Origin of the sequence: Pseudomonas helmanticensis (assembly GCF_900182985.1) — a bacterium.
Classification (GTDB): Bacteria; Pseudomonadota; Gammaproteobacteria; order Pseudomonadales; family Pseudomonadaceae; genus Aquipseudomonas; species Aquipseudomonas helmanticensis.
On record NZ_FXUY01000001.1, the window covers coordinates 3,266,159 to 3,323,433 of the forward strand.

A 57,275-nucleotide genomic window follows, 5' to 3' on the forward strand; every position below is an offset into this window, starting at 1 on the left:
GGGCTGCCGAGCCTCGACGTCAACCTGCAACAGGCGCCGCAAACCACCAGCGTGCAGCAGGGCCCGGTGTCCTATGCCGACGCGGTGACCATCGCGGCGCCATCGGTGGTCAACCTGTACACCACCAAAGTCATCAACAAACCGGCGCATCCGTTGTTCGAAGATCCACAATTCCGGCGCTTCTTCGGTGACAACTCGCCGAAGCAGAAACGCATGGAGTCGAGCCTTGGTTCCGGCGTGATCATGAGCCCGGAAGGCTACATCCTCACCAACAACCACGTGACCAGCGGTGCCGATCAGATTGTGGTCGCCCTGAAAGACGGTCGCGAAACCCTCGCCCGCGTCATCGGCAGCGACCCGGAAACCGATCTTGCGGTCTTGAAGATTGACCTGAAAAGCCTGCCGGCGATCACCGTCGGCCGCTCCGACAACATTCGTATCGGCGACGTTGCGCTGGCCATCGGCAACCCGTTCGGTGTTGGCCAGACCGTAACCATGGGCATCATCAGCGCCACCGGGCGCAATCAGTTGGGCCTGAACAACTACGAAGACTTCATCCAGACCGACGCGGCGATCAACCCGGGCAACTCCGGCGGCGCGCTGGTCGATGCCAACGGCAACCTGACCGGCATCAACACGGCGATCTTCTCCAAGTCCGGCGGCTCGCAGGGCATCGGTTTTGCCATCCCGGTGAAACTGGCGATGGAAGTCATGAAGTCGATCATCGAGCACGGCCAGGTGATTCGTGGCTGGCTGGGCATTGAAGTACAACCGCTGACGCAGGAACTGGCCGAGTCGTTCGGTTTGTCCGGGCGTCCGGGGATTGTTGTTGCGGGGATCTTCCGCGATGGCCCTGCGCAGAAGGCGGGCCTGCAATTGGGTGACGTGATTCTGAGCATTGATGGCGAGCCGGCCGGTGATGGTCGCCGTTCGATGAACCAGGTCGCGCGGATCAAACCGACCGACAAGGTGACGATTCAGGTGATGCGCAACGGCAAAGAGTTGAAGCTGAGCGCTGAAATCGGCTTGCGCCCGCCACCGGCGCCGGTGCAGGAAAAAGAAGAGTAAGACTTTTTTCGCGCCAAGCGCGCGAATAAAAGACATTCTCAACAGGCATGTTATATTGTTTCAATTCTAAGAATTGGAACAACATAACATGTCGTCTCGAACAAAGGCCTCGCTGCTCGGCCTGAGCCTTGGCCTGCTGGTCGATCCAGCTTTCGCCGAAGAACCCGAACCCCTCGAACTCGACGCCATCAGCGTCATTTCCGACTACGAATCGCCGACCGGCCCGGTCAAGGGCTATCGCGCCACGCGTTCGTCCAGCGCGACCAAAACCGACACCGCGATCCGCGATATTCCGCAGGCGATCAGCGTGGTGCCGGCCAGCGTGCTCAAGGATCTGGGCAGCAGCAGCGTCGAGCGCGCACTGGATTTCGCTGGCGGCGTGTCGAAGCAAAACAACTTCGGCGGCCTGACGCTTTACGAATACAGCGTGCGCGGCTTCACCACGTCCGAGTTCTACAAGGACGGTTTCAGCGCTAATCGCGGCTACCCGAGCACACCGGATGCGGCCAATATCGAGCGCATCGAAGTGCTCAAAGGCCCGGCCGCCAGTCTGTATGGTCGAGGCGATCCTGGCGGCACGGTGAACATCGTCACCAAGAAGCCGCAAGCCGAAGCCTTCACCACCCTGCAAACCAGCGCCGGCAGTTGGGATCGTTATCGCAGCGCGCTGGACGTCAACACGCCGCTGGATGATCAGGGCAATGTGCTCTCGCGGATTAACCTGGCAATTGAGGACAACCACAGCTTTCGCGATCACGTCGACAGTCACCGCGTGTTCGTCGCACCTTCGATCAGCTGGCAGTTGAATCCGGATACCTCGCTGCTGGTGGAAAGCGAGATCGTCCGTCACAGCTCCACGTTCGATCGCGGCATCGTCGCGCCAAACAACAAGTGGAGCGGCGTTTCGCGCTCGACCTTCCTTGGCGAACCCAACGACGGCAACATCGACAACCACAACAATCTGCTTCAGGCCATGTTGGAACATCACCTCAACGACAGCTGGAAGCTGCGCCTGGCCAGTCATTACAAGGAAGGCAAACTCTGGGGTTACGCCTCGGAAAACCGCCCGCTGAGCGCTGATGACCGCACCGACAACCGTCGCTATCGCGAACGCGATACCCGTTGGCACGACAGCATCACCCAGCTCGAGCTGCGCGGTCTGTTCGACCTCGGCCCATGGCAACACGAACTGCTGATCGGCAGCGAATACGAAAACTTCCGCAAAAACGAGCGTGTCACCAGCATCGCCGGCGGCCCTTACGCCATCGACATCTACAAACAGATCTACGGTCAGGCGAAACCCAACGGCGCACGCTCGGGCACTGACACGTTCGAACACGTCGAAAGCCATGCGCTGAATCTGCAGGACCAAATCATCTTCACCGACAAACTGCGCGGGATGATCGGTGCGCGCTTCGAGCATTTTGATCAACACATCGACGACCACAGTCGCAACGCAACGAGCAACCAGCGTCATGACGCCCTCACCCAACGTGCCGGCCTGCTCTATCAACTGACGCCAGAAACCGGGCTGTTTGCCAATGCCTCGACCTCGTTCAAACCGAACAATGGCCTCGACGCGTCCGGCAAATCCTTCGACCCGGAAGAAGGTGTCGGCTACGAAATCGGGATCAAGAGCGAACTGTTCGACGACCGCCTGAGCAGCACCCTCGCCTTCTTCCACATCGACAAGGAAAACGTCCTCGCCCTCGATCCGGCCACCGACACCAGCCGTGCGATGGGCAAGGCGCGTAGTCGCGGTTTCGATTGGCAGGTCACCGGGCAAGTCACCGATGCCGTACGCGTGATCGGCGCCTTTGCCTACATCGACGCCGAAGTCACCCAGGGTGACGCAGTGATTCCCACCGGCAGCCGCATCCTCGGCGTGGCCAAACGCAGCGGCAGTCTGCTTGGCGTGTATGAGTTTCAGGATGGGCGTTTGCGTGGCTCGGATGTCGGCGCGGCGTTCACGTATGTCGGCGACCGCTCCGGTGAATCCGGTAGCGATTTTGAATTGCCGGCGTATCAAACCGTCGACCTGCTGGCTCACTACAAGGCCAGCGACAACGTCACCGTCGGCCTGAATCTGAACAACGTCTTCGACGAAAAATACTACGAGCGCTCCTACAGCAACTACTGGGTCAACTCAGGCGAGCCGCGCAATTTCACCGTCAGCCTGACTCTCAACCTGTAAAAGGAAGTCCCCCATGCAATACGGCAAAACCCTTGTGCTCATCGCCGCGCTGTTCGCCGGCCAGGTCTCGGCCCATGGCCTTTGGACCGAACAACGCCGTGGCAATATCGAAGTGATCTACGGCCATGGCGCCGAAGACAACGCCTTCAAGGCACAGAAAATCAGCGGTGCCTGGGCCTACGATGTGGGCGGCAAGATGATTCCGGTCAGCGTCGAGCGTCTGGCGGATCACGCGAGATTGAAACCGTTGGAAACGCCGGCGGTGCTGGCCGTGGCACTGAACAACGGCATGTGGTCGCAAACCGCCGACAAGAAGTGGATCAACGAAGGTCGCAGCAAAGTGCCGGGGGCTGTCGAGTCCACCCAGACGTTCAAGTACAGCTTGGCGATTTATCAGCCGGGGGCCAAGTTGCCGAAACTCGAGCAGATCAAATTGCTGATCCTGCCGGAGGTTGATCCGTTGACTGTGGGGCCTGGGAAATCATTGCCGGTGCGGGTGTTGCTGGATGGCAAACCGGCGGCAGGGGTGAAGTTGATTGGCGACTATCGCAGTGCGCCGAACACCTTGAGCACCGAGACCGACAAGGACGGTCGTGCGCAGGTATTGGTGAGAAATGAAGGATTGAATGTGATTGCGGCGCAGGTTGAGGTTTCGGTGAAGGACAGTGTTGATGTGAATAGTCGTGGGCTGTTCAGCTCGCTGACATTCCTTGGCGAGCCGCATCACGAATAAGAGCATACCCTCATCGGAAACGCCGCCCGCCCAGCCCTCTCCCGGAGGGAGAGGGAGCCGACCGAGTTGTCTTGTGAGGTACATCGACCTGAAAGACCGGGTCGATTATGGATTCGGTAAAGCAGAATCAGGTCGGTGCAATTCAACAGCATCCCCCAATCAGTCCCCTCTCCCTTTGGAAGTGGGAGCCGACCGAGTTGTCTTGTGAGGTACATCGACCTGAAAGACCGAGTCGATTATGGATTCGGTAAAGCAGAATCAGGTCGGTGCAATTCAACAGCATCCCCCAATCAGTCCCCTCTCCCTTTGGGAGTGGGAGCCGACCGAGTTGTCTTGTGAGGTACATCGACCTGAAAGACCGAGTCGATTATGGATTCGGTAAAGCAGCATCAGGTCAGTGCAATTCAACAGCATCCCCCAATCAGTCCCCTCTCCCTTTGGGAGAGGGTTAGGGTGAGGGGCTCTTGCCTTTAAAGCTCACCCAGGCCGTCGATCAACGCCTGATTCTGCTCCGGCGTGCCAATCGAAATCCGCAGGAACTGCGCAATCCGCTGTTGCTTGAAGTGCCGCACAATCACGCCTTGCTCGCGCAACTTGGCCGCAAGTCCCGCCGCATCATGCTGCGGGTGCCGCGCAAAAATGAAATTCGCCGCCGACGGCAGCACTTCAAAACCCTTGGCCTGCAACTGCGCGATCACCCACTCACGGCTCTCGATCACCAATCGGCAGGTCTTGTCGAAATACTCGCGATCTTCGAACGCAGCAGCAGCACCGACAATCGCCAGACGATCCAGCGGATACGAGTTAAAGCTGTTCTTGATCCGCTCCAGCGCTTCGATAAGATCCGGATGCCCCACCGCCAGACCAACGCGCAAACCCGCCAACGAACGCGACTTGGACAGCGTCTGCGTCACCAGCAGGTTCGGATAACGATCGACCAGACTGATCGCCGTATCGCCGCCGAAGTCGATGTACGCCTCATCAACAACCACAACTGAATCCGGGTTGGCCTTGAGGATTTGCTCGACTGCATCCAGCGCCAGCAGGCAACCGGTCGGTGCGTTCGGGTTAGGGAAGATGATCCCGCCATTCGGCTTGGCGTAGTCGGCCGGGTCGATCTGGAACTGCGCATCCAGCGGCACCGCGTTGAACTTGATGCCATACAAACCGCAATAAACCGGATAGAAGCTGTAGCTGATGTCCGGGAACAGCAGCGGCTGATCATGCTGCAGCAAACCGTGGAAAATGTGCGCGAGCACTTCGTCCGAACCGTTGCCGAGGAACACCTGATTGCTCTGCACGCCGTAATACTGGGCGACGGCAGTTTTCAGCAGATCGCTGTTCGGATCCGGGTACAGACGCAGGTTGTCATTCAACTCAACCTGCATCGCCGCCAGGGCTTTTGGCGATGGGCCGTAGGGGTTTTCATTGGTGTTGAGCTTGACCAGTTTGGTCAGCTTCGGCTGTTCGCCCGGCACGTACGGCACCAGATCCTTGACGAACGGGCTCCAGAATTTACTCATCGCTCAGTTCCCCTGCCCTTTTAGAAAGTCTGCGTCTTTGATGCGGTATTCGGCGCTGCGCGCGTGCGCACTCAGCGATTCGCCACGTGCCAGTACCGATGCCGTTTTACCCAACTCGGAAGCACCGGCCTCGGAGCAGAAGATGATCGACGAACGCTTCTGGAAGTCGTACACGCCCAGCGGCGAGGAGAATCGCGCGGTGCCGGAAGTCGGCAACACGTGGTTCGGGCCTGCGCAGTAGTCGCCCAGCGCTTCTGAGGTGTGACGGCCCATGAAGATTGCGCCGGCGTGGCGGATCTGCGGCAGCCAGGCTTGCGGGTCAGCGACCGACAGCTCCAAGTGTTCCGGGGCGATGCGGTTGGCGACGTCGATGGCTTGCGCCATGTCCTTCACGTGAATCAGCGCACCACGACCATTGATCGAGGTTTCGATGATGGTCGCGCGGTCCATGGTCGGCAGCAGTTTGTCGATGCTCGCCGCGACCTTGTCGAGGAACTCGGCGTCCGGGCTGACCAGAATCGCCTGCGCGTCTTCGTCGTGCTCGGCTTGCGAGAACAGGTCCATGGCGATCCAGTCCGGATCGGTCTGGCCGTCGCACACCACGAGAATTTCCGAAGGGCCGGCGATCATGTCGATGCCGACCTGACCGAAGACGTGACGCTTGGCCGTGGCGACATAAATGTTGCCCGGACCCACCACCTTATCGACTTTCGGCACGCTTTCGGTGCCATAAGCCAGCGCTGCGACGGCTTGCGCGCCACCGATGGTGAACACCCGGTCAACGCCGGCGATGCACGCAGCCGCCAACACCAGTTCGTTGATTTCACCGCGCGGGGTCGGCACGACCATGACCACTTCGGTTACGCCGGCGACCTTGGCCGGAATCGCGTTCATCAACACCGACGACGGGTACGACGCCTTGCCGCCCGGCACGTACAGACCGGCGCGATCCAGCGGCGTGACCTTCTGGCCGAGCACAGTGCCGTCGGCTTCGGTGTAGCTCCACGAATCCTGTTTCTGTTTCTCGTGGTAGCTGCGCACGCGGGCCGCAGCTTTTTCCAGGGCTTCGCGCTGTGCCACGGTAATCCGCGTCAGCGCCAGTTCCAGGCGCTCGCGCGGCAGGATCAGGTCAGCCATCGAAGCGACTTCGAGGCCGTCGAACTTCTCGGTGAACTCGACCAGCGCTGCGTCACCGCGTTCGCGCACAGCCTTGATGATGTCCAGCACCCGCTGATTGACCGAGTCGTCAGACACACTTTCCCAGCTCAGCAGATGATCCAGATGATGCGCGAAATCCGGGTCAGCAGCGTTGAGTCGGCGAATTGCAGTCGTTGCGGTCATAGCGAGAGCCTCATAGGAATGGCAAAAACTCAGGCGCCCGAAACTATCATTCGATCCGCTTAGGCACCTGAGAATTCTGGCTATGAGGCGGATAGACGGCGCGACCTGGGGTCGCGCAGGTAAATCAGCCGCGGTGTCGCGATTCCACTGCGTTGCGCAGGGTGTCGATCAACGCCTGGATTCGGGCGTGTTGCATTTTCATCGAAGCCTTGTTGACCACCAGGCGCGAGCTGATCGTGGCGATCAGTTCCTGAGGCTCCAGGCCGTTGGCGCGCAGGGTGTTGCCGGTGTCGACCACGTCGATGATCTTGTCGGCGAGACCGATCAGCGGTGCCAGTTCCATCGAGCCGTAGAGCTTGATGATGTCGACCTGACGGCCCTGCTCGGCGTAGTAACGCTTGGCGACGTTGACGAATTTGGTCGCCACACGCAGACGGCCCTTGGGCTCTGGCGCGCCGATCTTGCCGGCGGTCATCAGTTTGCACTGGGCAATCTGCAGGTCCAGTGGCTCGTAGAGGCCCTGACCGGTGTATTCCATCAACACGTCTTTACCGGCAACGCCCAAATCGGCCGCGCCATGCTCGACATAGGTCGGCACATCGGTGGCGCGCACGATCAGCAGACGAACGTCGTCCTGCGTCGTGGGGATGATCAGCTTGCGGCTCTTGTCCGGATTCTCGGTCGGCACGATGCCCGCTTCGGCGAGAAGCGGCAGGGTGTCGTCAAGGATGCGGCCCTTGGACAGTGCGATGGTCAACATGGGAAACGTCAGTCCTTATCAAGGTACTTATGTCCGGTCGCAATCGGCGCCGGACACACATCGAGCCGGAAACCGGCTCGACTCTTAAACTCAGTGGACACGTCCCTGTGTCCCAATCCAGCAATCAGCCCGGAACGCGACGGATCTTGGCGCCCAGCATCTGCAGTTTTTCTTCGATGCACTCGTAACCACGGTCGATGTGGTAGATGCGGTCGATCAGCGTATCGCCTTCGGCAACCAGTGCCGAGATCACCAGGCTTGCCGAAGCACGCAGGTCGGTAGCCATCACTGGCGCGCCTTTCAGGACTTCAGTACCGGTAACGATGGCAGTGTTGCCTTCGACCTGGATCTTGGCGCCCATGCGGTGCAGTTCGTACACGTGCATGAAACGGTTTTCGAAGATCGTCTCGATCACCGCACCGGTGCCTTCGGCAATGGCGTTGAGCGAGATGAACTGTGCCTGCATGTCAGTCGGGAAAGCCGGGTACGGCGCGGTGCGCACGTTCACTGCTTTCGGACGCTTGCCGTGCATGTTCAGCTCGATCCAGTCTTCACCGCAGGTGATTTCTGCGCCGGCTTCACGGAGTTTATCCAGGACCGCTTCAAGGATGGTCGGATCGGTGTCCTTGACCTTGACGCGGCCACCGGTCACGGCAGCAGCGACCAGGTAGGTGCCGGTTTCGATACGGTCAGGCATGACTTTGTAGAAGCACGAACCCAGACGCTCGACGCCATCGATGGTGATGGTGTCGGTACCGGCGCCGGACACTTTGGCGCCCATGGCGTTGAGGAAGTTCGCCAGGTCAACCACTTCAGGCTCGCGGGCGGCGTTCTGCAGGACGCTGCGGCCCTTGGCCAGAGCAGCAGCCATCATGATGTTCTCGGTACCGGTCACGCTGACGGTATCGAAGAAGAAGCTTGCACCGCGCAGGCCACCTTCAGGCGCCTTGGCCTTGATGTAGCCGCCTTCGACGTCGATGACCGCGCCCATGGCTTCGAGGCCACGGATGTGCAGGTCGACCGGACGCGAACCGATGGCGCAACCGCCAGGCAGGGCGACTTCGGCTTCACCGAAACGGGCAACCATCGGGCCCAGTACCAGGATCGACGCACGCATGGTTTTCACCAGTTCGTACGGCGCGATCAGGGTCTTGATGGTGCGCGGATCGATTTCGACGCTGAGTTTCTCGTCGATCACCGGCTCAATGCCCATGCGACCGAACAGCTCGATCATGGTGGTGATGTCATGCAGGTGCGGCAGGTTGCCAACGGTCACCGGGCCATCGCACAGCAGCGTGGCAGCCAGGATCGGCAGGGCAGAGTTCTTTGCCCCGGAAATGCGGATCTCGCCATCAAGACGAGCGCCACCGGTAATAATCAATTTATCCATAAGAATCTCGACGCCCTTAGGCTCAGGTGCGCTCGGCCCAGGCCGCGCTGCTGAAAAATTTCATAGTGACCGCATGGATGCTGCCATCGGTGATCCATGGGTTCAAATGGGCATAGATCTGCTGCTGACGCTTCACCGGGCTCAACGCCGCCAGTTCATCGCTAATCACGTTCAGCTGGAAATTGCAGCCTTCGCCCTCAACTTCTACCAACGTTCGGGGCAGCTTTCCTTCAAGGAAGCTCTTCACTTCTACGGCCTGCATGCTCAACCTCAATCGGCGCCCTGTGCGCACGGGTCGGACATCATACAAAAAAGCCCCGCGCCTGCGAACCCCGCATGGCAGGACTCTGACGGGGGGCTTCTTTACAGATGCGGGTTCAGGGGTGCGCCAACAGCTCGGTCAGCTCACTGACCTGGGCGATTTCGCGCATGTCTTCGGGCATCGCGCGGATGCTCACAGCCTTGCCGGCCGCGTGGGCATCGCGCATGAAGCACAGCAGCAACGACAAACCGACGCTGCTGGATTTCTTCACCGCCGAACAATCGATCACCAGCGACGCCGCTTTGCTGGACTTGATCAGTGCCTGACCTTCCTTGCGCAGGTCAGGCCCGGTGCGGTAATCCAGCACTCCGCTGAGCAATAGCTCGTCGACATCACTCATACGAACTGCGGCCTCATTCATTGCGCTTGGTTCTTTTCGGTGGACTCTTTGGCTTTGGCCACTTCACCTGCCCAATTGTTGATGGTCTTGTCCAGGTCATTGCCATTGCGCTGCATCGCGTCAGCGAACTGATCACGGAACAGCTTGCCGATGTTGATGCCGTTGATGATCACATTGCGCAGTTTCCACTCGCCGTCGATCTTCTCCAGCGTGTACTGCACAGGATAGATCGCACCGCTGGAGCCTTTGACGGTCATGCCGACGCTGGTGCGATCGCCCGACTCATCCTTGGCAGGATCGACGGTAATGCCCTGGTTGTTGTACTCGAGCAAGGCGTTACCGTAGAACTGGAACAGGCCGCGTTTGAAGTTTTCCTGGAAGGTCTGCATCTGCGCAGGCGTGGCCTTGCGCGAATACTTGACCGTCATGATGCTCTTGGAAATGCCTTCGGCATCCACTACTGGCCCGACGATGCTGTTGAGCGCCGCGTAGAAATCAGTTGGATCCTGCTTGTACTTCTCTTTATTGGCGGACAGATTGGCAAGCATCCGGTTCGTGGTGTCCTGAACCAGATCATGCGCCGATTGTGCCGCCACAGCGTTACCCATCAGTGGCAATGCCGCGAGCAACACCAACAGGCCACGTCGCAAGGTAGAGATCATTCAAAAGCTCCTCATTTGGCGTCTTTGCTAACGGTATTGAGCAGGAATTTACCGATCAGGTCTTCCAGTACCAGAGACGACTGCGTGTCATGGATGGTTCCGCCATCCTTCAGCGGCTTGTCTTCCCCGCCGACACTGATACCGATGTACTTCTCGCCCAGCAGACCAGCGGTCAGGATAGACGCTGTGGAGTCAGTCGGCAGATTGTCGACCTTTTTATCCACTTGCAGGGTCACCCGACCGGTGAAGCTGTCGCGGTCCAGATCGATTGCCGTGACCTTGCCGATGGTCACACCGGCCATGGTCACTTTGGATCTGACCGTCAAACCGGCGATATTGTCGAAGTACGCATACAGCTTATAGGAGTCGGTGGTCGACGTCGGAGACAGGCCACTGACCCGCAAAGCAAGCAGCAGCAAAGCCAGGATCCCTGCCAGCAGGAACAGGCCGACACCGATTTCCAGGGTGCGGTTTTGCATCAGAAATCTCCAAACATCAAAGCGGTCAGAATAAAGTCCAGGCCGAGCACTGCCAGCGAGGCAAATACCACGGTCTTGGTAGTGGCACGACTGATCCCCTCGGAAGTGGGCTCACAGTCATAGCCTTGGAATACGGCGATCCAGGTCACGACAAAGGCGAAAACGATACTTTTGATGACGCCGTTAAGCACGTCACTGGTGAAGTTCACGCTGTTCTGCATGTTCGCCCAGTAGGAACCTTCATACACGCCCAGCCAGTCGACAGCTACCCACGAACCGCCCCAGATGCCTACCACGCTGAAAATCATCGCCAGCACCGGCAGGGAAATGAAGCCTGCCCACAGCCGCGGAGCAATAATGTACTTGAGCGGGTCGACACCGATCATTTCCAGGCTGGAAAGCTGTTCGGTGGATTTCATGTTGCCGATTTCTGCGGTCAATGCCGAGCCGGCACGTCCGGCGAACAACAGCGCCGTCACTACCGGGCCGAGTTCACGCAGCAGGGTCAAGGCCACCATCTGACCCACTGCCTGCTCCGAACCGTAGCTGGAGAGAATACTGAAACCCTGCAGCGCCAGAACCATGCCGATGAAAATGCCGGAAACGACGATGATCACCAGCGACATTACGCCGACCGAATGCAGCTGCTTGACCAGCAGACCGAAGCCGCCGCTGATTCCACCACGGCCGAGCAAGGCATGGAACAGGAACAGTGTCGCGCGGCCGAACACCGCGACGGCGTCGATCGCCGACTCGCCGAACCGGCGTACGCGTTCTATTAATGAAAATCTGCGCATCAGCGCTTCCCCAGAAGATCTGCGCGGTAATCCGTCGCTGGAAAATGGTACGGCACCGGGCCATCGGGATCGCCGGTCATGAACTGACGGATACGCGGCTCGTCCGAATTCATCAATTCGTCCGGCGTGCCCTGCCCCAGCACCTGGCCATCGCCCACTACATAGATGTAGTCGGCAATGCTCGCGGTTTCGGCCAGATCGTGGGAAACCACGATACTGGTGATCCCCAGTGCATCGTTGAGCAGACGGATCAGGCGTACCAGCACGCCCATGGCGATCGGGTCCTGGCCGACGAACGGCTCGTCGTACATGAGGATCTGCGGGTCGAGCGCAATCGCCCGGGCCAGCGCAACGCGACGTTTCATGCCACCGGACAGCTCATCGGGCATCAACTCGATGGCACCGCGCAGACCGACCGCCTGCAATTTGAGCAGGACGATGTCGCGGATCATTTCTTCCGGCAACTCGGTATGAACGCGCAGGGGAAAAGCGACGTTCTCGAAAACATCGAGGTCGGTGAACAGTGCGCCGCTCTGGAACAGCACGCCCATGTGCTTGCGCGCATCGAACAGATCGCTGCGCGACAACTTCGGCAGGTTCTGTCCGTTGACCCAGACTTCGCCGCTGGTTGGGCGCAATTGTGCGCCCATCAACCGCAGCAGCGTGGTCTTGCCACACCCGGAAGGCCCCATGATGCCGGTGACCTTGCCGCGCGGGATGCGGATATCGACGTTATTGAAAATGCTGCGCGCACCGCGCTTGAAGGAGACTCCCTTCAGCTCGACCGCGTAGGCGTTATCGGCACTCATCTAAACTCCTTGCGATGCAGCCTCTCACTCGGACGCCTGGCTTTCCTGGGAAAGCACATACCCTCCGGGCAGGCCGAACTGGCGGCGAACTATATCACTGCAAAGGCCAAGCGCCCAAGGTCTGTGCCGGCCTGTGTTCGGCAATCTGACAGGGTTGGAGTGGCTTTTTCGGGGTTTTGGTAACGAGGAATGACAAAGCACGACGAACTTGCGTGAGGCTTTTCAACTTAACCGCTATAATCGCCGCCTTTTCATCGGGCTATACGATTTCTGACATGAGCCAATCCAGCGACCTGATTCAATCGGCACAACGCACCATCCGCCTCGAAGTGGAAGCCGTACAAGGCTTGTTGCCCCATATCGACGCCGATTTCGTACGCGCTTGCGAGATGATTCTGGCCAGCAAGGGCCGTGTAGTTGTAGTCGGCATGGGCAAATCCGGGCACGTCGGCAACAAGATCGCCGCGACACTGGCCAGCACCGGCACTCCGGCTTTTTTCGTGCATCCGGCTGAAGCCAGCCACGGCGACATGGGCATGATCACCCGCGACGACGTGATTCTGGCCCTGTCGAACTCCGGCTCGACCAACGAAATCGTCACCCTGCTGCCGCTGATCAAACGCCTGGGCATCCAGCTGATCAGCGTCACCGGCAACCCGCAATCGCCGCTGGCCAAGGCTGCCGAAGTCAACCTCAACGTTCACGTCGAGCACGAAGCCTGCCCGCTCAACCTGGCGCCGACCTCTTCGACCACTGCGGCATTGGTCATGGGCGATGCCCTGGCTGTCGCCCTGCTCGAAGCACGCGGTTTTACCGCTGAAGATTTCGCCTTCTCCCATCCGGGTGGCGCGCTGGGCCGTCGTTTGTTGCTGAAAGTCGAGAACGTCATGCACGCCGGCCAGGAACTGCCGCAGGTGCAGCGCGGCACACTGCTCAAGGACGCGTTGATGGAAATGACCCGCAAGGGTCTGGGCATGACCGCCATCCTTGAAGCCGATGGCAAGCTCGCCGGGATCTTCACCGACGGCGATTTGCGCCGCACGCTGGATCGCAGCATCGACATCCGCAGCGCCACCATCGACCAGGTGATGACCGCACACGGCAAGACTGCCCGGCCCGAGATGCTCGCCGCCGAAGCCCTGAAAATCATGGAAGACCATCGAATCAACGCACTGGTAGTCGTCGACGAGGAAGATCGCCCGATTGGCGCCTTCAACCTCTCCGACCTGCTGCGCGCAGGAGTCATGTAAATGAGCACCGATCTGCTGCAACGCGGCAAAGCGATCAAACTGGCGGTTTTCGACGTCGACGGCGTCCTCACCGACGGGCGCCTGTATTTCCTTGAAGACGGCAGCGAATTCAAGACCTTCAATACCCTCGACGGCCAAGGCATCAAAATGTTGATGAATGCCGGCGTGCAGACCGCCATCATCAGCGGCCGCAAGACCCCGGTGGTCGAACGGCGCGCAAAAAATCTCGGCATCCCGCACCTGTTTCAGGGGCGTGAAGACAAATTGGTGGTTCTCGACGGTCTTCTCGAGCAACTGGGCCTAAGCTATGAACAGGTCGCCTACCTCGGTGACGACCTGCCCGACCTGCCGGTGATCCGCCGGGTAGGCCTGGGCATGGCTGTTGCCAACGCTGCCGATTTCGTCCGCGAACACGCCCACGGCGTTACTCGCGCCCGTGGTGGCGAAGGTGCTGCACGCGAATTCTGCGAATTGATCCTGCGCGCCCAGGGCCGCCTCGATGCGGCCAACGCCGCGTACCTGTGAGCCAAACCATGTTTAGCAAAAAATTTCGCAACTTCCTGCTGTTCGGCTGCATCGCTGCGTTGTTCGCCGCGGTCGGCTACTGGAACATCAGCCCGGAACGCTTCCTCGACAAGCCTCCGGTCTCGTCCGTGGACACCCCGATTGACTGGTACGCGACCAACACGCATACCCTGCAATACCTGCCGGACGGCAAAGTGCAATACGAAATGACGTCCGACAAGGCCGAGCACGTCAAGGCGACCGACATCACCCTGGTCACCAAACCCGACCTGAACATGTACCGCGGCACTGATTTTCCGTGGCACGTGACCAGTGAGCGTGGCGAAGTGAACTCGGGCGGTACCGAAGTCGAATTGATTGACTCGGTACGCGTCAAACGCACCGATGAAAAGAACCGCGACACGCTGATCACTTCCACCCGCATGACAGTGTTCCCGCAGCAGCAATATGCGCAGACCGAGCAACCCGTTAGAATCGACGGCGCTGGCGGTGTATCAACTGGCGTTGGAATGAAAGCGTACCTGAAGGAAAGCAGGATACACCTGCTATCGAACGTAAGAGGACAGTATGAGGCTCGTTAAAACCCTCCCTATTTTGCTCAGTCTGGGCGCAGCACTGGGAAGCGTGAGCGCCTGGGCTCTGCCGAACGATCAGCAGCAACCTATCCGCATTCAAGCCGACGACGCCCAACTGGACGACAAGAACGGCATCGCTACCTATAAAGGTGATGTGATCATCACCCAGGGTTCGATGATCGTTAAGGGCAACACGGTGACCATCACCCGTACCCCGGCCGGCGATATCGACGTGGTGACGTCGGTGGGCAACCTTGCCTACTTCGAGCAATTGCAGACTCAAGGTGACACCAAGCCCGTGCAGGGCTGGGGCGTGACGATCCAGTACCACGCTGCGCAAAATCGCGTCGTGCTGATCGACAAGGCCAAGGTTGTCGACAAGGACAACAACACGACTCAGGGCGAGAAAATCGTCTATGACACCGTGAAGAAACTGGCCAGCGCCGGTCGCGCTACCGGCAGCAAGGTCACCGAGGCGCGTCCGCGCATCGACATGGTGATCCAGCCGAAGAAGAAAACCGACGAGAAAACCCAGTAATGGCAACTCTGAAAGCTCAGCACCTGGCCAAGGCCTATAAAAGCCGCCAGGTCGTGCGTGACGTCAGCCTGTCGATCGACAGCGGTCAGATCGTCGGCCTGCTCGGCCCCAACGGCGCCGGCAAGACCACATGCTTCTACATGATCGTCGGCCTGGTGCAGGCAGATCAGGGCCGCGTGCTGATCGATGACCTGGACGTCAGCCACCAGCCAATGCACGGTCGTGCAAAGGCCGGTATCGGCTATCTGCCGCAAGAAGCGTCGATCTTCCGCAAACTGTCGGTCGCCGACAACATCATGGCGATCCTCGAGACCCGTCAGGAACTCGACAAGGCCGGACGTCGCAAAGAGCTGGAAAGCCTGCTGCAGGAATTCCACATCAGCCACATCCGCGACAACCTCGGCATGAGCCTGTCGGGTGGTGAACGCCGCCGGGTGGAAATCGCCCGTGCCCTGGCGACTGCGCCGAAATTCATCCTGCTCGACGAACCGTTCGCCGGTGTCGACCCGATCTCGGTCGGCGACATCAAGCAGATCATCCACCACCTCAAGGCCAAGGGTATCGGTGTACTGATCACCGACCACAACGTGCGTGAGACGCTGGATATCTGCGAAACGGCCTACATCGTCAACGACGGTCAACTGATCGCCGAAGGTGACGCAGAAACCATCCTGGCCAACGATCTGGTCAAGGAAGTGTATCTGGGCCACGAATTCCGCCTGTAAGCGTGACAGTGCCCGGTGCCGCCGGAGCGCAGTATCGATTCAAGCGCGATTTAATACGCTTGATTGTTACAGCGCTCCAGGCAAACACGTCGCTTCAAAGGTGTTCACCGCTCGCCTGAGCAACGCGTCAATAAAGTTTTCTATCTTTTTATTGTTACAGCGCTCTAGGCAAACACTTCAGTTTCAGGCATATAATTTGCTTAAGTTTGGCGCTTCGGCGCCCTGTAGTGGATGGCGCGTAGCGCCGGCGAATAAGGTGTTAAGCCCCTGCCATGAAACCATCGCTAGTCTTGAGAATGGGCCAGCAGCTGACGATGACACCGCAGCTGCAACAGGCCATCCGCCTGCTCCAATTGTCGACCCTGGATCTGCAACAGGAAATCCAGGAGGCTCTGGAATCCAATCCGATGCTCGAACGCCAGGAAGAAGGCGAAGACTTCGACAATTCCGATCCGCTGGCCGACAACGCCGAACAGAAGCCCAACACCGAGATCCAGGAACCTTCCTACCAGGAAACCGCGCCGACGGTCGACAACCTCGAAGACGGCGAATGGAACGAACGCATCCCCAACGAACTCCCGGTCGATACCGCCTGGGAAGACGTCTACCAGACCAGCGCCAGCAGCCTGCCCAGCAGCGATGATGACGAGTGGGACTTCACCACCCGCACCTCCGCTGGCGAAAGCCTGCAAAGCCATCTGCTGTGGCAATTGAACCTCGCACCGATGTCCGACACCGATCGCCTGATCGCCGTGACCCTGATCGATTGCATCAACAATCAGGGCTACCTGGACGAAACCCTCGAAGAGATTCTCGAGGCATTCGATCCGGAACTGGACATCGAACTGGACGAAATCGAAGCCGTCCTGCACCGCATCCAGCAATTCGAACCGGCCGGTATCGGCGCACGCAACCTCGGCGAATGCCTGTTGCTGCAATTGCGCCAGTTACCTGCCAAGACGCCATGGCTGGCAGAAGCCAAACGTCTGGTTAGTGACTACATCGACCTGCTCGGCAGCCGCGACTACAGCCAGTTGATGCGCCGCATGAAGCTCAAGGAAGATGAGCTGCGCCAGGTCATCGAACTGGTGCAGAGCCTCAACCCGCGCCCAGGCTCGCAGATCGAGTCCAGCGAAGCCGAATACGTCGTCCCCGACGTCATCGTGCGCAAGGACAACGAGCGCTGGCTGGTCGAGCTGAATCAGGAGTCGGTGCCACGCCTGCGCGTCAACGCGCAGTACGCCGGTTTCGTCCGTCGCGCCGACACCAGCGCCGACAACACCTTCATGCGCAATCAGTTGCAGGAGGCCCGCTGGTTCATCAAGAGCCTGCAAAGCCGCAACGAAACCCTGATGAAGGTTGCCACGCAGATCGTCGAACACCAGCGCGGTTTCCTCGAATACGGCGACGAAGCGATGAAACCGCTGGTCCTGCATGACATCGCCGAAGCAGTCGGCATGCATGAATCGACGATTTCGCGGGTGACCACGCAGAAATTCATGCATACCCCGCGCGGTATTTATGAACTGAAATACTTTTTCTCCAGCCACGTCAGCACCTCCGAAGGCGGCGAATGCTCGTCCACAGCGATCCGCGCGATCATCAAGAAACTGGTTGCTGCGGAAAATCAGAAAAAGCCGTTGAGTGACAGCAAGATCGCTGGTTTACTGGAGGCACAAGGCATTCAGGTGGCTCGCCGCACCGTCGCCAAGTACCGCGAATCCCTCGGGATCGCGCCTTCGAGCGAACGCAAGCGGTTGATGTAAGCCACGTTACAGCGTTCCAGTGGCAGGCTTTTCGGCCTGCCGCTTTATGCACTGGCAACGAAGGAGAAGCTGTATGCAAGTCAACATCAGTGGACACCAACTGGAAGTGACCCAACCTCTGCGTTCCTATATCGAGGAAAAACTCCAACGACTGGAGCGACATTTCGACAAGATCACCAACGTGCAAGTCACGATGTGCGTCGAAAAGCTGAAGCAGAAAATCGAAGCCACCTTGCATATTCCCGGCAGCGAAGTGGTCGCAAACGCAGAAGATACAGACATGTACGCTGCGATCGACTCACTCACCGACAAGCTGGATCGCCAACTCAAAAAGCATAAGGAAAAGACCCAGAGCCTCCTCCAGGGCGCTACCGGTCGATAACCCCCCTAACCCATGATCCGACTTGAAAGTATCCTGACCCCCGGCCGTTCTCTCGTGAACGTGCCGGGCGGCAGTAAAAAGAAAGCCCTCGAACAAATTGCCAACCTGATCGCCCGCGAAGTGCCGGATCTGGAGATGCAAGATGTCTTCGAGGCACTGATTGCCCGTGAAAAACTCGGTTCCACCGGTTTTGGTAACGGCATCGCCATTCCACACTGCCGCCTCAAGGGCTGCGAAGCGCCGGTCAGCGCGCTGATGCACCTTGAAGCCCCTATCGATTTCGACGCCATCGATGGCGCTCCGGTCGACCTGCTGTTCGTGCTGCTGGTCCCCGAAGCCGCGACCGATGCGCACCTGGAGTTGCTACGTCAGATCGCCAGCATGCTGGATCGCAAGGAAGTGCGCGACAGACTGCGCAGCGCCCAGACTAACCAAGCCTTGTATCAGGTTGTCCTGGACGAGCAAAGCGGGCAGTAATCATGCGTTTGATCATCGTCAGTGGCCGTTCCGGCTCGGGTAAAAGCACCGCACTGGATGTCCTCGAGGACAACGGTTACTACTGCATCGACAATCTGCCGGCGGGATTGCTGCCGGAACTGGCCGAACGCGCCCTGATTCACACCGAACTGGCGCAGCCGCTGGTGGCCGTGTCGATCGATGCGCGTAACCTGCCAAGCCATCTGTCGCGCTTTCCCGAACTGCTTGAAGATGCCCGCAGCAAGCATATCCAGTGCGACGTCCTGTATCTGGATGCCGACGAGGAAACCCTGCTCAAGCGTTTTTCCGAGACTCGCCGCCGCCATCCCTTGAGCAATGCCAATCGCTCGCTGGCCGAAGCGATCCATGACGAAACCGCCCTGCTCGGCCCGATTGCCGACCTTGCCGACCTGAAAATCAATACCACCAATCTGAACCTGTACCAGTTGCGCGACACCCTCAAGCTGCGCCTGCTGAACCAGCCGGAACCGGGTACCGCATTTCTGGTCGAGTCATTCGGTTTCAAGCGCGGCATGCCGGTCGATGCCGATCTGGTGTTTGACGTACGCTGCCTGCCTAACCCGTACTGGAAGCCGGAATTGCGCGAGCAATCCGGTCTCGATGCTCCGGTGGCAGACTATCTGGCGGCGCAGCCGGAGGTCGAAGAGATGTTTCAGGACATCTTCACCTACCTGCACAAGTGGCTGCCACGCTTTGCCGCGAGCAACCGTGCCTACGTCACCATTGCCATAGGCTGCACCGGCGGGCATCACCGCTCCGTCTACCTGACCGAACGCCTGGGTCAGGCCCTGCAGAAAACCCTGAAGAACGTCCAGGTTCGCCACCGCGACCTCACTTAAAGGATTCACACCGCGATGCCTGCTCTGGAAATCGAAATCATCAACAAACTGGGCCTGCATGCCCGCGCGTCGGCCAAGTTCGTTGGCGTGGCCGGGCAGTATCCGGATTGCACGATCAGAGTGGGGCGCACGCCGGAGACCACGGTCGATGGCAAAAGCATTATGGCGATGATGATGCTGGCGGCTGGCAAGGGCACCAGGATTTATCTGAGCACCGAAGGTGAAAAGGATCAGGAAGCGCTGGATGCGTTGGTCGCGCTGATCAACAACTACTTCGATGAGGGTGGCTGATAACCAAAGTCAAAAGTTCGCAGCGTTCGGCAGCTCCTACATTGGAAGGCCGCGTGTGGTGTTAACCCGCAGCACATAACCCCATGTAGGAGCTGCCGCAGGCTGCGATCTTTTGATCTGCTTCAACCCAATGCCGTATCCATCACCATCATCAAACAAAACCCGCTCAACAAGCCAAGACTGGCCAGTTTGTCATGACCATTGCGTCGCGACTCGGGGATCACCTCGTGAGTCACCACCAGCAACATCGCCCCGGCAGCCAATGCCAGCCCTAACGGCAACAACACCTGCGCCAGACTGACCAGCCACGCGCATAACAGCGCAAATACCGGTTCGACCAGACCTGATGCCGCGCCGATCAGGAACGCCTTGACCCGCGACATCCCTGCCCCGGCCAATACCAACGCAATCACCAGACCTTCCGGCACATCCTGCAAGGCGATGCCCATGGCCAGGCTGTCCGCATCCGGCATGCCGCCGCCGGCAGAAACGCCGACAGCCATGCCTTCGGGGATGTTATGAGCAATGATGGCGAACACGAACAACCAGATGCGCGGCGGAATCACCGGGTGCTCGACGGTACCGACGAGCATTTCCGGGGAAGCGCCGGACACCCTGAGATCAACCAGATACAGACCGAATGCACCGAGCATGATGCCGAAGCAGATCAGGCCACTGGCACCCCACGGCGTCATGCCCAGGCTTTCGGCGGCAGCAATGCCCGGCACGATCAGCGAAAACGCCGTCGCCGCCAGCATCACCCCGGCGCCAAACCCCAGCAACGTATCGCTGAGCGCCTGCGGCATGCGCCGAATCACCAGCACCGGGACAGCGCCAAGCGCCGTGCCGAGGGCGCAGATCGCGCCACCCTGCAACGCCCGCGACAGCCGCGGTTCCAGATTCAGCCATTCCAGTCCGTGGGCGACCAGCAAGGTCACGCCCGCCAACAGCAATAGCGATCCCACTGCGTAACGAAACATACGCCCACTTCCGATCGCCAGTGTTTCAGTGCCCATAGTCAGCCTTGGATTGTTTTTATAGAAGACTTAAACCAGTGCCGCCTGATAGCGCGCAGCGACTTCAGGCCAATTGATCACGTTGTAAAAGGCGTTGATGTATTCCGGGCGACGGTTCTGGTAGCGCAGGTAATAGGCGTGTTCCCAGACGTCGAGACCGAGAATCGGCGTGTTGCCGTTCATCAACGGGCTGTCCTGGTTGCCGCTGCTTTCCACGATCAGTTTTTTCTCCGGGGTCACGCTGAGCCAGGCCCAACCGCTGCCGAAACGGGTCAGCGCGGCTTTGGTGAACGCTTCCTTGAAGCTGTCGAGACCGCCCAATTGCTCATCAATGGCCTTGGCCAGCGCGCCGTCCGGCTTGCCGCCACCGCCAGGCACCATCACTTCCCAGAACAGCGAATGGTTGGCGTGACCGCCGCCCTGATTGATCACCGCCGCACGAAGTTTTTCCGGTAGCTGCTTAACGCTGGCGACAAGTTTTTCCACCGGCCATTCGGCGTACTCAGTGCCTTCTACCGCCGCGTTGAGGTTATTGATGTAGGTCTGGTGATGCTTGGTGTAGTGAATCTCCATGGTCTGCGCATCGATGTGCGGTTCCAGGGCGTCGTAGGCGTAAGGCAAGGCAGGCAAGGTAAAAGCCATTTCAATGGACTCCATGGTGATGGGGGGCAGGCGCGCGTCGCGCATTGCCGGTATCCGGATGCAGCAGACGCTGGGTGCGTGGGTATTCGCCGTGTTCGCTGATGAAATTCAGCAGTTCGACGTAGGTCTTGCTGCTCTGGCGCAGCGCCGCTTCACGCAGCGCCGGGCGCAGGCGCTCGTCCTGCATGGTCTGCAACAGCCGCTGGTGGATGGCGCAGAGGTATTCGGCGCTCTCCTCCGGCTGATTCAGGCGCAAATGCAAGTCAGCCAGGTTGTGATGGGAGATGACGCAGGCCGCCACCGCTTCGTCGGCATCCGTCCAGCGTTCGAACAACACTTGCGCCAGGGCCAGGGCTTGCAGGTAAGCCTCACGGGCGTCGATCAGTTCGCCCAGCATGAAGCAGCGATTGGCCCGTTCGATCGTGCGTTTCCAGTGCTCCATGGTGAGCCTCCAAAGCGGTTGCGGGGTTTACACGCCGCCGGCGGTGAGTTTCTCGGGATTGAGTAACTCTTCCAGTTGGCTGCGCGACAGGTCGGTGTGTTCCAGGGCGACGTCGATCACCGCGCGGCCTTCCTTGTAGGCCTGCTTGGCGATTTCGGCGGCCTTCTGGTAACCGATGATCGGGTTGAGCGCGGTGACCAGAATCGGATTGCGCGACAACGCTTCTTTCAAGCGCGATTCGTTGACCTTGAAGCTGGCGATGGCCTTGTCAGCGAGCAGACGGCTGGAGTTGGCCAGCAGTTCGATGCTGCTCAACAGGTTCTGCGCGATGATCGGCAGCATCACGTTCAGTTCGAAATTGCCCGACTGCCCGGCAATGGTGATCACCGAATCGTTGCCGATCACCTGCGCGGCGACCATGGCGGTGGCTTCCGGGATCACCGGATTGACCTTGCCCGGCATGATCGACGAACCCGGTTGCAGCGCCTCCAGTTCGATTTCGCCGAGGCCGGCGAGCGGGCCGGAGTTCATCCAGCGCAGGTCGTTGGCGATTTTCATCAGCGACACGGCGATGGCTTTGAGTTGGCCGGAGACGGCGACGGCGGTGTCCTGCGAGCCAATCAGCGCAAACAGATCCTTGCCTTGAGTGAACTGCACGTCGGTCAGTTGACTGAGTTGCCGGCTGAAACGCGCGGCGAATTCGGGGTGCGCATTGATCCCGGTGCCCACCGCCGTGCCGCCCTGCGCCAGCGATTGCAGGCTCGGCAGCAAATCCTGCAAATGACCGATGTTGGCCTTGAGCTGCTGCGCCCAGCCGTTGAGCACCTGACTCATTCGTACCGGCATGGCGTCCATCAAATGCGTGCGACCGGTTTTGACGTGGTGATGCACTTGCCCGGCCTTGTGCTCGATCACTTGCACCAAGTGCAGCAGCGCCGGCAGCAATTGCTCGTGCAGGGCCAATGCCGCGCTGACGTGAATGGTGGTCGGGATGATGTCGTTACTGCTCTGGCCGCAGTTGACGTGATCATTGGCGTTGACCGGCTCGTCGAGCAGGCGGCTGGCCAGGGTGGCGATCACTTCGTTGGCGTTCATGTTGGAGCTGGTGCCGGAGCCGGTCTGGAAGATATCCACCGGAAAATGCTGCATGAAATCGCCTTCGAGCAGACCTTGTGCGGCGTCGCTGATGGCTTTGCCCTGCGCGGCAGTGATCTGGTTGAGCTCGACGTTGGCCCGAGCGGCGGCGGCTTTGGCGAGGATCAGCGCGCGGATGAATTGCGTCGGCATCGGTTTGCCGCTGATCGGGAAGTTATCCACTGCGCGCTGGGTCTGCGCGCCGTAGAGAGCGTCCACCGGCACCTGCAGTTCGCCCATGCTGTCGCGCTCAATACGTGTCTTGGTCATCGGTAAATCCTTGGACTAGTTCAATGAGAGGAATCGAGGGAAGCAGTTCACAAGTGGCGAGCTGCCAGGTGTAGCGTTGCCAGCGTTTGAGCCGGCAGTTGCACAGGGACAGGCGCTCCATTTCACGCAATGGGCGCCAGGCTTGATCAAGGCAGAGGCTGCGCCAGTGCCACGGCAAGGCGATGTCTGTGGCGGTATCGAGTAGCAGACGGAAAGAGGTTTCGGCGATCGTCCAGGCTGAGGTCGCGGTGCAACAAGACAGGTACCGGCCTTCGGCCAGGTAATGTTCGATCAGGCGCGGTTCGTCTGGATCCATCGCGCAACGGATCTGGCGACTCATCCAGCGCCAGCTTTCGAGGTACGGCTGCTCGTGCAAGGCAGAACTCATGATTCGGGGCTCATCCGATAATGAGATTTATTATTAGATGATAATGAGAACCAAAACAAGAGCACCTGTGTAGGAGCTGCGCAGGCTGCGATCTTTTGATTTTGTTTTGAAAGACAAGATCAACAGATCGCAGCCTGCGGCAGCTCCTACACGGCAGGCATGAAAAAGGCGCGGCATCCGGGTGGATGGCGCGCCTTTTTGTGTGACGGCCGGGATGTTAGCTGCCCGCGACGGTCATCCGTTCGATCAACACCGAACCGGTGCGAATGTTGCTGCGCAATTCTAGGTCATTACCCACCGCGACAATCTGCTTGAACATGTCGCGCATGTTGCCGGCGATGGTGACTTCCTGCACCGCGAACTGGATTTCGCCGTTCTCCACCCAAAAACCCGCCGCCCCGCGCGAGTAGTCGCCGGTGACCATGTTCAGGCCATGGCCCATCAATTCGGTGACCAACAAGCCTCGGCCCATACGCTTGAGCAGCGCAGCCTGATCTTCGTCGCCATGGGTGACGAACAGGTTGTGCACGCCACCGGCGTTGGCAGTGCTCGGCATGCCTAGCTTGCGCCCGGAGTAAGTGCCGAGAATGTACGAGACCAGCTCGCCGTTTTCGACGAACGGTTTGGCGTACGTCGCCAAGCCATCACCGTCATATGAGGCGCTGCCCATGGCGCGCATCAGGTGCGGACGTTCATCGATGGTCAGCCACTCGGGGAACAGCTTCTGCCCCAGCGTGCCTTCAAGAAACGACGATTTGCGATACAGACTGCCGCCGGACACCGCCGAGAGGAAACTGCCGAACAAGCCGCCAGCCAGCTCTGCGGAAAACAGCACCGGCACTTCACAGGTCGGCACCGGACGCGCACCCAGACGGCTCGCCGCTCGCTGCGCTGCACGCTGACCAATGCTTACCGGATCGGCCAGCAAGGTGCCTTGACGGCTGACGTCGTACCAATAATCGCGCTGCATCTGGCCGTCGGCCTCGGCGATCATCACGCAGCTCAGGCTGTGCCGGGTCGATGCATAGCCACCGATGAAACCGTGGCTGTTACCGTAAACGCGGCAGCCTTGATGGGTGCTCAGCGTAGTGCCGTCGGCATTCTTGATCCGTGCGTCGGCATCGAACGCCGCCGCTTCACAGATCAAGGCCTTCTCGATGGCCTGCTCCGGGGTGATGTCCCATTCGTGGAACAGGTCGAAATCCTGCTGATCCCTGGCCATCAACGCCGCATCGGCGAGGCCCGAGGCTTCGTCTTCAGAGGTGTGCTTGGCGATGGCGAGCGCGGCAGCGACTGTTTCGCGAATCGCATCAGGGCCGGTAGCGGAAGTGCTGGCCGAGCCTTTGCGCTGGCCAACATACAACGTGATGCCAAAACCCTGATCGCGGTTGAATTCGACGGTTTCGACCTCGCGCTGACGCACCGACGTCGACAGCCCCTGCTCCAGCGATACCGCTACTTCGCAGGCGCTGGCGCCCTGGCGCTTGGCTTCGGCGATGATCTGCTCGACTTGTTCCTGCAGTGCCGGCAATGCCTGCGGGCCGACGCTTTGAACTGCACTCATGCTCATCTCCACTCAAATTCTGCTTTCGGCTGGGGTCATCGAGCGACCGGGCCGGACAAGCGGCCCCCGACTGGTTATCATGGCGGCGTTTCTTTGCGGACTGCCACCATGGTTGATTCTTACGACGACTCCCTCGATACGGGAGAAAAAAGCAAATCTCAGGTCAAACGCGAGCTGCATGCTCTGGTTGACCTCGGCGAGCGCCTGACAACACTCAAGCCTGACTTGATCGCAAAACTGCCGCTGACCGACGCCATGCGCCGGGCTCTGGCCGATGCGCCCAAGCACACCGCGAACATCGCGCGTAAACGGCACTTGCAGTTCATCGGCAAACTGATGCGCGATCAGGACACTGACGCGATTCTCACGCTGCTCGATCAACTCGATGCCTCGACTCGCCAGTACAACGAGCGTTTCCACAATCTCGAACGCTGGCGCGATCGCCTGATCGCTGGCGATGACGCCGTGCTGGAGAAATTCGTCGTCGAGTACCCGGACGCCGATCGCCAGCAATTGCGTTCCCTGATCCGTCAGGCTCAGCACGAGGTTGCGCAAAACAAACCTCCTGCTTCCAGCCGCAAGATCTTCAAATACATCCGTGAGCTGGACGAGACCCAACGCGGCCTGCGTTGATCTCATCCCTTGTAGGAGCTGCCGCAGGCTGCGATCTTTGCTTTTAAAGATCAAAAGATCGCAGCCTGCGGCAGCTCCTGCACAGGATGTTTCGATCCTTATGCGCCCGTGCCACCCACGGTGATCGCATCGATTTTCAATGTCGGCTGACCCACGCCTACCGGCACCGATTGCCCGTCCTTGCCGCACGTACCCACGCCGCTGTCCAGCGCCAGATCGTTACCAACCATCGACACCCGGCTCATCGCCTCGGGGCCGTTGCCGATCAACGTCGCGCCTTTCACCGGTGCAGTGATCTTGCCGTCTTCGATCAAGTACGCCTCGCTGGTCGAGAACACGAACTTGCCGCTGGTGATGTCGACCTGACCACCGCCAAGGTTGGCGCAGTAGATGCCCTTCTTCACCGAAGCAATGATTTCCGCCGGATCGCTTTCGCCGCCGAGCATGTAAGTGTTGGTCATGCGTGGCATCGGCAGATGCGCGTAGGATTCTCGACGGCCGTTGCCGGTGCGGGCCACACCCATCAGGCGCGCGTTGAGCTTGTCCTGCATATAACCCTTGAGTACGCCGTTTTCGATCAGCGTGGTGCACTCGGTCGGGGTGCCTTCATCGTCGACACTCAGCGAACCGCGACGGCCGCTCAAGGTGCCGTCATCGACGATAGTGCAGAGCTTCGACGCAACCATTTCGCCCATGCGCCCGCTGTAGGCCGAACTGCCCTTGCGGTTGAAATCGCCTTCGAGACCGTGGCCGACCGCTTCGTGCAGCAGCACGCCCGACCAGCCCGACCCCAGCACCACCGGGAAAGTACCGGCCGGCGCCGGAATCGCTTCGAGATTGACCAGCGCCTGACGCAACGCTTCACGGGCATAGCCCATGGCACGGTCTTCGGCGAGGAAATAACGGTAGTCGGTACGCCCGCCGCCGCCATGCCCACCGCGCTCGCGGCGGCCATTCTGCTCGACGATCACACTGACGTTGAAACGCACCAGCGGCCGTACATCCGCCGCCAGGCCGCCGTCGGTGGAGGCCACCAGAATCCGTTCCCAGACCCCGGCCATACTGACGCTGACTTGCTGGATACGCGGGTCGAGCGCGCGGGTCGCGACATCGATGCGCTTGAGCAACTCGACTTTCTCGGCGCGGCTCAGCACTTCCAGCGGGTTATCCGGCGCATACAGTTGCGCGACGTCCTGGGTGGTGAACGCCTGCACCGTGCCGTTTTGTCCGGCGCGGGAGATCGAACGTGCGGCACGCGCCGCGGCACCGAGGGCTTCGAGGGTGATCGCGTTGCTGTAGGCAAAACCGGTTTTCTCACCGGATTGCGCACGCACACCCACACCCTGGTCGAGGTTGAAGCTGCCTTCCTTGACGATGCCGTCTTCCAGTGCCCAGGACTCGGAAATCTGCCCCTGGAAATACAGGTCGGCGGCATCGATGCCGGGGCCGGCCAGATCGCCGAGCACGCCTTGCAGGCTCTCGATCGTCACGCCACCGGGCGCCAATAGATGATCACTGACTGAGGACAACAACTCGCTCATAGGTTTACGCCTTAAATTCGTGTTCTGAAGCAGGTCGCTGTGCGCCCTGCGAGAAAAACCGCCGATGACGCGTCACCGGCATTCGCGCCCTGATGGACGCTTGTTCATCGCTATCGCGTTCGGCCAACAACACCGCTTCGCCTTGATCCTGCTGCGCCAGCACGCGCCCCCACGGGTCGACGATCGCCGCATGCCCGAAGGTTTCCCGCGGTCCCGGATGGGTCCCGCCCTGCGCTGCGGCCAGCACATAACACTGCGTCTCGATGGCCCGCGCACGGATCAACACATCCCAGTGCGCTGCGCCCGTCACTGCAGTAAACGCCGACGGTGCACTAATCAATTCGGCACCGGCGGCGCGCAACTCGCTGTACAACTCAGGAAAGCGCAGGTCATAACACACGCTCAGCCCGAGCCGACCGACCGGGGTGTCCGCCACCACCACGCCATTGCCATAAGCATAGTCATCGGATTCGCGGTAACGGCCACGATTGTCCGCCACATCGACATCGAACAGATGCAATTTGTCGTAGCGCGCGACGATTTCGCCGTGTTCATCGACCAACAACGAGCAGGCATTGGCCTTCGCCGTCGGTTGATCCACCGGTGGCAACGGCAACGTGCCGGCCACTATCCATAACTTGAGGTCGCGGGCGGTCTGTTTCAACCATGGCAGGATCGGTCCCTCGCCCAGCGCTTCAGCACGGCCGATGTCAGCGACGTCGCGACGGCCCATGGCGGCGAAATTTTCCGGCAGAACCGCAAGCTTCGCACCGCCGGCCGCTGCCTGTTCGAGCAAGCGTCGGGCCTGGGCCAGATTGGCCAGCACGTCGCTCTGGCTGACCATTTGAATCACCGCTAAAGACATGGCCACTCCTCGGAATCTGCACATAACCTTGTAGGAGCTGGCTGCGAGCTTTTGATCTGGCTGTTAAAAACAAAATCAAAAGATCGCAGCCTTCGGCAGCTCCTACGCGGGGGATAGGGTCATGCTACTCAAAAAGGCTTGTCGAAGGTGATTTTCGGCTCTTTCCACGGGCCTTTGACGGTGTATTTCACACTGGCGAAGCGTGCCACGCGGTCACCGATCAGCTTGTCGATCAGAAACAGCGCACCGCCAACCGCCGGCGCGCCAACGAGTAGCGCGGCGATCGGCAGGTTATTGGTCACCGGCAGCGTCACCAGCAACTTGGCGTCGACCTGTTCAGCGACCAGATCCAGTTTGCCGTTGAGTTCGATGTTGCTCGATGGCCCGGTCAGGCGGATCGGCTCTTTCGTATCGTAAACGCCGTTGGTCGCCACCAGCAGGCCCTTGACCCGGTCGTAGCTCAAGCCTTTGCCGAACAGATCGGAAAAGTCGAGGCGCAGGCGGCGACCGATCGAGTTGAAGTTGAGCAGACCGAACACCCGCAATGCCTGCGCGCCGCCCTCCACTTCAACAAACTGGCCCTTGTTCAGCGACGCGTCGAGGGTGCCGGAGAAACGTTTGGTCGCCAGCCATGCCGGCGAGCCCGGCCAGCGGCCGTCGACATCCATGTGGAACTCTTCGCTGGTCACGCTCGGTGCGAATCCCCAGCCCTTGAGGACATCGGCGAGGTTCTTGCCGCCGATCCGCCCCTTGAACCAGCTATTGGTCGAGCCCGGCGCACCTTCCCAGCCACCGTTGCCTTGTAGCAGGATGCCTTTGAGGCCCATATCAAGGTTGTTCAGCGCGATACCTTTGGCTGTCGGACGCACCTTGAGCGACCAGCCACCGACCAGATCCTGGCCCTGGAACAACTGATTGATGGTGATATCCAGCGCCGGGATTTTCGTCGGGTCGACCGACACCAGTGGATCGGGCGCGTTTTCGTCAGCCTGCACCGTCGGGTCTGGCGCCGGCAGCTTCACGTATTGCAGATTCACCACAATCGGCGTGCCTTTGGCATCTGGCAGACTCGCCGTGCCTTTGGCCTGCTGACTGTCGAGCGCCAGATTCCACGCGCCCGGTTTGCGATTCAGCTGCACCGAAGCCTGATCCAGCGTGGTACCGAAGGCCGTCAGTTTGCCGACCTTGAAGTCCGCGCTACTGAGCAACTTGTTGGCGCTGCCGCCCGGATCCTGTCCGGCGTACTTGTTGACCAGATCCTGCCACGGCGCCACGTCCAGCTCCGACAACACGCCGCGAATCCGCAAGCCCTTGGCCCCCGGCAACACAGCCTCGCCGGCACCGAGGAACAATTCGCCCCGGCCCTCGGCAAAATTGCTCGGCGGTGCCGCGAAGGTGAAATTCGCCAGTTGATCGTAATTGACCCAGTAACGCCGCTCCGGCCCTTGCAGGGTCATGCGAAACACCGTGTCGCGGCCGGTTTCCGCGGTCATGCCGAATGGCGCCGGCAGATCCACCGCCACGCCTTTCATGCTGGAGCTGACCATCAATTGGCTGTCTGCGCCGTCGAGATTCAACTGCAACTGATACGGAATCGTCCCGGAGACCGGCAGCGGCTGCGTCACGCCCAACCAGTCGGTGAGCTTCTTCACCTCGACCTGGCCCGATGCCGCAACACGGGTCCTGAGCTTGCCCGGGCTGCCGTCGGCAAAAATCTGCGCAGTGACCGGCTTGTCGAATGCCCGTGCCGCGATGTTCTGCCCGCTGAGGCCCTTGGCGCTGTCAAAGCGGAAATCGCCCTTCAACTGAGTCAGTTCGAGCTTCGGCTCGGCCAGTTTCAAGCGCGCATTAGCGGTCTTGAAATCGACGAGGATCTTCGGCAGATCGCCCTTGGCCAGCGGCACGTCCAGTTTCAATTTGCCTTGCAGATCTCCCGCGCCTTCCCAGCCGGCAAAGGTTTCCGCCGTGCCGATCGGCGCATCCTGAAGGATCTTCAAGCCGTCACCCAAGCCACCGGCAAAGGCACCGTCGAGGAACATATGGGTGTCCTGCCCGGTCGGCACATGAGGAATATTGACGAAAACGTCCTTGACCTGAGTGTCGAGCAACTGGCCCTTGTTCGCCCAGATACGCACGCCGCTGTCTTCGATAAACACATCGCCGCTGACTTTGCTCACGTGCGGCCATCCCGGCTGAAAGGCCAGTTCGGCATCATGCACTTTGAAGAACAGGCTGATGCTGCGATCGGCCTCGCCGGCATTCTTGCTCAGCGAACCCTGATACTGGAAAAAACCCTGATCGACCGCGCCCTTGAGGATCGCCGTGCGCAACCACTCATCGAGTGCCGGGCTCAAGACTTCAGGCAAGTACTTGGCGGTGTAGCGACCGTCGCCATCGACCAGCCCGACCCGCAGGTCCATGTAGTCTTCCTGGCTGTGGTCGAAATGCAGGCGAATCAGGAAGTCGCCAGCAATCTTGCCCTCTTCGCCCAGCACCTTCAGGTACGGCGCGATCAGGGTGAAACCGTCTTTATCGAGCTTCCAGGTCAACCGCGCGTTGGCCTGCAGGTATTGCCATGGCTTGGCGAAAATCGGATCGAGGTGCAGGACGAAATCCTTGCTGTCCATACGCAACTCACCACCATCAAGATTACCGGTGAGGCTGCCGCTGACGTTTCGCGCCGCGGGAGCGCCGTGGTAGGCGTCGAAGCCGACCTGGTCGAGATTGGCCGCGAAGCTGAACTTCGAGCCATTGGTGGCTGCAGGCCGGAAATCCAGCAGCACATTGCGCAGGCCCCCGGTGACTTTCAAATGATCGACCACCTCGGCGAAACCTTTCGGCAACGGCCCAAGCGCATTGAGCAGCGGCGTGATCGGGGTCAGGTCCAGACGATCGGCCTGAAGATGCCAGAGCTCTTCAACCTTGTCGGTGGCACGGGTCTGCTGCAACTGGACGCGAGACTCCCAGCGGGTTTCGCCAAAATTCATCGCCAGCGAATCGAGGGTGAGGGTCGCACCTTCGGCACTGTTCTGGTAGTAAGCGTTAAGTGCCAGATTGTTGATCTGGATCGGCTTGCGCTCGGCATAAGCGCCAGTCAGTTGTGGCGCATTCAAGCGCAGCGCAGCGCTTTGCAAAGTGCCCTCGGCCCAGTTCACCCAAAGCTCGCCGCCGGCCTTGATCTGGGAAAAATTCCATTGCTGGGTGAGGCGCTCGGGCAGCCATTTCGCCCAATCGCTTTGCGGCAAACTGGCGTAACCGTCGACGCTGCTGTTCTGCCATTGGTCGGGGCGAATGCGCGTGCGCAGGCTCAAGGCGACGGGTTGACCATCAGGTAATGTCAGGCGTGCATCGAGGCGTTGCCGACTGGCACCGGTTTTCAGGTTGAGGCCGACATAGGTGAGGGTCAGCGGCGCGTGATCCTGCGGCTGCAGAGTCACTTGACTGTCGAGTACCGACAGTTGCTGAATCATTTGCGAACGATTGAACAACTGCTGCGCATCGAGCGGCTGATCGTTCTGCACAGGCAAGCCTTCCAGCGCCCAACTGCCGTCCTCCGCTTCCTTGAGGCTGATTTTCAGGCCATTGAGTTCCAGATGCGCAATGCGCACCTCGCGCGCCAACAGACTGGCCCACAGATCCGGCACCGCCCGCACCCGGTCCAGACGCAAGGCATTGGCACCCTCGCCGACCATCACGTCGTGGGCCAGCAGGATCGGTGCAAAACCGCTCCAGTTACCTTCCAGCTCACCGATCTGCAACGGCATGCCGAGTGCGGCACTCGCCTTGGCTTCGATATCCGCACGATACTCGGCCACCAGCGGGGTCAGTTCGCGGCCGAGACTGACGTACAACGCCATCAATACCAGAACCAACGCGCACAGGCCCAGCCCCCAGCGGGTGATTGCGGCCAAAATGCGTGTCAGACGTTCCATGTCAGTTGGCTCCCATGGCAAAAATACTGCGAAAAGCTGAGGCCAGCCGCGGTGAAAAAGGTGTGACGCAGGGGTTCAGAGCAGCACCACGTCATATTGTTCCTGGGAATACATGGTTTCCACCTGGAAGCGTATGGTGCGGCCGATAAACCCTTCAAGCTCGGCGACGTTACCGGATTCTTCATCAAGCAAACGGTCGACCACTTTCTGGTTCGCCAGTACGCGATAACCCTCGGCCTGATAGGCGCGGGCCTCGCGGAGAATCTCGCGGAAAATCTCGTAACAGATGGTTTCCGGAGTTTTCAGCTTGCCGCGCCCCTGGCAACTGCTGCACGGCTCGCACAGCACTTGCTCAAGGCTTTCGCGGGTGCGCTTGCGGGTCATCTGCACCAGGCCCAACTCGGTGATACCGATGATGTTGGTCTTGGCGTGATCGCGTTCCAGTTGTTTTTCCAGGGTGCGCAGGACCTGACGCTGGTGCTCTTCATCTTCCATGTCGATGAAGTCGATGATGATGATCCCGCCGAGATTGCGCAGGCGCAGCTGCCGGGCAATCGCCGTGGCCGCTTCGAGGTTGGTCTTGAAGATGGTTTCTTCGAGGTTGCGATGACCGACGAACGCGCCGGTATTGACGTCGATGGTGGTCATGGCTTCCGCCGGATCGACCACCAGATAACCACCGGATTTCAACGGTACTTTGCGTTCGAGGGCTTTCTGGATTTCGTCTTCGACCCCATAAAGGTCAAAGATCGGTCGCTCGCCCGGGTAGTGTTCCAGACGATCGGCAATCTCCGGCATCAGTTCGGCGACGAACTGCGTGGTTTTCTGGAAGGTTTCCCGGGAATCGATGCGGATCTTCTCGATCTTCGGATTGACCAGATCGCGCAGGGTGCGCAATGCCAGGCCGAGGTCTTCGTAGATCACGCTCGGCGCGGAAATGGTCTTGATCTGGTCGTTGATCTGATCCCACAGACGACGCAGATAGCGGATGTCCATGAGGATCTCGTCAGCACCGGCACCTTCAGCGGCGGTGCGCAGGATGAAACCGCCCGCCTCCTTGATCCCTTCCTTGGCCACGCAATCGCTGACCACCTGCTTGAGGCGCTCGCGCTCGGCTTCGTCTTCGATTTTCAGCGAAATGCCAACGTGGGCAGTGCGCGGCATGTACACCAGATAGCGCGACGGGATCGACAGTTGCGTGGTCAACCGCGCGCCTTTGGAGCCGATCGGATCCTTGGTGACTTGTACCACCAGGCTCTGGCCTTCGTGCACCAGCGCACTGATGCTTTCCACCGCCGGGCCTTCGCGTTGCGAGATTTCAGCGGCATGAATGAACGCGGCGCGATCGAGGCCGATGTCGACGAATGCTGCCTGCATACCCGGCAACACGCGGACGATCTTGCCTTTATAGATGTTGCCGACGATCCCGCGTTTTTGCGTGCGCTCGACGTGGACTTCTTGCAGCACACCGTTTTCGACCACCGCCACGCGCGATTCCATCGGCGTGATGTTGATCAGAATCTCTTCACTCATGGCAGGATCTCGTTCAGGCATGTTCACGATAATGGCCGCATCTGGATGGGTACGACGCTTATTGCGCGTTCAGGTTTTGCCAACAGGGTATGCCGAAATGGCCCAACAGTTCTGCGGTTTCGCAAACAGGTAGCCCGACCACCGCCGAGTAACTGCCATTGAGGCCGGCGACGAACACTGCGCCGAGCCCTTGAATGCCATAACCGCCGGCCTTGTCACCGGGTTCACCGCTGGCCCAGTAGGCGCCGGCTTCCTCACGACTGATCGGGCGGAACCGCACCAGACTGCGCACCACCCGCGATTCGCAACGTTCGCCTTCGAGCAGGGCAATGGCGGTCAGCACTTCATGCTCCTTGCCGGACAACATCATCAGCATGGCGCATGCGTCGGCTTCGTCCACCGGTTTGCCAAGAATTTTGCCGTCAAGCACCACGGCGGTGTCGGCGCCCAGCACGCAGAAAGGCTGCGCGCCATTGACCGTGCGTCGGCCGGCCTCGGCCTTGCCGCGCGCGAGGCGCTCGACGTAGGCCGATGGCGATTCTTCGGGGAATGGGGTTTCGTCGATGTCCGCACTGATGGCGGAGAACGCCACGCCAATCTGCGTGAGCAATTCACGTCGACGCGGCGATCCGGAGGCAAGGTAAAGCGGCTTCATCAAAACATCTCCCTGTTCAGCGACCAGCTTCACCGGCTCAATTGATTTTGTAGCGGCGGCGCAATCCACGCAGAGCGAAGCTGACCCACGGCCAGAGCAAGGCACTGACCAGCGCAGGAAGGACCAGCGCCAGGGTTGGTTGACGGTTACCGGTCAGGGCGCTCAGCCACAACTGCACCAGTTGCGCGAGGCCGAAGATCACCAGGATCACCAGGCATTGCTGCCACATCGGAAACATCCGCAGGCGTTGTTGCAAAGACAGTACGAGGAAAGTGATCAGCGTCAGGATCAACGCGTTCTGCCCAAGCAGCGTGCCGTACAACACATCTTCGGCCAGCCCGAGGCAAAACGCCGTGACCATGCCAACGGTGTGCGGCATGTACAGCGCCCAGAACGTCAGGAGCAGCGCCAGCCACAGCGGACGGAGAATTTCCATGAATTGCGGCAACGGCGAGACACTGAGCAGCATGCCGATGAGAAAGGTCAGCCAGACGATCCAGCCGTTACGCGATGCGGTAGCGCCGACCATTATTCTTGTCTCCCGGTTGTCGCCGGTGCTGTGACAGGCGGTTTTGCCGCCGGACGTGCAGCAGGCTGGCCAGCTGGAGGTTTGGCCGCCGCCGGGGTGGCTGCAGGTGGTTTTGCCGCTGCGGGCGGTTTGCCTGCAACGGGTTTCGCCGGTGTCGCGCTGGTAGCAGCGGCTGGCGCGGCAGGTGTTGCCGGCGTCGCGCTCGCTGCGGCAGCAGGCGGGGTCACGGTTTTCGGCACAGTGGCCGGAATGATCGGGCCGCCGCCAAAGGCATCGAGATTTTCCTGCGCCTGTGCGGCATCGTTGGCGCGCTCTTCGGCGGTGCGGGTGTCGCTGAACACCAGCAGCAGGTAGCGGCTGCGGTTGAGTGCAGCCGTCGGTACGGCGCGGACGATGGCGAAAGGCTGACCGGAATCGTGGATCACTTCCTTCACGGTCGCGACCGGATAACCGGCCGGGAAGCGCTGGCCGAGACCAGAACTGACCAGCAGATCGCCTTCCTTGATGTCGGCGGTGTCGGCAACATGACGCAATTCCAGACGCTCCGGGTTGCCGGTGCCGCTGGCAATCGCGCGCAGACCGTTACGGTTCACCTGCACGGGAATGCTGTGAGTAGTGTCGGTCAGCAGCAAAACACGCGAGGTGTATGGCATCAACTCGACCACCTGGCCCATCAAGCCGCGTGCATCGAGCACCGGTTGACCGAGCACCACGCCGTCACGCTCACCTTTATTGATGATGATGCGGTGGGTAAAGGGATTGGGGTCCATGCCGATCAACTCGGCCACTTCGACCTTCTCATTGACCAGCGCGGAAGAATTGAGCAACTCGCGCAGCCGAACGTTCTGCTCGGTGAGGGCAGCAAGCTTTTGCATGCGTCCCTGCAACAGCAGGTTTTCGGTCTTGAGTTTTTCGTTTTCGGCGACAAGCTCGGTGCGGCTGCCGAACTGACTGGCGATCCCTTCCCACAGCCGTCCGGGCAGGTCGGTGATCCAGTAGGCATCCATCAACACCAGCGACGCTTGTTTGCGCGCGGGTTTGAGCAGATCAAAGCGGGCATCGACCACCATCAGCGCGACCGACAGCACGGCCAGCACCAACAGGCGCACACCCAACGAAGGGCCTTTGGCGAAAAGCGGTTTAATAAGCCGCTCCTCCCAGGCAAATGTTCTGTTTATTCATACGGCATCAAACCGGCCTGGATGAAGACTGACAGAAGATAAACGCCAACAGGCAGCACTGCAAAGTGCTGCCTGCGCGCGCTCACCCACGTATTGCACCCGGCGACTTATTCGCTCGAGAGCAGGTCCATGGTGTGCTTATCCATCATTTCCAATGCACGGCCACCGCCGCGAGCGACACAGGTCAGCGGATCTTCGGCAACGATCACCGGCAGACCGGTTTCCTGGGCCAGCAGCTTGTCGAGGTCACGCAGCAGCGCGCCACCACCGGTCAGCACCAGGCCACGCTCGGCGATGTCGGAAGCCAGTTCCGGCGGCGATTGCTCCAGCGCACTTTTCACGGCCTGAACGATGGTTGCCAGGGACTCTTGCAGAGCTTCCAGCACTTCATTGGAGTTCAGGGTGAATGCGCGTGGAACGCCTTCGGCCAGGTTGCGACCGCGAACGTCGACTTCGCGAACTTCGCCGCCCGGGTAGGCCGTGCCGATTTCCTGCTTGATGCGCTCAGCGGTGGATTCACCGATCAGGCTGCCGTAGTTACGACGCACGTAGGTGATGATCGCTTCGTCGAAGCGGTCGCCGCCAACACGCACGGACTCGGCGTAAACCACACCGTTCAGCGAGATCAGCGCGATTTCAGTGGTACCACCACCGATATCCACGACCATCGAGCCGCGTGCTTCTTCAACCGGCAGGCCGGCACCGATCGCAGCAGCCATTGGCTCTTCGATCAGGAACACTTCACGCGCACCGGCACCGAGGGCCGATTCACGGATGGCACGACGCTCAACCTGAGTGGATTTGCATGGAACGCAGATCAGCACACGAGGGCTAGGCTGCAGAAAGCTGTTTTCGTGAACCTTGTTAATAAAGTATTGCAGCATCTTTTCGCAGACGCTGAAGTCGGCGATCACGCCGTCCTTCATCGGACGAATGGCAGCAATGTTGCCCGGCGTACGGCCGAGCATGCGCTTGGCCTCGGTGCCGACAGCAACGACACTTTTCTGATTACCGTGTGTCCGAATGGCCACAACCGATGGCTCATTCAGGACGATACCGCGCTCGCGCACGTAAATAAGGGTGTTGGCAGTGCCCAGGTCAATGGAAAGATCGCTGGAAAACATGCCACGCAGTTTCTTGAACATGGGAAAGGGACCCTAGGCAACGCGTGGGTAAAAAAGTGCGGCAAACTCTAACAACGACAGGGATTTTGGGCAAGGCGCCAATATGTTAAATTGGCCGCTTTTCTGTGCACCAAGCCCCACAATCGCGGCCTTATGACCGTAGAAGTGCGGTAGTGTTCCGACAATCTAACACACGGACGCCGTCCGTTCTGTTTTCCACAGGAGAATCCCGATGGCGCTAGAACGCTCCGACGTGGAAAAAATCGCTCATCTGGCCTGCCTTGGCCTCAATGATGCCGATCTTCCACACATTACTTCCGCTCTCAACAGCATTCTCGGTCTGGTCGACGAAATGCAGGCTGTTAATACCGACGGAATCGAGCCTCTGGCCCACCCGCTGGAAGCCAGTCAGCGCCTGCGCGCCGACGTCGTGACCGAGAGCAATCACCGCGAGGCCTACCAGTCCATCGCACCAGCGGTCGAAAACGGCCTGTATCTGGTTCCGAAAGTCATCGACTAAAGGGAAAGAGCCTGCAATGCATCAAATGACTCTGGCCGAGATCGCCCGCGGTCTCGCCGATAAAAAGTTTTCCTCCGAAGAGCTGACCAAAGTCCTGCTGGCGCGCATTACCCAGCTCGATCCGCAGCTCAACAGTTTCATCAGCCTCACCGAAGAGCTGGCCATCGAGCAGGCGAAAGCCGCCGATGCACGCCGCGCCAACGGTGAGAGCGGCGCCCTGCTCGGCGCGCCGATCGCTCACAAAGACCTGTTCTGCACCCAGGGCATTCGCACCAGCTGCGGCTCGAAGATGCTCGACAACTTCAAGGCGCCGTACGACGCCACTGTGGTCGCGAAACTGGCCGCTGCCGGCGCTGTGACCCTGGGCAAGACCAACATGGACGAGTTCGCCATGGGTTCGGCCAACGAGTCGAGCTGGTACGGCGCGGTGAAAAACCCGTGGAACCTGGAACACGTACCGGGCGGTTCGTCCGGCGGTTCGGCGGCGGCGGTTGCCGCGCGTCTGTTGCCAGCAGCCACTGCTACCGACACCGGCGGTTCGATCCGTCAGCCAGCAGCATTCACCAACCTCACTGGCCTGAAACCGACGTACGGTCGTGTTTCGCGTTGGGGCATGATCGCTTACGCCTCCAGCCTCGATCAGGGCGGCCCGTTGGCGCGCACTGCCGAAGACTGCGCAATCTTGTTGCAAGGTATGGCCGGCTTCGATCAGAACGACTCCACCAGCATCGATGAGCCGGTTCCGGATTACTCCGCCAGCCTCGGCGATTCGCTGCAAGGCCTGCGTATTGGCGTGCCGAAGGAATACTTCAGCGCCGGTCTCGACCCGCGTATTGCCGAGCTGATCCAGAACAGCATTAAAGAGCTGCAAAAGCTCGGTGCCGTGATCAAGGAAATCAGCCTGCCGAACATGCAGCACGCGATCCCTGCGTACTACGTGATCGCGCCGGCAGAAGCCTCTTCCAACCTGTCGCGTTTCGACGGCGTGCGTTTCGGCCACCGTTGCGAGCAACCGAAAGACCTGATCGACCTGTACAAGCGCTCGCGTGGCGAAGGCTTCGGCCCGGAAGTGCAGCGCCGGATCATGGTCGGTGCCTACGCGCTGTCCGCCGGTTACTACGACGCCTACTACCTGAAAGCGCAGAAGATCCGTCGCCTGGTGAAGAACGATTTCATGGCGGCCTTTAATGAAGTCGACATCATCCTCGGCCCAACCACGCCGAACCCGGCCTGGAAGCTTGGCGCCAAGAACAGCGACCCGGTCGCTGCCTATCTGGAAGACGTCTACACCATCACCGCCAACCTCGCGGGCCTGCCGGGCCTGTCGATGCCGGCCGGTTTTGTCGACGGTCTGCCGGTTGGCGTGCAGTTGCTCGCGCCGTATTTCCAGGAAGGTCGCCTGTTGAACGTTGCCCACCAGTATCAGTTACACACTGACTGGCACACCCGCACCCCGCAGGGGTTTTGAAACTGCTGCGCTCGGTAATGCTGCGTTGAAAACTGGCTCGTAATGCTCATTGACTAAAGTCAACTCCGCTTACTCGCCAGTTTTCGCCTTGCCTTACCTTCGCTCGCGACGTTTCAAAATCCCCAGCAAAAGGCTAGGAGACACACATGCAATGGGAAGTCGTGATCGGGCTGGAGATTCATACTCAGCTCACTACCCGGTCGAAAATCTTTTCCGGTAGTTCCACCACGTTCGGCTCCGAGCCGAACACCCAAGCCAGCCTGATCGACCTGGGCATGCCCGGTGTATTGCCGGTGCTGAACCAGGAAGCCGTGCGTATGGCGGTGATGTTCGGTCTGGCGATTGACGCCGAGATCGGTCAGCACAACGTGTTCGCGCGTAAAAACTACTTCTACCCGGATCTGCCGAAGGGCTATCAGATCAGCCAGATGGAATTGCCGATTGTTGGCAAAGGCCACCTGGACATCGCCCTCGAAGATGGCACGGTCAAACGCGTCGGCATCACCCGCGCGCACCTGGAAGAAGATGCCGGCAAGAGCCTGCACGAAGAATTCAACGGTGCTACCGGCATCGACCTGAACCGTGCCGGCACGCCGCTGCTGGAAATCGTTTCCGAGCCGGACATGCGCAGTGCCAAGGAAGCCGTGGCTTACGTCAAGGCAGTCCACGCGCTGGTGCGTTACCTGGGCATCTGCGACGGCAACATGGCCGAAGGCTCGCTGCGTTGCGACTGCAACGTGTCGATCCGTCCGAAAGGCCAGGTTGAATTCGGCACGCGTTGCGAGATCAAGAACGTCAATTCGTTCCGTTTCATCGAGAAGGCGATCAACTCCGAGATCCAGCGTCAGATCGAGCTGATCGAAGACGGCGGCAAAGTGATCCAGCAGACCCGTCTGTACGATCCGAACAAGGACGAGACCCGTCCGATGCGTTCGAAAGAGGAAGCCAACGACTACCGTTACTTCCCAGATCCGGACCTGCTGCCGGTGATCATCGAAGAGTCGTTCCTCGGTGAGGTCCGCGCCACCCTGCCGGAACTGCCTCCGCAAAAACGCGAGCGTTTCCAGGAGCAATTCGGTCTGTCGGTCTATGACGCCAGCGTCCTGGCCACCAGCCGCGAACAAGCCGATTACTTCGAGAAAGTCGCGGCCATCGGCGGCGACGCCAAACTGGCGGCGAACTGGGTGATGGTCGAGTTGGGCAGCCTGCTCAACAAACAAGGCCTGGACATCGACGAGTCGCCGGTTTCGGCGGAACTGTTGGGCGGCATGCTGCAACGCATCAAGGACAACACCATCTCCGGCAAGATCGCCAAGGTGGTGTTCGAAGCGATGGCCAACGGTGAAGGCAGCGCAGACGAGATCATCGAAAAGCGTGGCCTGAAGCAGGTGACCGACAGCGGCGCGATCTCGGCCGTGCTCGACGAAATGCTCGCGGCCAACGCCGAGCAGGTTGAACAGTACCGTGCGGCTGATGAAGCCAAACGCGGCAAGATGTTCGGCTTCTTTGTTGGCCAGGCGATGAAAGCGTCGAAAGGCAAGGCCAACCCGCAGCAAGTGAACGAACTGCTGAAAAGCAAGCTCGAAGGCTGATGCAAATGGAGCCAGACTCAAAGCCTGGCTCCATCTCCTGTGGGAGTGATCTGTGGCGAGGGGATTTATCCCCGTTGGGCTGCGAAGCGGCCCCAAATGCCGAGCTTGATTTACACCAGATAAACCGAGCTCTCAGATTTTGGGACTGCTGCGCAGTCCAACGGGGATAAATCCCCTCGCCACAAAAGCTCACCCTGCACTAGTTTCGGGAAACCTTTGAATGAAGCGTTTGTTCATCAGCTGCGCCCTGCTCTCCTTGCTGGCCGGTTGCGCCAGCACCGACATCATCGACCCGCACGGTTACGACCAGACCGGCGTCGCCTCCTATTACGGTGCCAAGCACCACGGTAAACGCACCGCCAGTGGCGAAGCGTTCAACCAGAATTCCCTGACCGCCGCCCACCGCCAGCTACCCTTTGGCACGCGGGTGAAGATCACCAACCTGAAAAACGATGAATCCGTCGTGGTTCGCATCAACGACCGCGGCCCGCACACCCGTGGCCGTCTGATCGATGTGTCACGCGCGGCCGCCGAACAGCTCGGCATGCTGCGCAGCGGCACCGCGCGGGTGCGCGTACAGGCCCTCGACGACTGATGGAGCGCTGACTATTTTCGGACTGACCGATTTGCCGCTGATCAGCGTGATCGAACTGCTTGCCGGCCTGTGCCTGCTGATCTTCGGCGCCGAGCTGATGGTGCGTGCGGCGGTGCGTCTGGCCGAGCGCCTGCACGTGCGCCCGTTGATCATCGGCCTGACCATCGTCGCCCTCGGCAGCAGCGCACCGCAGATGGCGGTCAGTGTGCAGGCGGCGTTGGCGCACAACCCCGACATTGCGGTCAGCAGTGTGGTCGGCAGCAGCATCTTCAACATCCTCGTCACCCTCGGCCTGTCGGCGCTGATCATTCCGCTGCGCGTCTCCCGGCAACTGGTGCGCCTCGATATTCCGCTGATGATCGGCGCCAGCCTGCTGGTGTTCGTGCTCGCCTGGAATGAAGAGATCGGCCGCTTCGACGGCATTCTGCTGCTGGCCACCCTGGCGCTATACCTGGGCTTGCTGTTGCGCCAGTCACGCCACTCGACGCGACCACATTCTGAACAGACAGACACCGCGCCGGCCTCCTGGATCGGCAGTTCGTTGATGATCATCGCCGGCCTCGCCATGCTGGTGTTCGCCGGGCACCTGCTGCTGGGCGCCGCCGTGGTGGTGGCGACGGACCTCGGCTTCTCGGAGCGGGTGATCGGCCTTACCGTGGTCGCCGTTGGCACCTCGCTACCGGAACTGGCAACCTCGCTGATCGCGGCATTGCGCGGACAACGCGACATCGCCGTGGGCAACGTCATCGGCGCCAACCTGTTCAACTTGCTCGGCGTACTCGGCCTGACCGCGTTGATCGCGCCGACGCCACTGTCGGTATCGCCGAACGCACTGGATTTCGACCTGCCGGTGATGCTCGGCGTCGCCGCGTTGTGCCTGCCGGTGTTCTATTCCGGCTACCGCGTGACCCGCGCCGAGGGGTTGTTGTTGCTGGGTTTGTATCTGGCTTACGGGTTGCACGTGGTGTCGTTCACCACCGGCATGCCGCTGGCCGGCAAACTTGAGCGCTTGATGCTGTTTTATGTCCTGCCGGCGCTGTTGATGTTTCTGCTGTTCACGTCGATCCGCGCCTGGCGCCACCAACACCACAAGAGTGATAAACCATGACCGAATCGAAGAAGTCCGGGGTTGAAGTTCGCCGCCAGGTAATGGGCGATGCGTTTGTTGATCGAGCGTTGGATAACGCCACCGAGTTCACCCAGCCGCTGCAGGATTTCGTCAATGAACACGCGTGGGGCGGCGTGTGGAATCGTGAAGGTTTGCCGCTGAAGACGCGCAGCTTGATCACCCTCGCCGCGCTGACGGCGTTGAAGTGCCCGCAGGAGTTGAAAGGCCATGTGCGTGGTGCGCTGAACAACGGTTGCACGGTGGATGAGATTCGCGAGGCGCTGCTGCATTGCGCGGTGTATGCCGGCGTGCCGGCGGCGATTGACGCATTTCGCGCGGCGCAGGAAGTGATCGATACCTACGAGAAGAGCTGAAAGATCGCAGCCTTCGGCAGCTCCTACAGGAGTACACATTCCCATGTAGGAGCTGCCGCAGGCTGCGATCTTTTGATCTGCTTTAAATCCACCCACCCCACTGCAAAACGAAGATCCCGACATTGGTGGTAATCGCCGCCATCAACGTGGTCAGCACAATAATCGCCGCCGCCAGCTCATGATTGCCCTGCGCCGCCCGCGCCATGACGAAACTTGCCGCCGCCGTCGGGCTACCGAAGTACAAAAACAGAATCCCCAACTCCGCCCCGCGAAAGCCCCACAGCCAAGCCCCCAACGTCGCCAGCACCGGCAAACCGATCATCTTCACCAGGCTTGAACTCAGCGCCATGTTGCCGCTCTTGCGCAGCGCTGCCAGCGACAGGGTGCCGCCGATGCAGATCAGCGCCAGCGGTAACGTGGTCTGCGCCAGATACTGGCCGGAAGTCTCCAGCCAGCCCGGCAAACCGATCTTGAAATAAGCAAACGGCGCCGCCGCGATCACGCTGATGATCAGCGGATTGCTGAACACGCTTTTGCAGATGCTCCACGGATCGGACTTGATCACCGGGCTGTACACCGCCAACACGATGGTCGACAGCGTGTTGTAGAACAGGATCACCAGCGCCGCGAGAATCGCGCCGAGGGAAATCCCGTAATCGCCGTACATGCTCGCCGCCAGTGCCAGACCGATCACGCCGTTGTTACCGCGAAATGCGCCTTGGGTGTAGATACCGCGATCTTCGCGCGGGCATTTGAAAATCGCCCAGCCCCAGGCCAGGGCAAAGCTCACCAGCGTGGCGAGGGAGAAGTAGATCAGCAGGGACGGTTGCAACGCGGCGTGCAGATCGGCATGCAGAATGCCGAGGAACAGCAGCGCCGGCATGGTCACGTTGAACACCAGCGAGGAGGCGGTGTGAATGAAGTTGTCGTTGATCCAGTCGATGCGCTTGAGCAGCACACCGAGAAACAACATGGCAAATACCGGCGCGGTGATGTTCAGGGTTTCGAGGAAGATTGCCAGCATGCCGGGGGAGCCTTGGATGAGCGTCGTTGGATGCCAATGATAAAGCAAAAGCCCCTCACCCTAGCCCTCTCCCCGAGGGAGAGGGGACCGATCGGGGGATATTGCATTAATCCATCGACCTGAAATGACATCGTTGAATCCATAATCAACTCGGTATTTCAAGTCGATGTATAGCGCCAGACACCTCGATCAGCCCCTCACCCTAGCCCTCTCCCTGTGGGAGAGGGGACCGATCGGGGGATATTGCAGAAATCCATCGACCTGAAATGACTTCGTTGAATCCATAATCAACTCGGTATTTCAAGTCGATGTACAGCGCCAGACAACTCGATCAGCCCCTCACCCTAGCCCTTTCCCGGAGGGAGAGGAGACGATCGGGGATATTGCAGAAATCCATCGACCTGAAATGACATCGCTGAATCCATAATCAACTCGGTATTTCAAGTCGATGTATAGCGCCAGACAACTCGATCAGCCCCTCACCCTAGCCCTTTCCCGGAGGGAGAGGAGACGATCGGGGATATTGCAGAAATCCATCGACCTGAAATGACATCGCTGAATCCATAATCAACTCGGTATTTCAAGTCGATGTACAGCGCCAGACAACTCGATCAGCCCCTCACCCTAATCCTCTCCCCGAGGGAGAGGGGACCGATCGGGGGATATTGCAGAAATCCACCGACCTGAAATGACATCGCTGAATCCATAATCAACTCGGTATTTCAAGTCGATGTACAGCGCCAGACAACTCGATCAGCCCCTCACCCTAGCCCTCTCCCCGAGGGAGAGGGGACCGATCGGGGGATATTGCAGAAATCCACCGACCTGAAATGACATCGCTGAATCCATAATCAACTCGGTATTTCAAGTCGATGTACAGCGCCAGACAACTCGATCAGCCCCTCACCCTAGCCCTCTCCCCGAGGGAGAGGGGACCGATCGGGGGATATTGCAGAAATCCATCGACCTGAAATGACATCGCTGAATCCATAATCAACTCGGTATTTCAAGTCGATGTACAGCGCCAGACAACTCGGTAGGCCCCTCACCCTAATCCTCTCCCCCGAGGGAGAGGGGTCGATCGGGGGATATTGCAGAAATCCATCGACCTGAAATGACATCGTTGAATCCATAATCAACTCGGTATTTCAAGTCGATGTATAGCGCCAGACAACTCGGTCAGCCCCCTCTCCCTCCGGGAGAGGGCTGGGGTGAGGGCAGCTTTTGCCCTACCCAAAAACCGTCAGGTAATCGGCGCCGGGTTGAACAGCGTAATGTCGTTATGCAGCTTGTGCTTCTCCGCCCACGTCTGCTGCTTGCCGCTCGCCACATCCAGATAGTAGTGAAACAACTCCCAACCCAATTCCTCGATGGTCGCGCGCCCGGTGGCAATCCGCCCGGCGTCGATGTCGATCAGATCCGGCCAGCGCTGCGCCAATTCCGTACGCGTCGAGACTTTCACCACTGGCGCCATCGCCAACCCATACGGCGTGCCACGCCCGGTGGTGAACACATGCAGGTTCATCCCCGCCGCCAACTGCAACGTGCCGCAGACAAAATCACTCGCTGGCGTCGCACAGAAAATCAGACCCTTCTGCTTGAACCGCTCGCCCGGACCGAGCACGCCGTTGATCGCGCTGCTGCCGGATTTGACGATCGAGCCCAACGACTTTTCGACAATGTTCGACAGCCCGCCCTTCTTGTTCCCCGGCGTGGTATTCGCACTACGATCCGCCTCACCCTTGGCCAGATAACGGTCGTACCAGTCCATCTCGCGCACCAGTTCCTCGGCGACAGTCTTGGTTTCAGCACGAGAAGTCAGCAGGTAAATCGCATCGCGCACTTCGGTGACTTCGGAAAACATCACCGTGGCCCCCGCGCGCAACAACAAGTCCGAGGCATAGCCCAGCGCCGGGTTGGCGGTGATCCCGGAAAACGCATCGCTACCGCCGCATTGCATGCCAAGAATCAACTCGGACGCCGGCACGGTTTCGCGGCGGCGCTGGTCGAGTTTCTTCAGGCGCACTTCAGCCAGTTGCATGATCTGTTCGATCATCTCGGTGAAACCGTGACTGGAATCCTGCAGGCGATACAGCCACGGATCGCTGAGATCGACCGATGCATCGTCCTCGTGCATCACCTGCCCGGCCTGCAATTTCTCGCAGCCCAGACTGATCACCAACGCTTCGCCACCCAGATTCGGGTTGCGCGCCAGATTGCGCACGGTACGAATCGGGATGTAGGCGTCGGTGGCGGTGATCGCCACGCCGCAGCCATAACTGTGGGTCAGCGCCACCACGTCATCGACGTGCGGGTATTTCGGCAGCAGCTCGTCCTTGATGCGTTTCACCGCATGATCGAGCACGCCGGTGACGCACTGCACGGTGGTGGTGATGCCGAGAATATTGCGCGTGCCGACAGTGCCGTCAGCATTGCGATACCCCTCGAAGGTGAAACCTTCCAGCGGTGCCTGCGCGGCCGGCACGTCGGTCGACAGCGGCAGGCTGTCCAGCGGCGGCGCGGTCGGCATGCGCAGTTGATCTTCCTTGACCCAACTGCCACGGTGAATCGGCTGCAACGCGTAGCCAATCACCTGACCGTAACGAATCACCTGGCCGCCCTCGGGAATGTCTTCGAGGGTGACCTTGTGGCTCTGCGGGACGAAATCCAGCGTCACTAGGCCATCGGCGAATTCAGTGCCGGCCGGCACGCCCTGATCGTTGACCACTACCACTACGTTGTCCCGCTCGTGCAGGCGGATGTAGCGCGGCGAGTCGGAATGTTCAATCAACTGCATGACGCCGCTCCTCAGGAATGCGCTTGAGACAATTTACCGGTGGCTTCAGTACCGCCGTTGGTTGGCGGCTCTTTGAGTACCACACGTTTGATCGGGCCGACGATGACCAGATAGCTGAACACCGCGACCAGTGCGTTGGCACCAACGAACACCAGTGCCCATTTGAACGAACCGGTGGAGCTGATGATGTAGCCAATCACGATCGGCGTGGTGATCGAAGCGATGTTGCCGAAGGTGTTGAACAGGCCACCGCTCAGACCGGCGATCTGTTTTGGCGAGGTGTCGGAAACCACCGCCCAACCCAGTGCGCCAACGCCTTTGCCGAAGAACGCCAACGCCATGAAGCCGACCACCATCCATTCCACATCGACATAGTTGCAGGCAACGATGCTGCTCGACACCAGCAGACCAGCGATGATCGGTGCTTTGCGGGCGAAGGTCAGCGAGTGGCCTTTGCGCAACAGGTAATCGGAAATCACCCCGCCGAGCACGCCGCCAATGAAGCCGCAGATCGCCGGCAACGAGGCAATGAAACCGGCCTTGAGAATGGTCATGCCACGCTCTTGCACCAGATACACCGGGAACCAGGTCAGGAAGAAATAGGTGATGCCGTTGATGCAGTATTGACCCAGATAAACACCGAGCATCATGCGGTTGGTCAGTAACTGACGGATGTAATCCCATTTCGGGCCGTCGGTTTTTTTACCTTGCTTGACGTCCATGTCGACCATGCCGCCGTTGTCGGCGATGAACTGCACTTCCGCTTCGTTGGCCATCGGGTGTTGGCGCGGGCTGTGGATAACCTTCAGCCAGATGCCCGAGAAGACGATGCCGAACACACCCATGACAATGAACACATGTTCCCAGCCGAAGGAGTAAACGATCCAGCCCATCAGCGGCGCGAACAACACGGTGGCAAAATATTGCGCCGAGTTGAAGATCGCCGAGGCGGTACCGCGTTCAGCGGTCGGGAACCATGCGGCAACGATGCGCGCATTGCCGGGGAACGAAGGCGCTTCAGCCAGACCGACCAGAAAGCGCAGCATGAACAGCGCAACAATCGCTGTGGACATGCCGAACTCACCGACAAAGCCTTGCAGCACGGTGAACAGCGACCAGGTGAAAATGCTCAGGGCATAGACTTTTTTCGAGCCGAAGCGATCGAGCAACCAGCCACCAGGAATTTGCCCGGCGACGTACGCCCAACCGAACGCGGAGAAGATGTAGCCGAGGGTGACTGCGTCGATGCCCAGATCTTTTTGCAGGCTGGAGCCGGCAATGGCGATCGTGGCGCGGTCGGCGTAGTTGATCGTGGTCACCAGAAACAGCATGAGCAGGATCAAATAGCGGACGTGAGTCGGCTTGGACGATTGCATGTAGATGTACTCCCACTGATTATTTTTATGCGCGGGTGAATCTTCTTTGGTCCCGGTATTCCGGGTATTCCCTGTATCACGGGGATGTCCGTGTTCGGGTGCACCCTGTATTACGGGGTATCCGTATTTCGGGTTCCCTGTATTACGGGATGTTCGTATTTCGGGTTCCCTGTAGGAGCTGCCGAAGGCTGCGATCTTTTGATCTTGACCTTAAAAACAGGATCAAAAGATCGCAGCCTGCGGCGGCTCCTACAGGGATTACGGTGTCAGGGTCGACACCGCGTGCTGCATTCAGGAGCCGATGTAGCTGGTCTTCACGACCGTGTAGAACTCTTGCGCATAGCGGCCTTGCTCACGTGAGCCATAGGATGAACCCTTACGGCCACCGAACGGAACGTGGTAATCGACGCCAGCGGTCGGCAAGTTGACCATGACCATCCCGGCTTGCGAGTGACGTTTGAAGTGGTTGGCGTACTTCAGTGAAGTCGTAGCGATACCCGCCGACAGACCGAACTCGGTGTCGTTGGCCATCGCCAGCGCCGCGTCGTAATCGGCCACGCGAACGATGTTGGCCACCGGGCCGAAGATCTCTTCGCGGCTGATGCGCATCGACGCTTCACTGTCGGCAAACAGCGTTGGCGCGAGAAAGTAACCTTCGGTGTCACAGGTCACCAGACCACCGCCACTGACCAGACGCGCACCTTCGGACTGGCCGATGTCGATGTACTTCATGTCCTGTTCAAGCTGCGCCTGGGAAACCACCGGACCAATATCAGTACCGGATTTCAGCGCGTGGCCGACCTTGATCGACTTCATGCGCTCGGCCATGGCTTCGACGAACTGGTCGTGAATCCCGGCAGTAACAATCAAACGGCTCGACGCTGTGCAACGCTGGCCGGTGGAGTAGAACGCGCTCTGCACCGACAGCTCGACCGCTTGCTTGAGGTCGGCGTCGTCGAGAATGATCTGCGGGTTCTTGCCGCCCATTTCCAGTTGCACTTTGGCTTGGCGCGAGACGCAACTGACCGCGATCTGCCGGCCAACGCCGACCGAACCGGTGAAGCTGATGCCGTCGACTTTCGGGCTCTGCACCAAGGCATCGCCAACCACACGACCGCTGCCCATCACCAGGTTGAACACGCCGGCCGGGAAGCCTGCGCGGGAGATGATTTCCGCCAGAGCCCAAGCGCAGCCCGGCACCAGATCGGCCGGTTTCAAGACTACGCAGTTACCGTAGGCCAGCGCCGGAGCAATCTTCCACGCTGGAATGGCGATCGGGAAGTTCCACGGGGTGATCAGACCGACCACGCCGAGCGCTTCACGGGTGACTTCGACGTTGACGCCCGGACGCACCGACGGCACATAGTCGCCGGACAGACGCAGGCATTCACCGGCGAAGAACTTGAAGATATTGCCGGCGCGGGTCACTTCGCCGATGGCTTCGGGCAGGGTCTTGCCCTCCTCCCGTGCCAGCAAGGTGCCAAGCTCTTCGCGACGGGCGAGGATTTCCGTGCCGACTTTGTCCAGCGAATCATGACGAGCCTGAATGCCCGACGTCGAATACGCCGGGAAGGCTGCGCGGGCGGCGTCGATGGCGGCGTGAACCTGGCCCAGATCAGCCTTGGCGTAGTCGCCAATGGTGTCGCTCAGCTCGGACGGGTTGATGTTGGCCGAGTAGTCGGCACCGGCAAGCCATTCGCCGTTGATGTAGTTGTCGTAGCGTTTTGCAGTTGTCACAGGGGCAGCCCTCAGATCTCAAAGCCTTCACGCAAAAAGCCGCTGATTGCTCAGCGGCCTCGCTTTAATCGGGTGTTACTGCGCACCTTGCTTGTCGATCAGCGCGGCGAGCATTTCGTACTCTTCACGTGTCAGATCAGTCAGCGGCGCCCGCACCGGGCCGGCGTCATAGCCGGCGATTTTTGCGCCTGCCTTGACGATGCTCACGGCGTAACCGGCCTTGCGGTTGCGGATGTCGAGGTATGGCAGGAAGAAGTCATCGATGATCTTGCCGACGGTGGCGTGATCTTCACGAGCGATCGCGTGGTAGAAATCCATCGCGGTTTTCGGGATGAAGTTGAACACCGCCGAGGAGTACACCGGTACGCCCAGCGCCTTGTAGGCCGCGGCGTAGACTTCGGCGGTCGGCAGACCGCCCAGATAGCTGAAGCGATCACCGAGGCGGCGACGGATCGACACCATCAATTCGATATCGCCCAGACCGTCCTTGTAGCCGATCAGGTTCGGGCAGCGCTCGGCCAGACGTTCCAGCAGCGTCGCGTTGAGGCGGCAAACGTTGCGGTTGTAGACGACCACGCCGATGTTGACCGATTTGCACACTGCTTCAACGTGGTCGGCAACGCCGTCCTGGCTCGCTTCGGTCAGGTAGTGCGGCAACAACAACAGTCCCTTTGCGCCCAGGCGCTCGGCTTCTTGAGCGTACTCGATGGCCTGGCGGGTCGAACCGCCGACACCGGCGAGAATCGGCACGCTGGTGGCGCAGGTGTCGACGGCAGTCTTGATGATTTCCGAATATTCGCTGGCCGCCAGGGAGAAGAACTCACCGGTGCCGCCAGCGGCGAACAGAGCTGAAGCGCCATACGGGGCCAGCCATTCCAGACGCTTGATGTAGCCCGCGCGGTTGAAATCACCCTGCGCGTTGAAATCGGTCACCGGGAAAGACAGCAGGCCGGCAGAGAGGATGGACTTCAGTTCTTGTGGATTCATTATTCGAACACCCTGGTAGCAACGTTTTTTGTGATTGGACCGTTCAGCTTTCGCTGAAGTTGTAGGTCATCGTACAACTTAAAAGATAACCGTCAACTGCATTTCATCGCCGACCCGGCTTTTTTGTCGGACAAGATCGTTTCTTGACGTAGGAAGTTTCTCGGCTAAGGTCTATTTAGCTGTATATACATACAGCCAAATAAAACCCACCGACGACATATCAAGGAGCCAGAAATGTCCGGTCTACAGGCACAACCTCAGGAACAACCCCAACCGGTCATCGCGCGTTTCGATGATCTTTTCAGCGAAAGCGGCATCACCTTCAGCGCCGACAATGCTCATCTGCTGTTGCACATCGCCGACTCCCACAGCGATGTCGAACCGGCCTCCGCGCCGGCCATTGCAGCCCGCAAAGGCAAGCCGTCGCTGCGCTTCGAAGGCGCTGAACACACGGCGATCGGCGATAACACCCTGCTGCGCTTCGTTGCAGACGCCGAACCGCTGCTGGCGCAAAACGTGCCCTTGTACCTGCCGAACGGGCTAGCCCTTACCTACGGCCAGGTCCTCTCATTGGGCGGCGACTTCTATGGCATCGTCGACCGACCAATCAATGAAGGCGCGACCCCGGTCGATCGCCTGCAACGCTTCAATGCCGCATTCGATTCGCTCGCGGTAACCCCGGCCTCACGTGCTGAAGCGACGCAGATTCTTGCGGTCATGCAGAAAGAAATCGATGCCGTGAAAAAGGCCATCAAAGACGGTAAGCCCGCGCATGAAGCCTACGATGCATTGGGAGATACGTTGTCCGAAGAGTGGAACAAAATCACTGGCGGCGGCAGTTTCGTCTCCGCGCTGTTTCCCCTCGGTCGCTATCTGAAACTGGCAGCGAACAACGCCGACCACTTCGGCGAATGGGCGAAACTCGCCTACATCGCCGGCCACACCGCTGCCCTGCAAACCGCTGTCGCCGCACGTCCCCGTCAGGATCTACAACTGCTGGAACGCGCCTATGCGATGAACGCGTTTGCCGACCACTTTCTCACCGACCTGTTTTCCTCCGGGCACTTGCGCGTCCCTCGCAAGGAAATGGCCGCGGTGGTGACGCCGAGTGATCTCGGTTCGCTGGTGACCCGCTTCATGCACGACGAGGACAGCAAATTCGGCCTCAAGGTACGCAACAGCCAAGGTGCTCAGTGGCGCGCGTTTGGCGACAAACGCTACTTCGAGGCCAGCGATGCCGACAACCGGAGTCAGGTCAGTCAAGCCGTGCAAGCATCGGCGGATGAGGTGTTTGCCGCTTACTTGAGCGGCACTGTGCCCGCACCGTCGAGCTTCGCCGCGTTGCAACGACTGCCGGATCTCAGCGCCGTGCTGAATCTTTCCAACAACTTCTCGCCGCTGTTTCGGGTCGAGGGCGGCAAGGTGCTGCGGCGCAAGGACGTCAACAACCTCAACGACACCGCCACCATCGACGATTGGTGGGGCTGGAGCACGTACCTGCTGCTCAAGGACTACCAACCCACCGGCAATACGAATTGAGGAACGCAGAGATGACGATCAGATTGAAAGTGCAACTGGCTTCGGGACAGTCCCTTGAGGGTGCGCCGCTGGAGTTACTGGCGGATGGCAAGCCGATTGCACGGGGGGTTGTGGATAAACAGGGGGTGGCGGCGTTTGCGGTGTCGCCGGGGAAAAGCGCGCTGGCGGTGCGGGTTGATCGCTCGATAGTACAGCGCTGAATTCAATGGCCCCATCGCTGGCAAGCCAGCTCCCACAGGTGATGTCGTGCACAAAACCGACATCAACAATGACCGCTGTGGAAGCTGGCTTACCAGACCTCGCACACTAAATCAGCCTCAACGCATGACCTTGTGGGAGCTGGCTTGCCAGCGATAGCGGTCGGTCAGACACCAAAAGGCTAAAGCCAGACACTCAGCTCCGCTGCGCCTGAGCCTCTTCATGCGCCTGGCGCAATCGTTCGCGGCTGTTGGTCAGGTGCAAGCGCATGGCCGCACGCGCCGCATCGGAATCCTGACGGGCGATCGCTTCGTAGATTTCTTCGTGCTCACGGCTCAGACGATTCATGTAGTGCTGCTGGTCGTCATGCGCCAGTCGCGCTGAATTCAGCCGGGTGCGCGGAATGATGCTGGTGCCCAGGTGGGTCATGATGTCGGTGAAGTAGCGGTTGCCGGTGGACAGCGCGATTTCCAGGTGGAAGGCAAAGTCCGACGCGACGGCATCACTGGCGTGCGCGGCGCTTTCCTTCAACGCATCGAGGGCGGCACGCATGGTTGCCAGTTGCTCGGCGCTACGGCGTTGCGCGGCCAGGCCGGCGGACTCCACTTCGAGGCTGATGCGCAATTCGAGAATCGCCAAGACGTCACGCAGCGTCACGACGGTCGCCGGATCGATACGGAAACCGCTCGGGCTCGGCGTATCGAGCACAAAGGTGCCGATGCCATGACGGGTTTCCACTTGGCCTGCGGCCTGCAAACGGGAAATCGCCTCACGCACCACGGTGCGGCTGACGCCATGGGCTTCCATGATCGCCGACTCGGTGGGCAACTTGTCGCCACGCTTGAGCAGGCCATCGCGGATCTGCTCGCTGAGCACCGTCACCAGCTCCTGAGCGAGGCTGCGGCGCTTGCGCGGAAGGCGCGGGGTGTCGATCAGGTTTTCCATGGTGTGCGTCTTGTCTCGAATATTCGGCGTGGGGGCATCATAGCGCAAGCAGGTTGTACGATCACACATCCCCCTGTAGGAGCTGCCGCAGGCTGCGATCTTTTGACTTTGTCTTTTAAATCAAAAGAAGGATCAAAAGATCGCAGCCTGCGGCAGCTCCTACAGGGGAAGTGGTCAGGCGGTGACGGGTTGTTCGACGAGGTGGCCGCTGTCGATTCGCACATGCCGTGGGTGGAAACGTTTGAGGCTGCTGCGATGGCCGACGCTGACGATACTCAGCCCCGGCAACTGATCGATCAGCGCCTGATACAACGTCGCCTCATCCTCTTCATCCATCGCCGAAGTCGCTTCGTCCATGTACAGCCACTGCGGTGCATACAGTAGCGCGCGGGCGAAAGCCAGGCGTTGCTGCTCACCCGGCGAGAGCATGCGTTGCCAGTGATTGGCCTCGTCCAGGCGCTTGACCAGATGCGGCAGACGGCAGGTTTCCAGCACCTGTTCGTAGCGTTCCGGCCCGTAGGTGTCGCCCGGTTGCGGATAACTCAATGCCTCGCGCAGGGTGCCGATCGGCAGATACGGTTTCTGCGGCAGGAACAGGTAACGCGCCGCCGGCAAGCGGATGTTGCCGTGGCCCGCCGGCCACAGATGCCCCATCGCTCGCAGCAACGTCGACTTGCCACTGCCCGAACGGCCACTGAGCATCACGCGATCACCTGGCTCGACGGTCATGTCGGCGCTGGTCAACAGATGACGACCGTCAGCCAGGTCCAGGCCGAGGTTATGCACCTGCAATTCACTGCCCTGATTCTGCACATCAATCGCTGGCACGCGCTGCTCGTTGTCGGTCATCGCCTGACGGAAACTCAGCAGACGATCACAGGTGGCGCGCCACGAAGCGAGGCTCTGGTAGGCGCTGATGAACCAGCTGAAGCTTTCCTGGACGTTGCCGAATGCCGAGCTGATCTGCATCAGCTCACCCAGCTCGATCTTGCCGGCGAGGTAACGTGGCGACGCAACAATGAAAGGGAAAATAATCGCTGCCTGGCTGTAACCGGCGGTGAAAAATGTCAGACGCTTGGACACTTTCATGATGTCCCAGAAATTGTGCCAGACGTTGCCGAAGCGGCCGCTCAAGCGACGATTTTCATTCGGCTCGCCGTTGTACAAGGCGATGCTTTCGGCATTCTCGCGAATCCGCACCATGGAGAAACGCAGGTCGGCTTCGAAGCGTTGTTGTTGGTTGTTCAGACCGATCAAACGACGACCGATCAAATGCGTCAGCCAACTGCCCACCACCGCATAAAGCAGCACGCACCAGAACATGTAGCCGGGAATGGTGATGCCATAGATTTCGATGCTGCCCGACACGCCCCACAGAATGATCGAGAACGACACCAGACTGACGATATTGCGCAGCAGCCCGATCCCCAGCTCAAGGGTGTTGGAGGTGAAATTATTGAGGTCTTCGGAAATCCGCTGGTCCGGGTTATCGGTGTAACCGCCCTGCTCCAGCTGGTAGTAATTCTTGTCGGCTAGCCAACGCGAGAAATGCTTTTCAGTGAGCCAGGCACGCCAGCGAATCGTCAACATCTGGGTCAGATACAGCCTGTACACCGCGCCGATAATCGCCACGGCGGCAATCGCACAGAAATACAGGATCAACTGCCAGAACGCCGCTTCGTCCTTCTTTTGCAGGGCGTTGTAGAAATCCTTGTACCAGGTGTTGAACCACACCGAGATGCCCACGCTAAGCAGCGAGAGTGCGATGACTGCAATCAGCAGCGTCCAGGCCTTGCCCTTCTCTTCACTGCGCCAGTAAGGCGTGATGATCGCCCACACCTTGCGAAAAAACTGCCCGCGCACAGCATCGTTGACCGCGGAGTATTCAGCGTTCTGATTCATGGATAAGGCTCGATATAGAAAAGAACAGACACGCACCGATCATAGTTGATCGGTGCGTTTTATCGCGAGGGCTGGCGTGATTTGTTCAGGAGATATTCAGCCAGCTCAGGACATCCGCGATCAGTTTTATCGTCACTCCGGACAACCGATGGTCGCCACTGTCATTTCTGACAGTAGCAATTCATAAGTCGCAACGATTAATTTTCATAGCAGCAAGAACGCAACAAACAAGCAAATTTCAGCTAAAGGGAAAGTGGCCATGACGACTGAAAAAACTGGATTGCCCCCGCTGGCGTGTGACCAAGTGCTCAATGGGGTGTTGTCCTTGGACAGTATCGAAGGTGAAAAACTCGTACTCAGAGTTCGCCGTCAAAAAGGCTATACCTACGGTGTTCTAGAGCTTCGTTATACAAACGACATGACCGTGGAGCTGGACAGTGGGGGCCCGAAACTGGCCGAAAGCGAAGTTGTCTGGGAGACGAACAAAGAGATCTTTGTAGAAGAGGATTTCGATACCGAAGTGACGTTTAATTACGTTGCAACATCTTCGGAGGGCAGGGCCGAAAAGTCCAAAGACCTGGTTTTCACCGTAAAAGGCTGAGAATCCGAAGGCTACCCGACAGCGTGGGTAGCCTTACTGGAGAATTACGGCTGTTGCGCTTATTCAGCGACGAACCGGGCGCTTCTGCAGTTTGCGCTGCAGGGTGCGGCGGTGCATGCCCAGGGCGCGGGCAGTGGCGGAGATGTTGCCTTCGTGTTCGGTGAGCACACGCTGGATGTGTTCCCACTGCAGGCGATCGACCGACATCGGGTTTTCCGGCACCAGACTGTCGAGGTCGGCGTGCTCGGACAGCAGCGCAGCCAGCACGTCGTCGGCGTCGGCCGGTTTGCACAGGTAGTTGCAGGCGCCGCGCTTGATCGCTTCGACGGCGGTGGCAATGCTCGAGTAACCGGTGAGGATCACCACGCGCATTTCCGGGTCCAGCTCCAGCAGTTTGGGTAGCAGCACAAGGCCGGAATCGCCGTCCATTTTCAGATCGAGCGCGGCGTAATCAGGCAAATCGGCCTGGGCGATGGTCAGACCTTCCTCGGCGGAGCCTGCGGTGCTGACGCGAAAGCCACGACGAGCCATGGCACGGGCCATGACGCGGGTGAATGTTGCGTCATCGTCGACCAGCAGCAAATGCGGCAGTTCTTCGCCTTCGACTTGGATTTCTTCACTCATGTTGGTCTCCTCGGGCGCCGTGGGGCAGGCGCAGCTCGGTGAGCGTGCCGCCTTCCTCATGACTATAGAGTTTCACTGAGCCGCCGGCGCGTGTCACGCTGGCCTTGCTCAAAAACAGGCCCAGGCCGAAACCTTTGCCCTTGGTGGTAAAAAATGGTTTGCCAATCTGCTCGGCGATGGCCAGCGGCACACCGGCGCCGTGGTCACGAATACTGATGGTCAGGTTTTCCACGTCCCAGTCGAGCGTGACCTGAAGATTTTCCGGGCAGGCATCGGCGGCGTTGTTCAGCAGATTCAGCAGCGCCTGGGTCAGGTCCGGCGGCGGCGCCATGCGCGGCACCGTGCCCTGGCCAAGTCGATGGAAGCGATAACTGGCCTCGGGGCGCATCAGGTGCCAACGGTTGAGTGCTTCATCGAGCCAGTCGGTGACGTCCTGCATCTCGACCGCCAGACGTCGATTGGCTTCGGCGGCGCGTACCAGTTGCTGCAAGGTTTGCTTGCACAGCTTGACCTGATCCTGCAGCACTTTCAGATCGTCTTGCAGCAGCGGATCGGGATGATCCTGCTGCATCTCTTTGAGCAACACGCTCATGGTCGCCAGCGGCGTGCCCAACTCATGCGCAGCACCAGCG

At 59.6% G+C, this 57,275-nt stretch carries 56 protein-coding genes (2 of these 56 running past the window's edge); 23 read left to right on the top strand and 33 right to left on the bottom strand.

What is annotated here, in order from left to right; all coding sequences use genetic code 11:
* The 3 genes from algW to QOL84_RS14730 form a co-directional block, all read left to right on the top strand.
* On the top strand, positions 1-1,068 hold the 3' portion of the coding sequence (algW, locus tag QOL84_RS14720; RefSeq protein WP_129389209.1) for a Do family serine endopeptidase AlgW. 90 nt of this gene lie to the left of the window's left edge; 1,068 of the gene's 1,158 nt are visible here — the last part of the coding sequence; its start codon lies off the left edge, out of view; the stop codon is at positions 1,066-1,068.
* An 88-nt stretch (positions 1,069-1,156) separates the two neighbouring features.
* Positions 1,157-3,262: a TonB-dependent siderophore receptor gene (locus tag QOL84_RS14725; protein WP_283437669.1), complete on the top strand. Its 2,106-nt coding sequence runs from the start codon at positions 1,157-1,159 to the stop codon at positions 3,260-3,262.
* A 13-nt stretch (positions 3,263-3,275) separates the two neighbouring features.
* Positions 3,276-3,995, top strand: a complete 720-nt coding sequence (locus tag QOL84_RS14730) for a DUF4198 domain-containing protein (RefSeq protein WP_283437670.1) — start codon at positions 3,276-3,278, stop codon at positions 3,993-3,995.
* A 470-nt stretch (positions 3,996-4,465) separates the two neighbouring features.
* On the opposite strand, the gene hisC is transcribed toward QOL84_RS14730, so the two are convergent.
* From hisC to QOL84_RS14780, 10 genes are all read right to left on the bottom strand, one after another.
* Positions 4,466-5,518 carry a histidinol-phosphate transaminase gene (gene hisC, locus QOL84_RS14735; protein ID WP_283437671.1) on the bottom strand — a complete coding sequence of 351 codons (1,053 nt, stop codon included), beginning with the start codon at positions 5,516-5,518 and terminating at the stop codon, positions 4,466-4,468.
* Positions 5,519-5,521: 3 nt separating this feature from the next.
* Positions 5,522-6,859: a histidinol dehydrogenase gene (gene hisD, locus QOL84_RS14740; RefSeq protein WP_283437672.1), complete on the bottom strand. Its 1,338-nt coding sequence runs from the start codon at positions 6,857-6,859 to the stop codon at positions 5,522-5,524.
* 124 nt (positions 6,860-6,983) lie between these two features.
* Positions 6,984-7,619, bottom strand: coding sequence for an ATP phosphoribosyltransferase (gene hisG / locus QOL84_RS14745; RefSeq protein WP_007912384.1), 636 nt, complete (start codon positions 7,617-7,619; stop codon positions 6,984-6,986).
* Between the two features lie 124 nt (positions 7,620-7,743).
* Positions 7,744-9,009: a UDP-N-acetylglucosamine 1-carboxyvinyltransferase gene (gene murA / locus QOL84_RS14750; protein WP_053117117.1), complete on the bottom strand. Its 1,266-nt coding sequence runs from the start codon at positions 9,007-9,009 to the stop codon at positions 7,744-7,746.
* A gap of 22 nt (positions 9,010-9,031) precedes the next feature.
* Entirely contained in the window at positions 9,032-9,271 is a 240-nt protein-coding gene (locus QOL84_RS14755) for a BolA family protein (protein WP_283437673.1), read from the bottom strand.
* Positions 9,272-9,386: 115 nt separating this feature from the next.
* On the bottom strand, positions 9,387-9,692 hold the full coding sequence (locus QOL84_RS14760; RefSeq protein WP_283437674.1) for an STAS domain-containing protein: 306 nt from the start codon (positions 9,690-9,692) through the stop codon (positions 9,387-9,389).
* Positions 9,689-10,333 (bottom strand): MlaC/ttg2D family ABC transporter substrate-binding protein, encoded by a 645-nt coding sequence (locus QOL84_RS14765; RefSeq protein WP_283437675.1) that lies wholly within the window; start codon positions 10,331-10,333, stop codon positions 9,689-9,691. Before QOL84_RS14765 ends, QOL84_RS14760 begins: the two co-directional genes overlap by 4 nt.
* Positions 10,334-10,344: 11 nt before the next feature.
* Positions 10,345-10,812 carry an outer membrane lipid asymmetry maintenance protein MlaD gene (mlaD, locus tag QOL84_RS14770; RefSeq protein WP_129389188.1) on the bottom strand — a complete coding sequence of 156 codons (468 nt, stop codon included), beginning with the start codon at positions 10,810-10,812 and terminating at the stop codon, positions 10,345-10,347.
* Positions 10,812-11,609, bottom strand: a complete 798-nt coding sequence (gene mlaE, locus QOL84_RS14775; RefSeq protein ID WP_129389185.1) for a lipid asymmetry maintenance ABC transporter permease subunit MlaE — start codon at positions 11,607-11,609, stop codon at positions 10,812-10,814. The genes mlaD and mlaE overlap by 1 nt, the downstream gene beginning before the upstream one ends.
* Positions 11,609-12,418: an ATP-binding cassette domain-containing protein gene (locus QOL84_RS14780; RefSeq protein WP_129389183.1), complete on the bottom strand. Its 810-nt coding sequence runs from the start codon at positions 12,416-12,418 to the stop codon at positions 11,609-11,611. Before QOL84_RS14780 ends, mlaE begins: the two co-directional genes overlap by 1 nt.
* Positions 12,419-12,693: 275 nt before the next feature.
* Between QOL84_RS14780 and QOL84_RS14785 the strand changes: the two genes are divergently transcribed.
* The 10 genes from QOL84_RS14785 to QOL84_RS14830 all read left to right on the top strand — a co-directional run bounded on the left by QOL84_RS14785 (position 12,694) and on the right by QOL84_RS14830 (position 19,807).
* A complete protein-coding gene (locus QOL84_RS14785) occupies positions 12,694-13,668 on the top strand; it encodes a KpsF/GutQ family sugar-phosphate isomerase (RefSeq protein WP_064388002.1) in 975 nt (324 codons plus the stop codon).
* Positions 13,669-14,193 carry a KdsC family phosphatase gene (locus QOL84_RS14790; RefSeq protein ID WP_042557670.1) on the top strand — a complete coding sequence of 175 codons (525 nt, stop codon included), beginning with the start codon at positions 13,669-13,671 and terminating at the stop codon, positions 14,191-14,193. It begins immediately after the preceding gene.
* Between the two features lie 8 nt (positions 14,194-14,201).
* Positions 14,202-14,774 carry an LPS export ABC transporter periplasmic protein LptC gene (gene lptC, locus QOL84_RS14795; protein ID WP_129389180.1) on the top strand — a complete coding sequence of 191 codons (573 nt, stop codon included), beginning with the start codon at positions 14,202-14,204 and terminating at the stop codon, positions 14,772-14,774.
* Entirely contained in the window at positions 14,761-15,306 is a 546-nt protein-coding gene (lptA, locus tag QOL84_RS14800) for a lipopolysaccharide transport periplasmic protein LptA (RefSeq protein ID WP_129389177.1), read from the top strand. The genes lptC and lptA overlap by 14 nt, the downstream gene beginning before the upstream one ends.
* The gene (gene lptB / locus QOL84_RS14805; RefSeq protein WP_008085069.1) at positions 15,306-16,031 is read left to right on the top strand and encodes an LPS export ABC transporter ATP-binding protein; all 726 of its coding nucleotides are present in this window, start codon (positions 15,306-15,308) and stop codon (positions 16,029-16,031) included. The genes lptA and lptB overlap by 1 nt, the downstream gene beginning before the upstream one ends.
* Before the next feature lie 272 nt (positions 16,032-16,303).
* Positions 16,304-17,797: an RNA polymerase factor sigma-54 gene (locus QOL84_RS14810; RefSeq protein ID WP_129389174.1), complete on the top strand. Its 1,494-nt coding sequence runs from the start codon at positions 16,304-16,306 to the stop codon at positions 17,795-17,797.
* Between the two features lie 73 nt (positions 17,798-17,870).
* The gene (gene hpf, locus QOL84_RS14815) at positions 17,871-18,179 is read left to right on the top strand and encodes a ribosome hibernation-promoting factor, HPF/YfiA family (protein ID WP_007912419.1); all 309 of its coding nucleotides are present in this window, start codon (positions 17,871-17,873) and stop codon (positions 18,177-18,179) included.
* 12 nt (positions 18,180-18,191) lie between these two features.
* Entirely contained in the window at positions 18,192-18,656 is a 465-nt protein-coding gene (gene ptsN / locus QOL84_RS14820; protein WP_129389171.1) for a PTS IIA-like nitrogen regulatory protein PtsN, read from the top strand.
* Between the two features lie 2 nt (positions 18,657-18,658).
* Positions 18,659-19,516: an RNase adapter RapZ gene (rapZ, locus tag QOL84_RS14825; RefSeq protein WP_283437676.1), complete on the top strand. Its 858-nt coding sequence runs from the start codon at positions 18,659-18,661 to the stop codon at positions 19,514-19,516.
* Positions 19,517-19,531: 15 nt separating this feature from the next.
* Positions 19,532-19,807, top strand: a complete 276-nt coding sequence (locus QOL84_RS14830) for an HPr family phosphocarrier protein (protein ID WP_129389165.1) — start codon at positions 19,532-19,534, stop codon at positions 19,805-19,807.
* Between the two features lie 122 nt (positions 19,808-19,929).
* On the opposite strand, the gene QOL84_RS14835 is transcribed toward QOL84_RS14830, so the two are convergent.
* The 6 genes from QOL84_RS14835 to pmbA form a co-directional block, all read right to left on the bottom strand.
* Positions 19,930-20,823, bottom strand: a complete 894-nt coding sequence (locus QOL84_RS14835; RefSeq protein ID WP_283437677.1) for a ZIP family metal transporter — start codon at positions 20,821-20,823, stop codon at positions 19,930-19,932.
* Between the two features lie 30 nt (positions 20,824-20,853).
* Positions 20,854-21,465 carry a superoxide dismutase gene (locus tag QOL84_RS14840; protein ID WP_283437678.1) on the bottom strand — a complete coding sequence of 204 codons (612 nt, stop codon included), beginning with the start codon at positions 21,463-21,465 and terminating at the stop codon, positions 20,854-20,856.
* 1 nt (position 21,466) lies between these two features.
* Complete coding sequence (locus QOL84_RS14845; protein ID WP_283437679.1) at positions 21,467-21,907, bottom strand: DUF2753 family protein; 441 nt, start codon at positions 21,905-21,907, stop codon at positions 21,467-21,469.
* A 27-nt stretch (positions 21,908-21,934) separates the two neighbouring features.
* Positions 21,935-23,311 (bottom strand): class II fumarate hydratase, encoded by a 1,377-nt coding sequence (locus QOL84_RS14850; protein ID WP_283437680.1) that lies wholly within the window; start codon positions 23,309-23,311, stop codon positions 21,935-21,937.
* Positions 23,292-23,699 carry a FagA protein gene (locus tag QOL84_RS14855; protein WP_283437681.1) on the bottom strand — a complete coding sequence of 136 codons (408 nt, stop codon included), beginning with the start codon at positions 23,697-23,699 and terminating at the stop codon, positions 23,292-23,294. The genes QOL84_RS14850 and QOL84_RS14855 overlap by 20 nt, the downstream gene beginning before the upstream one ends.
* 217 nt (positions 23,700-23,916) lie before the next feature.
* Positions 23,917-25,263, bottom strand: a complete 1,347-nt coding sequence (gene pmbA, locus QOL84_RS14860; protein ID WP_400776445.1) for a metalloprotease PmbA — start codon at positions 25,261-25,263, stop codon at positions 23,917-23,919.
* Between the two features lie 108 nt (positions 25,264-25,371).
* On the opposite strand from pmbA, the gene yjgA reads away from it, so the two are divergent.
* The gene (yjgA, locus tag QOL84_RS14865; RefSeq protein ID WP_007915377.1) at positions 25,372-25,896 is read left to right on the top strand and encodes a ribosome biogenesis factor YjgA; all 525 of its coding nucleotides are present in this window, start codon (positions 25,372-25,374) and stop codon (positions 25,894-25,896) included.
* Between the two features lie 98 nt (positions 25,897-25,994).
* Here the strand turns inward: yjgA and tldD are convergent, their stop codons facing one another.
* The 8 genes from tldD to mreB form a co-directional block, all read right to left on the bottom strand.
* Positions 25,995-27,437, bottom strand: a complete 1,443-nt coding sequence (gene tldD / locus QOL84_RS14870; protein WP_160055865.1) for a metalloprotease TldD — start codon at positions 27,435-27,437, stop codon at positions 25,995-25,997.
* A 4-nt stretch (positions 27,438-27,441) separates the two neighbouring features.
* The gene (locus tag QOL84_RS14875) at positions 27,442-28,302 is read right to left on the bottom strand and encodes a carbon-nitrogen hydrolase family protein (RefSeq protein ID WP_283437683.1); all 861 of its coding nucleotides are present in this window, start codon (positions 28,300-28,302) and stop codon (positions 27,442-27,444) included.
* A 128-nt stretch (positions 28,303-28,430) separates the two neighbouring features.
* Complete coding sequence (locus tag QOL84_RS14880; RefSeq protein ID WP_283437684.1) at positions 28,431-32,234, bottom strand: YhdP family protein; 3,804 nt, start codon at positions 32,232-32,234, stop codon at positions 28,431-28,433.
* A gap of 75 nt (positions 32,235-32,309) precedes the next feature.
* Complete coding sequence (gene rng, locus QOL84_RS14885) at positions 32,310-33,767, bottom strand: ribonuclease G (protein WP_129389142.1); 1,458 nt, start codon at positions 33,765-33,767, stop codon at positions 32,310-32,312.
* A gap of 58 nt (positions 33,768-33,825) precedes the next feature.
* Positions 33,826-34,422 (bottom strand): Maf family protein, encoded by a 597-nt coding sequence (locus QOL84_RS14890; RefSeq protein ID WP_283437685.1) that lies wholly within the window; start codon positions 34,420-34,422, stop codon positions 33,826-33,828.
* A 37-nt stretch (positions 34,423-34,459) separates the two neighbouring features.
* Entirely contained in the window at positions 34,460-34,951 is a 492-nt protein-coding gene (mreD, locus tag QOL84_RS14895) for a rod shape-determining protein MreD (protein WP_129389136.1), read from the bottom strand.
* Positions 34,951-36,096, bottom strand: coding sequence for a rod shape-determining protein MreC (gene mreC, locus QOL84_RS14900; protein WP_283438657.1), 1,146 nt, complete (start codon positions 36,094-36,096; stop codon positions 34,951-34,953). The genes mreD and mreC overlap by 1 nt, the downstream gene beginning before the upstream one ends.
* Positions 36,097-36,239: 143 nt before the next feature.
* The gene (gene mreB, locus QOL84_RS14905; protein WP_002555108.1) at positions 36,240-37,277 is read right to left on the bottom strand and encodes a rod shape-determining protein MreB; all 1,038 of its coding nucleotides are present in this window, start codon (positions 37,275-37,277) and stop codon (positions 36,240-36,242) included.
* A 211-nt stretch (positions 37,278-37,488) separates the two neighbouring features.
* On the opposite strand from mreB, the gene gatC reads away from it, so the two are divergent.
* From gatC to QOL84_RS14935, 6 genes are all read left to right on the top strand, one after another.
* The gene (gene gatC / locus QOL84_RS14910; RefSeq protein WP_007915356.1) at positions 37,489-37,776 is read left to right on the top strand and encodes an Asp-tRNA(Asn)/Glu-tRNA(Gln) amidotransferase subunit GatC; all 288 of its coding nucleotides are present in this window, start codon (positions 37,489-37,491) and stop codon (positions 37,774-37,776) included.
* A 16-nt stretch (positions 37,777-37,792) separates the two neighbouring features.
* Positions 37,793-39,244, top strand: a complete 1,452-nt coding sequence (gene gatA / locus QOL84_RS14915) for an Asp-tRNA(Asn)/Glu-tRNA(Gln) amidotransferase subunit GatA (RefSeq protein ID WP_283437686.1) — start codon at positions 37,793-37,795, stop codon at positions 39,242-39,244.
* A gap of 146 nt (positions 39,245-39,390) precedes the next feature.
* Positions 39,391-40,836, top strand: a complete 1,446-nt coding sequence (gene gatB / locus QOL84_RS14920; protein WP_129389127.1) for an Asp-tRNA(Asn)/Glu-tRNA(Gln) amidotransferase subunit GatB — start codon at positions 39,391-39,393, stop codon at positions 40,834-40,836.
* A 220-nt stretch (positions 40,837-41,056) separates the two neighbouring features.
* Positions 41,057-41,431 carry a septal ring lytic transglycosylase RlpA family protein gene (locus tag QOL84_RS14925; RefSeq protein WP_129389124.1) on the top strand — a complete coding sequence of 125 codons (375 nt, stop codon included), beginning with the start codon at positions 41,057-41,059 and terminating at the stop codon, positions 41,429-41,431.
* 46 nt (positions 41,432-41,477) lie between these two features.
* A complete protein-coding gene (locus QOL84_RS14930; protein WP_283438658.1) occupies positions 41,478-42,539 on the top strand; it encodes a calcium/sodium antiporter in 1,062 nt (353 codons plus the stop codon).
* Complete coding sequence (locus QOL84_RS14935; RefSeq protein ID WP_283437687.1) at positions 42,536-42,913, top strand: carboxymuconolactone decarboxylase family protein; 378 nt, start codon at positions 42,536-42,538, stop codon at positions 42,911-42,913. The genes QOL84_RS14930 and QOL84_RS14935 overlap by 4 nt, the downstream gene beginning before the upstream one ends.
* A gap of 82 nt (positions 42,914-42,995) precedes the next feature.
* Here the strand turns inward: QOL84_RS14935 and QOL84_RS14940 are convergent, their stop codons facing one another.
* From QOL84_RS14940 to kdgD, 5 genes are all read right to left on the bottom strand, one after another.
* Positions 42,996-43,937: an AEC family transporter gene (locus tag QOL84_RS14940; RefSeq protein WP_283437688.1), complete on the bottom strand. Its 942-nt coding sequence runs from the start codon at positions 43,935-43,937 to the stop codon at positions 42,996-42,998.
* A gap of 1,243 nt (positions 43,938-45,180) precedes the next feature.
* Complete coding sequence (garD, locus tag QOL84_RS14945) at positions 45,181-46,734, bottom strand: galactarate dehydratase (protein ID WP_283437689.1); 1,554 nt, start codon at positions 46,732-46,734, stop codon at positions 45,181-45,183.
* Between the two features lie 11 nt (positions 46,735-46,745).
* The gene (locus tag QOL84_RS14950; RefSeq protein ID WP_129389114.1) at positions 46,746-48,110 is read right to left on the bottom strand and encodes an MFS transporter; all 1,365 of its coding nucleotides are present in this window, start codon (positions 48,108-48,110) and stop codon (positions 46,746-46,748) included.
* A 291-nt stretch (positions 48,111-48,401) separates the two neighbouring features.
* Entirely contained in the window at positions 48,402-49,847 is a 1,446-nt protein-coding gene (locus QOL84_RS14955; protein ID WP_283437690.1) for an aldehyde dehydrogenase family protein, read from the bottom strand.
* 75 nt (positions 49,848-49,922) lie between these two features.
* Positions 49,923-50,834, bottom strand: coding sequence for a 5-dehydro-4-deoxyglucarate dehydratase (gene kdgD / locus QOL84_RS14960; RefSeq protein ID WP_129389108.1), 912 nt, complete (start codon positions 50,832-50,834; stop codon positions 49,923-49,925).
* 234 nt (positions 50,835-51,068) lie between these two features.
* Between kdgD and QOL84_RS14965 the strand changes: the two genes are divergently transcribed.
* Positions 51,069-52,373: a phospholipase gene (locus tag QOL84_RS14965; protein ID WP_283437691.1), complete on the top strand. Its 1,305-nt coding sequence runs from the start codon at positions 51,069-51,071 to the stop codon at positions 52,371-52,373.
* A gap of 11 nt (positions 52,374-52,384) precedes the next feature.
* Entirely contained in the window at positions 52,385-52,573 is a 189-nt protein-coding gene (locus tag QOL84_RS14970) for a hypothetical protein (protein ID WP_283437692.1), read from the top strand.
* A 193-nt stretch (positions 52,574-52,766) separates the two neighbouring features.
* On the opposite strand, the gene QOL84_RS14975 is transcribed toward QOL84_RS14970, so the two are convergent.
* Positions 52,767-53,516: a FadR/GntR family transcriptional regulator gene (locus QOL84_RS14975; RefSeq protein ID WP_283437693.1), complete on the bottom strand. Its 750-nt coding sequence runs from the start codon at positions 53,514-53,516 to the stop codon at positions 52,767-52,769.
* A gap of 174 nt (positions 53,517-53,690) precedes the next feature.
* Positions 53,691-55,418 carry an ABC transporter ATP-binding protein/permease gene (locus QOL84_RS14980; protein WP_283437694.1) on the bottom strand — a complete coding sequence of 576 codons (1,728 nt, stop codon included), beginning with the start codon at positions 55,416-55,418 and terminating at the stop codon, positions 53,691-53,693.
* A 259-nt stretch (positions 55,419-55,677) separates the two neighbouring features.
* On the opposite strand from QOL84_RS14980, the gene QOL84_RS14985 reads away from it, so the two are divergent.
* Positions 55,678-56,019, top strand: coding sequence for a hypothetical protein (locus QOL84_RS14985; protein ID WP_283437695.1), 342 nt, complete (start codon positions 55,678-55,680; stop codon positions 56,017-56,019).
* 63 nt (positions 56,020-56,082) lie between these two features.
* On the opposite strand, the gene QOL84_RS14990 is transcribed toward QOL84_RS14985, so the two are convergent.
* Entirely contained in the window at positions 56,083-56,643 is a 561-nt protein-coding gene (locus tag QOL84_RS14990; protein WP_085611319.1) for a response regulator transcription factor, read from the bottom strand.
* A protein-coding gene (locus QOL84_RS14995) for an ATP-binding protein (protein ID WP_129389090.1) crosses the window boundary here: on the bottom strand, positions 56,636-57,275 show its 3' portion. It continues 623 nt past the right edge of the window; only the last 640 of its 1,263 coding nucleotides appear in the window; its start codon lies off the right edge, out of view; its stop codon occupies positions 56,636-56,638. Before QOL84_RS14995 ends, QOL84_RS14990 begins: the two co-directional genes overlap by 8 nt.

Coding starts and splice junctions, on each gene's coding strand:
- QOL84_RS14725 (WP_283437669.1), top strand. CDS start 1,157: ATGTCGTCTCGAACAAAGGCCTCGCTGCTCGGCCTGAGCCTTGGCCTG.
- QOL84_RS14730 (WP_283437670.1), top strand. CDS start 3,276: ATGCAATACGGCAAAACCCTTGTGCTCATCGCCGCGCTGTTCGCCGGC.
- hisC (WP_283437671.1), bottom strand. CDS start 5,518: ATGAGTAAATTCTGGAGCCCGTTCGTCAAGGATCTGGTGCCGTACGTG.
- hisD (WP_283437672.1), bottom strand. CDS start 6,859: ATGACCGCAACGACTGCAATTCGCCGACTCAACGCTGCTGACCCGGAT.
- hisG (WP_007912384.1), bottom strand. CDS start 7,619: ATGTTGACCATCGCACTGTCCAAGGGCCGCATCCTTGACGACACCCTG.
- murA (WP_053117117.1), bottom strand. CDS start 9,009: ATGGATAAATTGATTATTACCGGTGGCGCTCGTCTTGATGGCGAGATC.
- QOL84_RS14755 (WP_283437673.1), bottom strand. CDS start 9,271: ATGCAGGCCGTAGAAGTGAAGAGCTTCCTTGAAGGAAAGCTGCCCCGA.
- QOL84_RS14760 (WP_283437674.1), bottom strand. CDS start 9,692: ATGAATGAGGCCGCAGTTCGTATGAGTGATGTCGACGAGCTATTGCTC.
- QOL84_RS14765 (WP_283437675.1), bottom strand. CDS start 10,333: ATGATCTCTACCTTGCGACGTGGCCTGTTGGTGTTGCTCGCGGCATTG.
- mlaD (WP_129389188.1), bottom strand. CDS start 10,812: ATGCAAAACCGCACCCTGGAAATCGGTGTCGGCCTGTTCCTGCTGGCA.
- mlaE (WP_129389185.1), bottom strand. CDS start 11,609: ATGCGCAGATTTTCATTAATAGAACGCGTACGCCGGTTCGGCGAGTCG.
- QOL84_RS14780 (WP_129389183.1), bottom strand. CDS start 12,418: ATGAGTGCCGATAACGCCTACGCGGTCGAGCTGAAGGGAGTCTCCTTC.
- QOL84_RS14785 (WP_064388002.1), top strand. CDS start 12,694: ATGAGCCAATCCAGCGACCTGATTCAATCGGCACAACGCACCATCCGC.
- QOL84_RS14790 (WP_042557670.1), top strand. CDS start 13,669: ATGAGCACCGATCTGCTGCAACGCGGCAAAGCGATCAAACTGGCGGTT.
- lptC (WP_129389180.1), top strand. CDS start 14,202: ATGTTTAGCAAAAAATTTCGCAACTTCCTGCTGTTCGGCTGCATCGCT.
- lptA (WP_129389177.1), top strand. CDS start 14,761: ATGAGGCTCGTTAAAACCCTCCCTATTTTGCTCAGTCTGGGCGCAGCA.
- lptB (WP_008085069.1), top strand. CDS start 15,306: ATGGCAACTCTGAAAGCTCAGCACCTGGCCAAGGCCTATAAAAGCCGC.
- QOL84_RS14810 (WP_129389174.1), top strand. CDS start 16,304: ATGAAACCATCGCTAGTCTTGAGAATGGGCCAGCAGCTGACGATGACA.
- hpf (WP_007912419.1), top strand. CDS start 17,871: ATGCAAGTCAACATCAGTGGACACCAACTGGAAGTGACCCAACCTCTG.
- ptsN (WP_129389171.1), top strand. CDS start 18,192: ATGATCCGACTTGAAAGTATCCTGACCCCCGGCCGTTCTCTCGTGAAC.
- rapZ (WP_283437676.1), top strand. CDS start 18,659: ATGCGTTTGATCATCGTCAGTGGCCGTTCCGGCTCGGGTAAAAGCACC.
- QOL84_RS14830 (WP_129389165.1), top strand. CDS start 19,532: ATGCCTGCTCTGGAAATCGAAATCATCAACAAACTGGGCCTGCATGCC.
- QOL84_RS14835 (WP_283437677.1), bottom strand. CDS start 20,823: ATGGGCACTGAAACACTGGCGATCGGAAGTGGGCGTATGTTTCGTTAC.
- QOL84_RS14840 (WP_283437678.1), bottom strand. CDS start 21,465: ATGGCTTTTACCTTGCCTGCCTTGCCTTACGCCTACGACGCCCTGGAA.
- QOL84_RS14845 (WP_283437679.1), bottom strand. CDS start 21,907: ATGGAGCACTGGAAACGCACGATCGAACGGGCCAATCGCTGCTTCATG.
- QOL84_RS14850 (WP_283437680.1), bottom strand. CDS start 23,311: ATGACCAAGACACGTATTGAGCGCGACAGCATGGGCGAACTGCAGGTG.
- QOL84_RS14855 (WP_283437681.1), bottom strand. CDS start 23,699: ATGAGTTCTGCCTTGCACGAGCAGCCGTACCTCGAAAGCTGGCGCTGG.
- pmbA (WP_400776445.1), bottom strand. CDS start 25,263: ATGAGTGCAGTTCAAAGCGTCGGCCCGCAGGCATTGCCGGCACTGCAG.
- yjgA (WP_007915377.1), top strand. CDS start 25,372: ATGGTTGATTCTTACGACGACTCCCTCGATACGGGAGAAAAAAGCAAA.
- tldD (WP_160055865.1), bottom strand. CDS start 27,437: ATGAGCGAGTTGTTGTCCTCAGTCAGTGATCATCTATTGGCGCCCGGT.
- QOL84_RS14875 (WP_283437683.1), bottom strand. CDS start 28,302: ATGTCTTTAGCGGTGATTCAAATGGTCAGCCAGAGCGACGTGCTGGCC.
- QOL84_RS14880 (WP_283437684.1), bottom strand. CDS start 32,234: ATGGAACGTCTGACACGCATTTTGGCCGCAATCACCCGCTGGGGGCTG.
- rng (WP_129389142.1), bottom strand. CDS start 33,767: ATGAGTGAAGAGATTCTGATCAACATCACGCCGATGGAATCGCGCGTG.
- QOL84_RS14890 (WP_283437685.1), bottom strand. CDS start 34,422: ATGAAGCCGCTTTACCTTGCCTCCGGATCGCCGCGTCGACGTGAATTG.
- mreD (WP_129389136.1), bottom strand. CDS start 34,951: ATGGTCGGCGCTACCGCATCGCGTAACGGCTGGATCGTCTGGCTGACC.
- mreB (WP_002555108.1), bottom strand. CDS start 37,277: ATGTTCAAGAAACTGCGTGGCATGTTTTCCAGCGATCTTTCCATTGAC.
- gatC (WP_007915356.1), top strand. CDS start 37,489: ATGGCGCTAGAACGCTCCGACGTGGAAAAAATCGCTCATCTGGCCTGC.
- gatA (WP_283437686.1), top strand. CDS start 37,793: ATGCATCAAATGACTCTGGCCGAGATCGCCCGCGGTCTCGCCGATAAA.
- gatB (WP_129389127.1), top strand. CDS start 39,391: ATGCAATGGGAAGTCGTGATCGGGCTGGAGATTCATACTCAGCTCACT.
- QOL84_RS14925 (WP_129389124.1), top strand. CDS start 41,057: ATGAAGCGTTTGTTCATCAGCTGCGCCCTGCTCTCCTTGCTGGCCGGT.
- QOL84_RS14935 (WP_283437687.1), top strand. CDS start 42,536: ATGACCGAATCGAAGAAGTCCGGGGTTGAAGTTCGCCGCCAGGTAATG.
- QOL84_RS14940 (WP_283437688.1), bottom strand. CDS start 43,937: ATGCTGGCAATCTTCCTCGAAACCCTGAACATCACCGCGCCGGTATTT.
- garD (WP_283437689.1), bottom strand. CDS start 46,734: ATGCAGTTGATTGAACATTCCGACTCGCCGCGCTACATCCGCCTGCAC.
- QOL84_RS14950 (WP_129389114.1), bottom strand. CDS start 48,110: ATGCAATCGTCCAAGCCGACTCACGTCCGCTATTTGATCCTGCTCATG.
- kdgD (WP_129389108.1), bottom strand. CDS start 50,834: ATGAATCCACAAGAACTGAAGTCCATCCTCTCTGCCGGCCTGCTGTCT.
- QOL84_RS14965 (WP_283437691.1), top strand. CDS start 51,069: ATGTCCGGTCTACAGGCACAACCTCAGGAACAACCCCAACCGGTCATC.
- QOL84_RS14970 (WP_283437692.1), top strand. CDS start 52,385: ATGACGATCAGATTGAAAGTGCAACTGGCTTCGGGACAGTCCCTTGAG.
- QOL84_RS14975 (WP_283437693.1), bottom strand. CDS start 53,516: ATGGAAAACCTGATCGACACCCCGCGCCTTCCGCGCAAGCGCCGCAGC.
- QOL84_RS14980 (WP_283437694.1), bottom strand. CDS start 55,418: ATGAATCAGAACGCTGAATACTCCGCGGTCAACGATGCTGTGCGCGGG.
- QOL84_RS14985 (WP_283437695.1), top strand. CDS start 55,678: ATGACGACTGAAAAAACTGGATTGCCCCCGCTGGCGTGTGACCAAGTG.
- QOL84_RS14990 (WP_085611319.1), bottom strand. CDS start 56,643: ATGAGTGAAGAAATCCAAGTCGAAGGCGAAGAACTGCCGCATTTGCTG.